A 48,277-nucleotide genomic window follows, 5' to 3' on the forward strand; every position below is an offset into this window, starting at 1 on the left:
CTCCGGGGCGGTTAAGGTCGGTCACATGGCGGGATCTTTGCTCGGCACCGAGGTCCGGCGGGTCGAGGACCCGGATCTGGTGCGTGGTCGTGGAACCTTCGTCGACAACCTGAAGTTCGAGGGCGTCTGCCATGTCGCCTTTGTCCGGTCGCCGTTCGCGCATGCGCTGGTCAACGGCATCGACACCGCGGAGGCTGCCGCGGCGCCGGGGGTGATCGCGGTGCTCACCGCCGCGGACCTCGACCTGGCCGAGCTACCGGTGTTCATGGACCTCAACCCGCGGGCGAAGCGGTACGCGCTGGCCACCGACCGGGTGCGCTTCGCCGGGGAGCCGGTGGCCGCCGTGGTCGCGGAAAGCGCGGCGGCTGCGGTGGACGCGCTCGAACTGGTCGATGTGGACTACGAACCGCTCCCCGCAGTGGTCGACCCCGAGCAGGCGCTGGACGACGGCGCGCCGCTGCAGTTCCCGGAAATCGGCTCGAACATCGCGGCCGGTGAGCGGGACGCCGTGGGCGACGAGGTGCTCGACGACGCCGATGTCGTGGTGCGTGCGCGGATCGAGAACCAGCGTCTGGCGGTGGCGCCGATGGAGGGCAACGCGATCGTCGCCCTGCCCGGCGACGGCGAGTTCGATCTGACGGTCTACGTGTCGACCCAGATGCCGCACGGCTTCCGGGCCGCGGCGGCGAAGCTGTTCGGCTACGACGGCGACCGGATCCGCGTGGTGGCGCCGCACGTGGGTGGCGCGTTCGGCGGCAAGGTCGGGGTCACGGCCGAGCATGCGGTGGTGATCGAGGCGGCGCGGCGGTTCGGGCGGCCGGCGAAGTGGACGGAGACGCGGTCGGAGAACCTGCAGGCCTCGCCGCAGGGCCGGGCGCAGGTGCAGTACGGCGAGCTGGGGCTGCGGCGCGACGGGACGATCGTCGGCCTCCGCTGCCGGGTGGTCGGCGACGCGGGTGCGTACGCGGGATTCGGCGGCGGGCTGGCGCTCGGTCCGACCAGGACGATGGCGCAGGGCGTGTACCGGATCCCGAAGATCAGCTACGCGGCGATAGCGGCGCTGACGAACACCGCACCGGTCGGGGCGTTCCGCGGTGCGGGCCGTCCGGAGGCGACGGCGATGCTGGAGCGGCTGATGGACCTGGCCGCGGCGGAGCTGGGCATGGATCCGGCGGAGGTCCGGCGGCGCAACTTCCTGCGCCCGGAGGAGTTCCCGTACACGACGTTCAGCGGCGCGAGCTACGACAGCGGCGACTACGACCTGCCGCTGCGGAAGGCCTTGGAGGTCGCGGGTTACGACGAGCTGCGGGCCGAGCAGCGGCGGCGCATCGCGGCCGGCGAGTCGCGGCTGCTGGGGATCGGGGTGAGCGCGTACGTCGAGATCACCGGTGGCGGCAGCGGCGAGTTCGCGTCGGTGGAGGTCCGGGCGGACGGAACGGCGGCGATCAAGGTCGGCACGTCCGGGCACGGGCAGGGCCACGCGACGTCGTTCGCGATGCTGGTGGCCGACGCGCTGGGGATCCCGCTGGAGTCGGTCGAGTTCGTGCAGTCGGACACGGCCGCGGTGCCGCGTGGCGCAGGCACGGGCGGTTCGCGTTCGCTGCAGGTGGGCGGCAGCGCGGTGCGGCAGGCGGCGGACCTGGTGCTGGAGCGCGCTCGCGAGCTGGCCGCGTCGCGGCTGGAGGCGGGCGTGGACGACATCGTGCTGACCGACGGGCGGCTCGGCGTGGCGGGGGTCCCGCAGGCGACGATCGGCTGGGCGGAGCTGGCCGAGGCCGCCGCGGCGGAGGGCCGCCCGCTGCTGGAGACGACGGACTTCAAGCCGGGCGGGGCGACGTTCCCGTTCGGGGCGCACGTGTCGGTGGTCGAGGTGGACGTCGAGACGGGCTTCGTGAAACCGTTGCGGCACATCGCCGTGGACGACTGCGGGCGCGTGCTGAACCCGATGATCGTGCGCGGGCAGCAGCACGGCGGCGCGGTGCAGGGGATCGCGCAGGCGTTGTGGGAGCAGGTTTCCTACGACGAGGACGGCAACCCGGTGACCGCGACCTTCGCCGACTACCACCTTCCCACGGCCGCCGACGTGCCGACGCTGGAGGTCAGCAACACCGAGACGTTGACCGACCGGAACCCGTTGGGCGCCAAGGGAATCGGCGAGTCGGCGACGGTGGGTTCAACGCCGGCGGTGCAGAACGCGGTGATCGACGCGCTGGCTCATCTGGGCGTGCGGCACATCGACATGCCGCTGACACCGCAGCGCGTGTGGCGCGCCGTGCGGTCCGGAGATTCGGTGACCTGGCGGGAGCCGCCTGCGGCGTTCGAGACGCTGCCCGTGCGCTCGTCGGCCGCGTCCGCGGACGCAGACGAGGCAGTGGCTTAGCCTGCGGGTTGTCGATCGCAGTGTGGGGCGCTGGCTTGGCTCGCCCCACACCGCGGCACCGCGGAGCCGCAGTTCCGTCGTGTCTACCGGTCCGGTTCCGGCGCCTGCCGCAGGACCGGAGGTAATCGTCCATAGGGGACAGTGAGCTGCCGGTGCGCTCGTCGGCCGCCTCTTCCGACGCAGAGCACGGCGCGGTGATTCAACGCCTCGGCGGCCCGTTGTGTCTACTGTTGGCCCTCGACGCGATGGAGGCGATCGAGCCAAGCCTTCGCGGTGGCCTCGTCTGCGGCGGTTTCGGCTGCGCGGTCCGGTTCCGGCGCCTGCCACGGGACCGGGAGGTAACCATCCACTGGGGACAGTGAGCTGCCGGTGCGCTCGTCGGCCGCCTCTTCGCATGCAGAGCACGGCGCGGTGATTCAACGCCTCGGCGGCCCGTTGTGTCTACTGTTGGCCCTCGACGCGATGGAGGCGATCGAGCCAAGCCTTCGCGGTGGCCTCGTCTGCGGCGGTTTCGGCTGCGCGGTCCGGTTCCGGCGCCTGCCGCAGGACCGGCAGGTAACCGTCCACAGGGGACAGTGAGTGACTGGTCGTGTCGTCGGTGAGGAGGGACATCGTGCCCAGGCCGCAGGCGAACTCCAGCTCGGGCAGCGCCCCGGCGAGCGCGAGGCCTGCCGCCAGCCCGACGCTGGTCTCCACCGCCGACGACACCACGCACGGCAGCCCGGCGGCCTCGGCGACCTCCAGCGCCCGGCGGACACCGCCGAGGGGAGCGACCTTGATCACGGCCACGTCGGCCGCCTTCGCGACCGCCACCCGGAGCGGATCCTCGGCCCGCCGGATCGACTCGTCCGCCGCGATGCGCACATCCACCTTCCGCCGCACGGCGGCCAGCTCGTCGATCGACGGGCACGGCTGTTCGACGTACTCGAGCCCACCCGCGGCACGATCCAGCTCGCGAATCGCCTTCACCGCGGTGTCGACCTCCCAGGCGGTGTTCGCGTCGACGCGAATCGCCCCGCCAGGCCCGAGCGCGTCCCGGACGGCCGCCACGCGCTCGCAGTCCTCCACAATGGACGCCCGCGGGTCGGCGACCTTGACCTTGGCGGTCCGGCACCCCGACGCGGCGACCATCTCGTAGGCGGCCTCGGCCCCGACGACGGGCACGGTGGTGTTCACCTCGACCCGATCCCGCACCGGCGCTGGCCACCCCAGCTCGGAGGCCTCCACCGCAGCCGCGAGCCAGGGCGCACTTTCGCGGTCGTCGTAGTCGGCGAACGGGCAGAACTCCCCCCAGCCCGCGGGGCCGCGCAGGAGCACCCCTTCGCGCACGGTGATTTCGCGGAACCGGTTCCGCAGGGGGATCGCGTAGACCAGGCGCTCATCCACAGCAAGCATCCTCGCACGCTGCGGGGGACGAACCCGCGCAGGCGCTGTGGGCCAGTGGCAGCCCGCCATATGACCCAATTCGAGACTGCCCAGTCCACGATCGAGGTCCTCCCCGATCGGCGTATCGTGCCTGCCCCGCCGTCCAGCCAGATCGATCGGCGCGCGGGCCTGCTTGCGCGCCCCCCGATCGCCCCTCCCGCGAACCAGCTCCACCGCCCAACGCGCTGAACCGAACCTCAGCTAATGGACTAACTGGTTAATTAGCGGTTAGCATGCGAGGTGCGGACATGTGGAGGTAGTGAATGAAGGCCGTAGTGCTGGCCGAGCCCGAGGTGATGCGGCTCGTCGACCTGCCGGAACCCGAGATCGGGCCACGTGAGGTGCTCGTGCGCATGCGGGGCCTCGGCCTCTGCGGGTCGGACCTCGGCGTCTACCGCGGCGCTCGCGAGGTGCCCGAGCGGCCGTGGCTGATGGGGCACGAGGGCGTCGGCGAGATCGTGGCCGTCGGGGCGGACGTTGCGGACCGCGTGGTCGGCCAGCAGGTCGCGATCGAGCCGAACTACTGCTGCGGCCGGTGCGCGGCGTGCGTCGCCGGTTTCACCTCCGCGTGCACCGAGCGGGTGATCGTCGGCATGAACCACCCCGGTCTGCTGGCCGAGTACGTGGCGGTCCCGGCCGAGTTCGCCTGGCCCGCGGCGGAGACGGTCACGCTGGAGGACCTCGTCTGCACGGAGGCGCTGACCGTCGCGCGGTCGGCGATCCGCCGGTCCGGCGTCGAGCCTGGTCAGCGGGTCCTCGTGGTCGGCGCCGGCTCGCAGGGCCTGTTGCTGTGCCTGGCGCTGCGGGCGCTCGGCGCGACGGTCGCGGTCCAGGAACCACACGAGGGGCGGGCCGAACTGGCCCAGTCGTTCGGCGCCGAGACCGGCGTCGACGGCGAGTTCGACCTCCTCTTCGAAACCTCCGGGGTCCCGCAGGCCCTGCGCGCCGGCCTGGCACGCCTGCGCCGCGGCGGCACCGCCCTGCTCGTCGGCATCAACTCGCGCCCGCTGGAGCTGACCACCGCCGACCTGGTCTACCGCCAGCACACCCTCAAGGGCTCGCTCATCTACGACCACCCGGTCGACTTCGAGACGACCGTCGACCTGCTCAACCGCGACAAGGTCCGGCCGGGCAAGGTGCTGCAGGCGCGGTTCCCGCTGGAAGAGGCCGCGCAGGCGTTCGCGTCGGTGCAGTCGGTCGCCGGCAAGTCCTGGATCAGCTTCGACTGACGCTTACCCCTCGGGCAGGTTCGCCAGATCCGCCTCGATCGACCACGCCGTGCGCAGCAGCTCGGGCACGTAGTCCCGCTCGACCAGGCCATGCCCGAGCCGGTCCGGGTGCACCGAGGCGGTCACCGCGGCGAGCACCCGGCCGCGCCGGTGCCGCACCGGCGCGGCGATCGCATGCAGGTCGTCGTCGACGTCGTGTTCGGCCATGGCCCACCCGCGTTCCCGGACCTGCTCGATCTCCTTCGGCAGCCCGGCGATGTCCGGCAGCGCGTCGAGCCGCCGCGTGAGCTCGTCTTCGGGCAGCGCGGCGAGCAGCACCTGCCCGCTGGAGGTGACGTGGGCGGGCCGCCGCGCGCCGACGGCGAGGGTCGGCGGAGCGTGCCGCTGCCCGGGCACGACGGCCAGGTTCACCACGTCGTCCCGGTCGAGCAGGGCCAGCGAAGCCGTCTCGTTCAGCCGGTGCGCCAGATCGTGCAGGTGCGGCTGCGCGATCTCGGGCAGGGCGAGTCCGGACAGGTAGGAGTACCCCAGGTCAAGAGTCTGCGCCGTGAGCCGGAACGCCTGCCCGTCGTAACGCACGTACCCGAGGTCGGCGAGGGTGAGCAGCAAGCGACGCGCGGTCGCACGGTCCAGTCCCGTCCGCTTGGCCGCCGCGCTCGCCGTCAGCGCGGGGTGGTCCGCCCCGAAACACCGCAGGATCGCGAACGCGCGACCGACGGCCTGCACGAAATGCGGGCCGTGGCCAGGGCCTTCGCCGGCCGTCGTGCTCGTCATCGAACCCTCCGACTGCCACCTGATCGGCTTGTTCTCATCGTACGTCCGCATGTTTCACGCCCGCCCGGACGCGGGTAGTTCATCGCTGAATCCCCGGAACGGAAGGAGTGCAATCGTGGCGAACACACTCTCCGGTAAGCGAGTGGCCTTCGTCGTCGCGCCGGAGGGCACCGAGCAGGTTGAACTGACCGAGCCCTGGAAGGCTGTCCAGGACGCGGGCGGTCAGCCGGAACTGGTGTCCACTTCGCCGGGCAGCATCCAGGCGTTCAACCACCTCGACAAGGCCGACACGTTCCCGGTCGACAAGGTCGTCACGGACGTCTCGCCGGACGACTTCGACGCGCTGGTCCTGCCGGGCGGTGTGGCGAACCCGGACTTCCTCCGCACCGTCCCCGACGCCGTCCGCTTCGTCCGCGGGTTCTTCTCGCAGCAGAAGCCCGTCGCGGCGATCTGCCACGCCCCGTGGACCCTCATCGAGGCCGACGTGGTGCGCGGCCGCCGGATGACGTCCTGGCCGTCCCTGCAGACCGACCTGCGCAACGCCGGCGCCGAGTGGGTGGACGAGGAAGTCGTGACCGACTCCGGTTTCGTCACCAGCCGCAAGCCGGACGACTTGCCCGCCTTCTGCAGCAAGCTGGTCGAGGAGTTCGCGGAGGGCAAGCACCGCGCCCAGGCGAAGAGCGCCTGACCCGTTGTTCAGGACGCCCGGTCGGCTTGTCAGGACGGCAGGTCGATCGGGCGGCTCGTGACCCCCAGCCGGGTCGCGAGCGCGATGGCGTCGCCGGGCGCCTTCACCTTGATGTCGTTGTCGAAGTAGACGTACACGTCCCGCGTCTTCCCGCCGCCGGTCCGCCGCCAGCGGCGGATCTTTCCTGCCCACCGTTGCAGGGCCTCGTCGGTGTAGCCACTCGCGTAGAGCTCCTCGTCGCCGTGCAGGCGGACGTAGACGAAGTCCGCGGTCACCTCCTCGAAACTCGGCCAGGTGCCGGCGGAGTCGGCCGCCACCAGTGCGATGTTGTTGTCCTGCAAGAGTTTCCGGCACTCGTCCGAGGAGAAACTCGGGTGCCGCGGTTCGAGCGCGTAGCGCAGGGGCCGGTTTGTGCCGGCTTCGGTGTGGGCCTCTCCCTTCAGTTTGTCGTCGTGCTTGCGGGCCAGTTCCGCGGCCGCCCGGGTGTCCCGGGGCAGGCTCGCGAAGAACTCCGCGAACCGTCCGGGTTCGAACGCGAAGTTCGCAGGCAGCTGCCAGAGGATCGGCCCGAGCTTGTGGCCCAGCGCCAGCACCCCCGACGCGAAGAAGTTCGCCAGCGGTGTCTCCGTGTCGGCCAGGCGCTTCATGTGGGTGATGAAGCGACCGCCCTTCACGGCGAACACGAAGTCGTCCGGCGTCTGCTCCGCCCAGGCCCGGTACCGCTCCGGGCGTTGGAGCGAGTAGAACGAGCCGTTGATCTCCACGGAGTTCACCTGCCGCGAGATGTACTCCAGCTCGCGGCGCTGCGCCAGGCCCTTCGGGTAGAACGTGCCCCGCCACGGCGGGTACCGCCAGCCCGAGGTGCCCACCCGGATTTCGGCGATGGTGACCTCCTCAACTCCGTCAGTCCCAGGAGAACCTCCAGTGCCGCCGGTGCACCAGGCCCGCGGCGTACTCGCGGAGGGTGCCCGGCTGCCCGGAGAAGCTGCGCAGGCTGAACGCGCGGTGCTCGGCGGCGAGGACGAGCGAGCGGTTCTGGTTGCGCGGCGGCGCGGCGACCGAGAGCTCCAGCTCGTCGAACCCGAGCACGATGAGCGTCGCCCCGAACCGGTCCTCCCAGCTGCGCAGGACCGCGGACACGGCGGCGACCTCGTCCGTGGACTTGATCATGCCCGTCCAGCCGAGTGCGGCGGGGACGTCGGCGGGCCGTTCGACCGGCACCAGGCCGAGGCGGTGCGGCGCGCGCCGGACCAGGATCGAGCCGGTGTTGCCTGCTTCGGCGAGCGGGTCCACCCGCAGCTGGGACTTCTTCGCCAGCCCGGGGAAACCGGCGCTGTACGGCCGCAGGCACCCGGTGCCGTCCGGGCAGCAGAACGGGTCCCACCACCGGGCCAGCGTGGCGGCGACGTCGACGTTGCCGACGCGGTGGACGGCGGGTGCGAGACGGCCGCGATCGGTCAGCCAGTCCTCGCCGGTCGCGGCGAAACGCGGGTCGTGCGGGATCAGCACGGGCCACAGCCCCGACCGGTCGAAACCGGCGATGCAGGCCCGGTACCGGCCGGGGTCGGCCAGCGGATCGTCGGAGACCCACATCCGCCCGATCCAGCGGCCGGGCGGCAGTTCGGTGTCGGTGAGGGCCTCGGCGACGAGGCTTTCCTCGGGTGTGGCGGCGGTGGTCACGAGACCTCCTCGGGATGGACTGCGTCGATGAGGTCGAACAGTAGTTCGAGGGTACGACAGTTTCCGGGCCCGAGATTTAGTTTTCGCCGGTTCACCCGATCGGTCGAACGGGTGTTCGAGATTCGTGGTAGCTTCGGTCACGAGCGGGTCGCACCCCGCCGTTGAACTGGGGTTTCGCCTGCACCTGCGTGAGTACCGGACCGCACGTGCAGGGCGAGGGCGAGCAGCCAGGCCCCAGTCAGCGCGAGCGCGAGCGGCAGCAACACGAACAGGTGCTGCCAGGCGACAGCCATCCCCATCGAAGCCAGGAGACACAGGACCAATGACGGCACGACCAGGCGCGGCCACCGGTACCCGGCGACCACCGGAGCCGCCGACAGCACCAGTCCCGCGAGACCGATCAGCGCCTTCGGCTCACCGCCGGAGAGCCACAGGACCAGCCACACCGTGCTGGGCACCGCCGCGAGCACGAAGCCGGCCCACGACGACGCCCGCGACAGACGGCGCGCCACTGACGCCTCGGAGCCACGGGCACGGCGCCACATCGCCGTGGCCGCTACCGCGAACACCACGACGACGAAGCACACTCCTGCCCAAACCACGTCCGGGGGATTCCACGTTTTCGCGTGGACTATGCCTCGCGGGCGCGGCAGTCCACCGTGCGGTCGCCGGGTTGCCGCCGCCTCTGCACGGAGGCGGGGCAGGCGCGTGGCAAACCGCGCTCGCGCCGCGGAACGCTCTCCGCGGCGCGCTACAGGTAGGCGTCCGCGTCGTGGATCGAGTACGCGTAGCCCTGTTCGGCGAGGAAGCGCTGCCGGTGCGCGGCGTACTCGGTGTCCAGCGTGTCCCGCGAGACCACCGAGTAGAAGTGCGCCTGCCTGCCGTCGGCCTTCGGGCGCAACAGCCGGCCGAGCCGCTGGGCCTCCTCCTGCCGGGAACCGAACGTGCCCGAGACCTGGATGGCGACCGTCGCCTCCGGCAGGTCGATCGAGAAGTTGGCGACCTTCGACACCACGAGCTTGTCGATCTCACCGCGCCGGAACGCGTCGAACAGCGCCTCGCGCTCCTTGTTCCGCGTGGACCCCTGGATCACCGGCGCGTTCAGTTCGGCGCCGAGTTCCTCGAGCTGGTCCAGGTACGCGCCGATCACCAGCGTCTGATCGCCCGCGTGCTTGTCCAGAATGGACTTCACGACCGGGATCTTCGTGCGGGCGGTGGCCGCGAGCTTGTACTTGTCCTCGGATTCGGCCGTGGCGTACAGCAGGCGCTCGTTGTCGGTGAGGGTCACCCGCACCTCGATGCACTCCGCCGGGGCGATCCAGCCCTGCGCCTCGATGTCGCGCCACGGCGCGTCGTACCGCTTGGGGCCGATGAGCGAGAACACGTCGCCCTCACGGCCGTCCTCGCGCACCAGCGTCGCGGTCAGCCCGAGCCGGCGGCGCGACTGCAGGTCCGCGGTCATCCGGAAGACGGGCGCAGGCAGCAGGTGCACCTCGTCGTAGACGATCAGGCCCCAGTCCCGGGAGTCGAACAGCTCCAGGTGCTTGTACTCGCCTTTGGACTTGCGCGTGATCACCTGGTAGGTGGCGATGGTGACCGGGCGGATCTCCTTCTTCTCGCCGGAGTACTCGCCGATCTCGTCCTCGGTCAGCGACGTGCGGGCCACCAGCTCGCGCTTCCACTGGCGTCCCGCGACGGTGTTGGTGACCAGGATGAGGGTGGTGGCCTGCGCGCGCGCCATCGCCGCGGCGCCGACGAGCGTCTTGCCCGCGCCGCAAGGCAGCACGACAACGCCGGAACCGCCTGCCCAGAACGCCTCCGCGGCCTGCCGCTGGTAGTCGCGCAGGCCCCAGCCGGTCTCGGCCAGCTGCATCGGGTGCGCCTCGCCGTCGACGTAGCCCGCCAGGTCCTCGGCGGGCCAGCCCACCTTGAGCAGCGCCTGCTTGAGCCGGCCCCGCTCGGACGGGTGCACCAGGACGGTGTCGTCGTCGATCCGGGTGCCCAGCATCGGGCTGATCTTCTTGTTGCGCAGCACCTCTTCCAGCACCGCGCGGTCGGTCGTGGTCATGACCAGGCCGTGAGCGGGGTTGTTGGTGATCTGCAGCCGCCCGAACCGCGCCATCGTGTCGACGATGTCGATCAGCAACGGCTGCGGGACCGGGAAGCGCGAGTAGGTGGTGAGGGCGTCCACCACCTGCTCGGCGTCGTGACCGGCGGCGCGCGCGTTCCACAACGCAAGCGGTGTCACGCGGTAGGTGTGCACGTGCTCGGGGGCCCGTTCCAGTTCGGCGAACGGGGCGATCGCGATCCGGGCGTCGTCGGCCATCGAGTGGTCGACTTCGAGCAGCACGGTCTTGTCGGATTGGACGATCAACGGGCCATCGGTCACGTCTTCCTTTATACGGCGTTGCCAGAGGCCGAGCCGTGCTGGTCATCGGCGGGAGCGCCGAACCAGCGGGTCAGCGCGGCGTCCAGGGGCCCGCCATCCGGGGTCCAGCAGCAGCGGCCGTCCGGCCGGATCAGCAGGGCGGGCTCGGTGAGCTGGTGGTCCGGTTCGGCCCGGACCCGGTCGACGCGATCGGACCAGCCCGGCGGCAGTGGGTGGCCGCCGGTGAGGTCGAGCAGCAGGCCGCGGCCCGAGCGCAGGAGCGCCGACAGGCGGGTCCTTCCGTCGCCGGTGCGCAGGTCGGCGTCGGGCACCCGCCCCGCCGCGTCCAAACCGGACATCATCCCGGCCAGGTAGTGGTTCGTGTCGGGCAGTCGCAGGAGGTCGGTGAAGACCTCGCGCAGCGCGACGACGTCATCGGACGGGTTCGGCACGGCGAGCACGCGCTGGGCCGAGGTGTGGTGGAGCACGCGGGCCGCCGCGGGATGCCGTTCCTCCTGGTAGGTGTCCAGCAGGTCGTCCGGGGCCCAGCCGTGCACGGTGGCCGCCAGCTTCCAGCCGAGGTTGACGGCATCCTGCACGCCGAGGTTCAGGCCCTGGCCGCCGAGTGGCGGATGGATGTGCGCCGCATCCCCCGCGAACAGGATCCGGCCGTGCCGGTACCGCTCCAGCTGCCGGGTCGCGTCGCTCCACCGGGACGCGGTGAGGACGCTTGCCAGCTCGGTGTCCCGGCCGTAGACCGCGGTGAGGGCGTCGGTGATCTCGTCGTCCGTCACCGGGCCCTGGACGCTGGACTGGTCTTCGCGGCCGAAGGTGAAGCGGTACCGGTCGCCGCCGACCGGCACGAGCATCGACCAGTAGCCGCCGGCGTGCCGGGTCAGGGCGCTGATGTGACCGGCGCGCCGGGGCACGAGCGCGGACGCCGAGGCGAGCCGGATCTCGGCCAACACGGCCTGGAAGGTGCCGGGCCGGCCGGGGAAGGGGAGGCCGAGCAGCTTGCGGACAGGGCTGTGCGCGCCGTCGCAGGCGACGAGGTAGCGGGCGGGAAGCGCGTCATCGCCGATCGTGACCGTGACGCTGCCGGCGTCCTGCGTAACGCCGGTGACCGGCTGTCCTCGCCGCAGTTCCGCGCCGCGGGCGAGGGCGGCTTGTTCCAGGACCTCTTCCACGAGGTCCTGGCGGATGGAAAGGGGGAAGGGGTGCCGCGTCGGCCAGGACGAGTAGTCGAGCGGCACGGGCAGGGTGGCGAAGTGACCGCCCACCGGTTCGCGTTCGTGGGCCCGGTCCTGCATGGCGTCGAGCAGGCCGCGCTGTTCGAGCAGTTCGGCGGTCCGGGGCTGGATCGTGCCGCCCTTGGTCTGTTCGACGCGCTCGGTCAGCGGTTCGACGACCACGGTCCGGACTCCCGCCAGCGCGAGTTCGTGAGCGAGGGTAAGGCCGGTCGGTCCGGCTCCGGCGATGACGACGTCGATGCCCACGAGTCCTCCTGGGTACAAAAGTAGACTGAGTGCAAATTATCACCGAGTGAAAGGAGTTGGTAGTCTGGGGCGATGACCGAGCCGGCCGGACTTCGCGAGCGGAAGAAACAGCGCACCCGCGAGGCGATCTCCAACGCCGCGATCCGCCTGTTCCTCGAGCACGGGTTCGACCAGGTGTCCATCGCGCAGATCGCCGACGTGGCGGAGGTTTCGCGGCGCACCCTGTTCGCCTACTTCCCGACGAAGGAGTCGCTGGTCGTCCACCGCTTCGCCGACCACGAGACGGAAAGTGCCCGGGTGGTCCGGGAACGTCCGGGCGACCGGACGCCGCTGGAGGCGCTCCGGAGCCACTTCTTCGACGGGCTCGAGCGGCGGGACCCGATCACCGGGCTCAACGACGCCCCGGAGATCCTCGCGCTGTACCGGATGATCTTCGCCACGCAGGCGCTGCTCGCGCGGATGCTCGAGTTCAACCAGACGGCGGAGGAGGCCTTGGCAGGGGCGCTGGCGGACACTGCCGGGGTGGGGCCCGGCGAGGCGCGGGTGGCCGCGGCGGCGATCGTCTCGGTGCTGTGGGCCCTGGCGCGCGAGAACCACCGGGCGATTGCGTCCGGCCGGTCGGCCGACGAGGTGTTTCCACAGGCCAGGGCGGATGCGGACGAGGCGTTCAGGCTGCTCGACGGCGGGTTCGGCAGGCTCGGCGCGCGGTAGATCGTGGCGAAGGCCACAGCGGGGAACGACACGGGGAGTGTCGGACGTCTTGCCCAGCGAAAGATTTCGGCTGGTGGGTGGAAGCCGCGCTCCCGGGCCAATACGATCGCCCGGCGGACCTCTTCACGAGTAGCGCGGGCGGGGCGTGTGTGTCCGGGGTCGCTACCCTCTCCGGGGTTGGTGACCCAGCCGGTGCCGATCCGAGTCCGGCAGAACGGCTAGAGAAGGAAGTCAGGTGGCCCGGCGGCACAAGCGTCCCGAGAGCGGTGAGGCGCTGGACCGGCGGCCGGACAACCGTGCAGGCAGCCGGTGGCGGCTGCGGAACTGGCGGCTGCGCACGAAGCTGATCGCCGTCCTGCTCATCCCGATGCTGACCGTGCTGGCGCTCATCACTCTCCACGTGCGCTCCGACCTGGGGCACGCGGAACAGCTGGCCGAGCTCGCCGCGCACGCCCGCGTGGACGCGGGTGTCAACGCGGTGGTGAACGAACTGCAGCGCGAGCGGGACGTCACCGTGCGCTACGTCGCCGGGCAGCGACGGAACGGGCTCAGCGACGTGCGGGACCAGCGCGCCCGCGTGGACCAGGCGGCCGGTGCGTTCGCGCGGGAGCTCGCCGCACAGCAGTCGCGGCTCTCGCCGGCCAGCGCCGCGGGTCTGAAAGAGGCCCAGTCCCGGCTCGACGCGCTGCCGGGACTGCGTTATTCGGGCGAGTTCTCGAACTCGTCGGCGGATTCGATCCTGACCTCCTACAGCGACCTCATCTCGGGTGTGCTCGACCTGTCGGACCAGGCCGTCGCCGAGATCGCGGACGCCGAGGTCGCGCGGCTGCGGCTGGCCGCGAACGCGCTCGCCCGTGTGAAGGACCAGATGTCGGTCAAGCGCGCGGTGCTCGGGCAGGCGTTCGCGGAGGGCGAGGTCTCCGACGACCGGCTGCGGAAGCTCCTCGGCGCGGACGCCCAGCTCGCCGCCGCGCAGAACGATTACCGCAAGTTCGCCACCGCCGCCGAGCAGCGCTCCTACGAACAGACCGTCGCCGGACCGGCCGTGCAGTCGGCGAACACGCTCTTCGAGCTGGCCATCACCAGGACGGAGAACGGGCAGAGCCTGTCCGGCCTCGACTCCCGCCAGTGGGACCAGGCGATCACCGGGACCATCGACCTCGCCTACCAGTTCCAGCAGACGCTGCAGGTGCAGACGCAGCAGCGGTGCGACGCGCTCGCCACCGACGCGCGACGCTCGGCGATCGTCAACGCGGCGGTGGTCTTCGGGGTGCTGCTGCTGTGCGCGGTGCTCGCCGTGGTCATCGGGCGATCGCTGCTGCGGCCGCTGCGGATCCTGCGCAACAACGCGTTCGACGTCGCCGAGCACCGGCTGCCCGCGGCGGTGGACGAGATCCTCGCCGACCCGCATCCGGACTTCATGACCGCCCACCGCGGCGTGGCGCCGGTGCCCGTGTTCACGCGTGAGGAGGTCGGCCAGGTCGCCCGCGCGTTCGACGCCGTGCACGGGCAGGCGGTGCGGCTGGCCGGTGAGCAGGCGCTCCTGCGGGAGAACATCAACGCGATGTTCGTGAACCTGTCCAAGCGCAGCCAGGACCTGGTCGAACGCCAGCTGGCCGTGCTGGACCGGATGGAGGCCGACGAGCAGGACCCGGAGACGCTCGGCGGCCTGTTCGAACTCGACCACCTCGCCACGCGGATGCGCCGCAACAGCGAGAACCTGCTCGTCCTGTCCGGGCACGACTTCGGTGACGAGAAGGCCGAACCGGTGGCCGCCGAGGAGATCATCGGCGCGGCGTTGTCCGAGGTGGAGCACTACCAGCGGATCGAGCTGACCGCGATGCCGGAGATCGCGATCCGCGGCGAGGCGTGCAACGACCTGGTGCACGTCGTGTCCGAGCTGCTGGAGAACGCGACCCTCTACTCGCCGTCGGACAAGACGGTGACGGTGGTCAGCTCGCTGGCCGAAGACGGCGCCTGGCACGTGCACATCACCGACCAGGGCGCGGGCATGCCGCAGCCGGAGATCGACCGCGCCAACAAGCGGCTGGCGAACCCGCCCGCGGTGGACGTCGAGGTGTCGCGGCGGATGGGCCTGTTCGTCGTCGCCACGCTCGCGAAGCGACACGACATCCAGGTGCGGTTGCGGTCGGCGGACGGTGGCGGGCTGGTCGCGACGGTCGTCGTCCCGGCCGGGCTGGTGATCGAGAACGTGGCGCCGGTGCCGGAGCCGCTGCCCGCGCCGCCGGCTGCTCCCGAGCCGCCGCCGGTGCCGGTTTCGCTGCCGTCGCTCAAGCCGATCCCGCTGCCCGAGCCGGAACCAGCGCCCGAACCCGAGCCCGCACCGGAGCCGGAGCCGGGCGACACGGAGTTGATCCCGGTGGTGCGGGACGAGCCGCGCCGCGGACGAACCGAGGACGGGGTGGACTGGCCGACGGCGGACAACGATGCTTTCCCGCCGGAGGAAGAAGAGCCGACCGAGCGGATGCCGGCGTACCAGGCGGTGCTGTCGCGGTGGTTCACGACGGGCGAGCACAGGCCGGTTCGCCGTGACGCCGCGGCGAACGGGCAGGCGGCCGAGCCGCAGTGGCCGTCGGCGGATGGCGACGAGGTCGACGGGAAGGCGCCGGACTTCCCGCAGCAGGTGCGGCGGCGGCCCGACTCGTTCGACCCGCCTACGCTCTCACTCGATCCCGACGAGGTTCGGCACCGGATGTCGCGGCTGCAGAACGGGTTCGCCCGAGCCCGCGACGCGCGGGGCCCGGAGAACTGACGGGTTCGATCCCGGCGAGCCGCTGCCGGGCGTCGATCGCGCGGGCCAGGCGGGACAGGGCGTAGTTGATCGCGAAGTAGAGCAGCGCGATGATCAGGTAGGTCTGGATCAGGAGCCGGTTGTAGCCGGCGAGGACCTTGCCGCTCTGCAGGAGTTCGGCGTAGCTGACGACGATCCCGAGCGAGGTGTCCTTGACGACGCCGGCGGCCTGGCTGATGAGCGCGGGCACCACGCGGCGGATGGCTTGCGGGAAGATCACGTACCGCATCGACTGTGACGGCCGCATCCCGAGCGCGGCCGCCGCCTCGCCCTGGCCGGCTTCGAGGGAGCGGAAGCCGCTGCGGAAGATCTCGGCGAACTGGGCCGCGCGGGACACCGCGATCGGCAGGACGAGCTTCCAGAGCAGCGGCAGGTCCACGCCGTACCGGGGCAGCGCGAACATCGCGAAGTAGATCAGCAGGAGCAGCGGGACGACCCGGACGACCTCGACGTACGCCCGGGCCGGCGCGCGGACCGCGGCGTGCCGGGAGATGCGCCCGAAGGCGAGCACGAGCCCGGCCGCCATCGCGATGGCGATGGCCAGCACCGCGGCGAGGGCCGTGCCGCCGAGGCCGCCGAGGAGGTAACGCCACATGGGCCAGGAGCCGTAGGGCGCCCAGCGCCCCGCCGAGAGCTCCCCGTTGATCGCGAACTGCCGCACCGCCAGCGCGACGAGCACGAGACCGGCCAGGACCGCGACCACGGTGGCGATGCGGATGCGCCGCCGGGCGCGCGGACCGGGATCGTCGAAGAGCACCGAGGTCATCGCTGGCCTGCCTGGTTCAGCACAGTTGGCCCTCTCGTGGGGCGTTGGTTGGACGGTTCATGCGCCAGGGGGTGAGTGGGTAGGTCGTGCCGCCGCGATTGGCCCCTCGGGCAGCGCGGTTGGGCGGGTGGTACAGCGGTGGGTGAGGTTGAGTGGGTGCTGTGGTGGCTGCGCCAGCTGGGCGGGCCGGCTGGCGCAGCGGCGGGTGCGGCTGGCTGGCTGGCTGGCGCGGCGGCGGGTGCGACTGGGCGGGCTGGCCGGTGTGGCGGCGGGTGCGAGTGGGCGGCTGGCTGGCGCGGCGGCGGCGACTGGGCGGGCCGGCTGGGCGCGGCTGGGTCGGTCGCGCGTCGGTTGGGCCAGTCATGGCGCGGCGGTCTGGCCATTGGTGCTGCGACCGGGAGACAGCTTCGCGGTGGTCGGTGGGCCAGTCGTGCGCGCTGAAGTTCCACCAAATTTGGCGCGGTTTCCTGGAAATGACCCCGCCCGGCGCGCCCACCTCGGGTCCCCGTGCCACCGCGCCCATCGTCACCCCGCTCACCGGGGGATCGCCAGCTTCCGGTCCAGCACCCCGGCCCCCGTGGAGATCACCAGCGCCAGCACGGCGTAGCAGAGCCCCGCGCCGATGTACAACGGCAGCGGCTCCGCCAGCGCCAGGTTGACCCGGTTCGTCGCCTCCGTCAGTTCGACCACTCCGACCGCCGCGGCGAGGGCGGTGTTCATCAGCAGCTGGATGGTGACGTTCCCGAGCGGCTGGATGATCGTGCGCAGCGCCTGCGGCAGCACCACCGCCGACAGTGACTGTCCGAAGCCGAGCCCCAGCGCACGCGCCGCCTCGGCTTGGCCCCTCTCCACTCCGTTCACTCCGGCCCGCAGTGTTTCCGCGTAATACGAAGCCATGTACAACGCGGTCGCGAGGATGGCCGTCGTGAACAGTTCGAATCGGATTCCCACCGTGGGCAGGCCGAATACGAACAGCACCAGCCACACCGCGAGCGGAATGTTCTGGAACAACTCGACGTACCCGGCGCCGAAAGCCCGCAGCGGGCGGACCGGGCAAATCCGGAATGCGGTGATGACCACCGCGAGCACCACCGCGCCCACCGCGCTGAACACGGTGAGCAGCACCGTGTTCAGCGCGCCCTCGGCGAATTCCCCGAGGTGATCGCCCCACCCGGTCACGAGCCCGGGACGGAACCCGTCTTGGGCGGAACAGGCGCGTCACCCGGGATGACCGTCCCCAGCGTCTGCTTGTACGCCTCCTGCCACAGCCCCGCGGCCTGGATCTTCTCCAGCCAGGTGTTGACGAACCGCTTGAACGTCTCGTCGCCGTGGTGGATGCCGATGCCGTACGGGTCCTGCCCGAAGGTCCCGCTGACGATCTGCACCTTGTCGTTCGTCTGCGCGTTCCCGGCCAGCTGCGTCAGGTCGTTCACGTACGCGTCGCCGCGCCCCTGCTCCAGCGCCGTCACGCACTCCGAGTTCGTGCTCAGCGTGATCACCTGCGCCGGCTCGTACTGCTGGACCATGGCCGAACCGGTCGAGTTCGTCACCGCCAGCACCCGCTTGCCCTTGAGGTCCTGGGGCTTGGTGACGCTCGTATCGCCCTTGCGCGCCATGATCGCGGGCCCGGACACGAAATACGGCCCGGCGAAGGACACCTTCTCCGCGCGGGCGGGCGTGATCGAATAGGTGTGCAGAACCACGTCGACGGTGTTGTTCTGCAGCAACGCCTCGCGGATCTGCGACGTGGAATTGACGATCTTGACGTTCGGCTGGCCCAGGATGTACTTCGCCAGCAACCGGCCGAGGATCGCGTCGAACCCCTCGGTCTGGCCGGTCGTCGGGTTCTGCTGGGACAGCAGCGGCGTGTCCAGCTGGCTGCCGATGAGGATCTGCCCGCGCTGCTTGATCGCCTGCGCCGTCGGGCTGGTCGCGAGGTCCGCGTCGGACGCCACCGGCGCCCGGTCGAGGAGGCTCTGCTCCTGGTTCGCGCTCCCGCCGCTGTTCGGTACCGCGCCCCCGCTCGAGGTGCACGCGGTCACCGCGCCGAGCGCGACCGCCGTGAGCAGGACCGCGAGGCGCCGTCGCCGTGTCGAAGCCGTCATGGTGTGGCCGGATCCCTCCTGGAAGTGGAGCCTGTCGCCCCTATCTACTCTCGGTGACGCAAGGGGTACCCGAACGGGTGGCAGTAGATCACGAGGTAAGGCGCAGGATCGTGCAGCTCCAACGGTCACGTCAAGACCCTGTGAGGTTCCGGGGGTCGCTGTGGGACATTTCCCGACAACTTGTCACAGGCCGGTCCCACCTTCCGGATAGTGAGATAGATAACACTGGACAAGGGCCGTGCGACTGCACGCAGCGTGACGTGCAGTCGTTCTGTTCCTGAGACAGTTGGTGAGAATTCGTCACCGGGGTGACCGCTAAAGTTCGTGGTGAGAGCCATCTGCCCGGCTTCCCTTTCATCCCGGCAGCCGATAGCCTCTACCCCCAATCGGGTGGCCCCGTGTTAACCATTCACGTCCTGGTTCTCATGGCGTGGAACCCGAGTGCGGAAACGCGGAAACTGGACAGCTCGAACCGGGAAGGAAGTCCTCGGTGCCCCAGCCCACGAGCGGGGAGCGCGGTCGCAAGGCAGTGTCCCCGGCGGAGTCGCCTGTCGCACAGAGTAACGACATCGGTGCGCAGGACAACGCGATCGGAGCATCGACCGGTGGTGACGGCAGCCGTCGGGTCCGCGGTCTCGCGAACTGGCGCGTCAACGCCAAGATCGCCGCGGTGGTCGCCGTGCCGACCGCCGCCGCGCTGTCCCTGGCCGGCCTGCGCGTGTACGACAGCTTCGACACGATGACCGTCTACCAGCACGCCGAACAACGCATCGAACTCAGCCAGAAGGTCGCCGCCGAGGTCGACGCGCTGCAGCGTGAGCGGGACGCGATGTCGGCCTGGATCGCCTCCGGGCGTCCGGCCGACCGGACCGAGCTCGACGACGCCATCAGTACCGCGGAGAACGCGGCCGACACCGTGCGCGGCGCGGTCAGCGAGGTCGCCGCGATCAGCGACGACGCCACGTCCGCGCGCTACCAGCAGGGCCTCGCCCGGCTCGACGGCCTGAGCCAGCTGCGCTCCTCGGCTGGCGCCACCGATTTCCCGAGCCTCGCCGCGCAGGCCGGCTACACCGGGGTCATCGATGCGCTGCAGCTGATCGCCGACGAGTTCGACGCCGACATCACCGACCAGGGCCTGCAGGACCGGCACGAGGCGCTCGGCTTCCTCGCCGACGCCAAGGAGTTCTCCGCGCAGCAGAACTCCTACCTGCGCAGCGCGGCGATCCGCGGCAGGTTCGACCCGGCCGAGCTGAAGAACCTCACCACCGCGCAGTCGAACCTGGTCGCCGCGATCGACCGGTTCAACGCCGTGGCCACCCCGCAGGCCCAGCTGGACTACTCGACCACCCTGTCCGGCCCGCAGGTCTCGCAGCGGTTCACCCTGCAGCAGCTGGCGTTGCTGCGCGCACAGGCGAACCCGCCGCTCGCGCTGGCCATCGACCCGGGCGCGGTCGCGCAGTCCTCGTCGCAGACGCTCGACCTGATCAGCCAGGTCCAGAACCGGCTGCTCGACGACGCCAAGACCTACACCGACGGGCTGATCAGCGCGCAGCAGCAGAACCTGCTGATCACGGTCGCGATCATCCTCGCCGGGCTCCTGCTGGTGCTCACGCTGATGTACGTCGTGGCGCGTTCGCTGATCCGGCCGCTGCGCACACTGCGCTCGACCGCGCTGCAGGTCGCCGAGGTGCACCTGCCCGACGCGGTGGAGCGGATCATGCGCGAGGCCGACCCCGCCGCGGCCGCGGCGAAGGCGATCGAGCCGGTGCCGGTCCACACCACCGAGGAGATCGGGCAGGTCGCCAGGTCCTTCGACGTGGTGCACGGCCAGGCCGTCCGCCTCGCCGCCGAGCAGGCCCTGCTCCGGGACAACGTCAACGGCATCTTCGTCAACCTCTCCCGCCGGTCGCAGCGCCTGGTGGAGCGCCAGCTCGCGGTGATCGACCTGCTGGAGGCCGACGAGCAGGACCCCGACCACCTCGCGAGCCTGTTCGAGCTGGACCACCTGGCGACCCGGCTGCGCCGCAACGGCGAGAGCCTGCTGGTGCTCTCCGGCGCGGGCCTGAGCAAGTCGATGCCCAAACCGGTCTCCGCCGCGGACGTGATCGGCGCGGCGGTGTCCGAGATCGAGCAGTACGCGCGGGTCGACGTGGGCGCGATCCCCGAGGTCGCGGTGCGCGGCCCGTCCGTGCACGACCTCGTGCACCTGCTCGCCGAGCTGCTGGACAACGCCACCTACTTCTCCGAGCCGGAGACGAAGGTCAGCGTGCGGGCCGTGGTCACGCGCAAGAAGGCGCTCGCCATCCAGATCACCGACCGCGGTGTCGGCATGTCGCCCGAGCAGATCGCCGAGGCCAACCGGCGCCTCGCCGACCCGCCGGACCTGGACGTGTCGGTGACCAGGCGGATGGGCCTGTACGTGGTCGCGCGACTGGCCCAGCGGCAGGGCATCGAGGTGCGCCTGCGGGAGAACGAGGACATCGACGGCGGCGTGATCGCCCGCATCGTCGTGCCGCCGGACCTGCTCGGCCCCGTCGCGCGGGAGCCGATGCCGCGGCCGGCGGAGACATCCTCGCCGAACCTGCCGCCGGTCCCGGCCCAGCGCACGCCGTCGAACCTGTCGCGCCGCGAGCCGGCCCAGGCCCAGGAGGCCGAGACCGGGGTGCTGCGGCCCCTCGACCAGCCGATCAGCCTCGACGACCTGGTCGCCGGCTCGACCGACGCGGCCTACCTGAGCCGGGGCAAGCCGCGCGCCGAGGAGCCGCCGCCGAACGGCTCCACCCCGCCGCAGCCCGAGGAGCAGCCGAACCACTTCGGTTCGCTGGCGCTGCCGAAGCGCGAGCCGCAGTACGTGCCGGTCACCGAGCAGCCTGCCGAGGAACCGCCGTCGAACGAGAGCATCTTCGACGACGACGTGCCGACCAAGCGGCTGCCGATCTACCAGTCGGTTGTGTCGAGGTGGTTCAGTGCGGAGGGGGAGGATCCCGCCTCGGTGAGCGGCGACCTCGAGGAGGAACTCCCCGCGGCGGCCGAGGAAGCCCCCGAGGCCGACGACAAAAGGGCCGATCTTTGGCACAGTGTGTCCGATGAGGGCTGGCGCGCGGCGCAATCCCTGCTCGAGTCGCGGGAGGAGGAGATCACTCCGGCCGGGCTGCCGAAGCGGGTGCCGAACGCGCACCTCGTCCCCGGTTCGATCCCGGCGGGCGAGACCGACGCCTTCACCGACACGACCGTCGGCAGGCCGGGGCAGGGCGCGCTCGCCCGCTCCGCCGAGGCGGCGCGGGAACGCATGGCGAGCTTCCAGCGCGGCTACGTGAGTGGCCGGCACGCGCTGCAGGAGAACACGCCGGGCCCCTATGACCAGGGAGATCCGGTGAGTGGCGGGGGAACCACCCCGCCGGACGAGGCAGTGAGGAGTGAGGAGTGACACGGGCGGGATCGCTGCAGCCGGGAGGCTCCACGCCGCAGGCGCCGCGGAACGGCTTCGCGTGGCTGATCACGGACTTCGTGCACCGGGTGCCCGGTGCGGCGCACGCCGTCGTGGTGTCGGCGGACGGGCTGCTGCTCGCCGCGTCCCGGGGGCTGCCGAAGGACCGCGCGGACCAGCTGGCCGCGGTGGCGTCGGGGCTGACCAGCCTGGCACGGGGCGCGTCGAAGGTGTTCGAGGGCGGGCCCGTGGCTCAGACGGTGGTCGAGATGGCCAACGGCTTCCTTTTCCTCATGTCGGTGTCGGACGGGTCCTGCCTCGCGGTTCTGGGGTCCCCCGACAGCGACATCGGCCTCGTGGTGTACGAAATGACGCTTCTGGTGGATCGGGTCGGTCAGCAGATGACGCCCGAGATGCGGGCACAGCTCCAGGGAGCCGCGCGCGGTTGAGCGCGCCGGGCACGAGAGGGACTGCAGTGGACGGTGGGCAGCCGACGGGCGTGGGCTCGGGACGGCTGGACGACGACGCCGAAACCGCCTGGCCGGACGAGGCGCAGGCGGCGCGGACCGAGGACTGGAGCACGTTCCGGGCCAAGGTCGACCGCGCCTGGCGCCTGCGCCGGGCCGCCGCGGGCGAAAAGCGGTCCAGTACCCTGAGCGACCCCGAGCCACCGGGCTACGGGGCGACCGAATACCCGGAGTTCAGCGGCGACCGGTTGCTGTCCGGGCCGGCGGCGGACCTGTTCGGTGACTCGGGCGGGCCGCTGGCCCCGGCGGGCGAACTGCGGCCCAACCCGGCCGCGGAGAGCCACCCGAGCTTCCCGCCGGTGCCCGCGCCGGTGGCGGCGGAGGAGACCTCCGGTCTGGTCCGGCCGTACTTCCGCACGCGCGGGCGGACACGTCCCAGCTACGATCTGGCGATCGAAGCACTCGTCTCGACCAGCGAGCGGGGACGGATGCTCGACCGGGTGCGGGTGCCCGAGCACCGGTCCATCTGCGGACTGTGCCTGGACACGCGCTCCGTGGCCGAGGTGGCGGCGTACCTGCGCATGCCGCTGGGGGTCGCGCGGGTGCTGATCGGCGACGCTGTCGATCTCGGCCTGGTCCTGGTCCATTCCACGACGTCGGTCGTCGGCGATCGTCCCAGTATCGAGTTCATGGAGAGGGTGCTCAGTGGGCTTCGGAGAATTTGACTCCGACGCGAACACGTCGGCCGCGACGGGACCGACGCAGTCGGCCAAGATCGTGGTCGCCGGCGGCTTCGGTGCGGGCAAGACGACCCTGGTCGGCGCGGTCTCGGAGATCGATCCGCTGACCACCGAGGCGGTGATGACCGAGGCCAGCGTGTCGGTGGACGACACGACCGCCACGCCCAACAAGGCGACGACGACGGTCGCGATGGACTTCGGCCGCCTCTCGCTCGGCGACGACCTCGTGCTGTACGTCTTCGGTACCCCGGGGCAGCACCGGTTCTGGTTCATGTGGGACGACCTCGCGGTCGGCGCGATCGGCGCGGTCGTGCTGGTCGACACCCGGCGGCTGGCGGACGCATTCCCCTCGATCGACTTCTTCGAGAACCGGAAGCTGCCCTACATCGTGGCGATCAACTGCTTCGACCGGCTGCTGCACCACCAGATCGAGGACGTCCGCCACGCGCTGACGATCTCCGAGTCGGTGCCGATCATCGCCTGCGACGCGCGGGAGAAGGAGTCGGCCAAGCAGGTGCTGATCACGGTCGTGGAGCACGCGATCAACCGGGACCGCGCGTTACAACCGGGGTGATCGGGTAACCGTGCCGCCGGAAGGGTGAATCGATGTGAGATCACCCCGGGCGGCAGGCCACCAGGGCCTGGTTCGGCAATACCCTGTCGGAATAATCGCAGAACAGGCTCGACCGGTGAGGAGGCACATGACGGCATCGGCACAGCAGTCGAGCGGCTTCGGCTTCGGCTGGCTGATCACCGACTTCGTGCGACGGGTCCCGGGCGCGGCGCACGCCGTGGTCGTCTCCGCCGACGGTCTGTTGCTGGCCGGGTCGCAGGGCTTGCCGAAGGACCGGGCCGACCAGCTGGCCGCGGTCGCCTCCGGGCTGGTGAGCCTGACCTCCGGTGCCGCGCGGTGCTTCGAAGCTGGTTACGTGAACCAGACCGTGGTCGAGATGGAGCGCGGGTACCTGTTCCTGATGGGGATCAGCGACGGGTCGAGCCTGGCCGTGCTGGCCGCGCCCAATTCCGACATCGGGACCGTGGCGTACGAGATGACGTTGCTGGTCGACCGCGTCGGGATGCAGATGACGCCGGAGCTGCGCAACCAGCTCCAGGGTGGCGTGCGCTGATGCGGGGACTTTCGAAGGGGGCGGGCCGCCCCGCGGTGGATGCGTGGGACCGGCTGCACCAGGGCACCGACCGCGAGGGAATCGACTCACCGGCGCGGTTCGTGCTGACGAAGAAGCCGGTGGTGCTGCCGGTGCGCACGCCGGTGCGGCAGACGCCCGGCGTCGGGCGAGCCGCTTCCCGGACGTCTGCCGGCTGGCCGACCGCAGCCGATGCTGATTACCGGGCCGGTTCTGGCTTGGCTGGAGCCGCTACGCGAAGCGGGGCGGGCGCCGGCAGGCATGGGGGTGTCGAGGCTGGCCGGGGCGCGGGTTTTGAGGCCGGTCGGCACCGGGGTCCTGAGGCTGGCCGGCACGAGGGTCCTGAGGCTGGTGGTCGGCACGCGGGTCTTGACGCTGGCCGGCGCGGGGGGCTCGACGCTGGTGGCCGGCACGCCGGTTCCGATGCGGGCCTTGCTGCCGGTGGCGCGCGGGACGCGGGTCTGGAGGCCGGCGGCGGCTGGCAGGCTGGTGCTGGTGCTGGTGCCGGCTGGCAGGCCGGTCCGGAGGCTGGCGGCGGTTGGCAGCCTGGTCCCGAGGCTGGCGGCTGGCCCTCCGGTTCCGAGGCCGGTGCCGGTTGGCAGGCTGGTCGGGAGGCGGGCGGCGGTTGGCAGCCTGGTCCCGAGACCGGTGGCGGCTGGCCCTCCGGCGCCGATTTGGACGCCGCCGCACGAACTGGACTGGAGCCGGGCTGGACGAGCGGCGCGGGCGCCGCTGTCGGCGTTCGGACTGCTGCGAGCGCCCGCGCGGTAGGGGTGCCGCCCGCGCAGACGAGGGGCTCCGAGCCGTCGGTCCGGACGCGGATGATGATGCGCCCGTACGCCCGCACCGGAGGCCGCACCAGGCCGGACTACGAGCTGGCCCTCGAGGCGCTGGTCTCGACCACCGACAGGGGGCGCGTGCCGCAGGCCGTGACGGGGGTTCAGCACCGGCGGATCTGCGCGCTGTGTTCGGAGGCCCGCTCGATCGCGGAGATCGCCGCGTACCTCGACTTGCCGCTCAACGTGGTGAAGGTGCTGGTCAGCGACCTGGACGCGGCCGGGATGGTGCTGATCCACCAGTCCGGACTGTCCTTTGGGGACCGCTCCTCGCGCGAGTTCATGGACCGGGTGCTCCAGGGCCTGCGACGCCTCTAAGCCCGAGCGTGGTCCGCTCCGCCGCGTGAGGCGACTACTCGTGTGGGCACGACTGGGCCTGTCGCGCAACCATGGTTGGGGATATCGAGCCCCGAGCGGTGTCGGCTCCACCGGGTGAGGCGGCTACTCGTGTGGGCACGACTGGTCCTGTCGCATGATCATGATTGGGCATCTCGTACCGGTACGAGATGCCCTTCGTGCGCGCTGCAGGGGCAGAACGGGAGGCCCGCCGTTGGGCAGAACGGGAGGCCCGCCGTTGGGCAGATCGTGATGCCGCGAGTGGGCATTTCATAACCCCCGCGGCTGGGCAGTCGGTGCGGCGACCGTTGGTCAGTTCGCGCCGCTGCTGCGAGTGGCCCCCTCGCGAACCGATGACTGGGCACTTCGCGGAGCTGCGGCTGGGCACTTCGTGGAGCCACGGCTGGCCAGTTCGTGGAGCCACGATTGTGCACCTCGTAGAGCCGCGGCTGCGCACTTCGTGGACCTACGACTGGGCAGTTCGCGGAGGTGCGGCTGGGCAGTTCGTGGAGCGACGATTGGGCAGTTCGTGGAGCTGTGGCGGGGCACGTAGTGGAGGCACCACTGAGCACCTCGTGGAGCTATGACTGGACAGTTCGTGGAGCCACGATTTGGGCGCCTCGCGGAGCGACGATCGGGCACTTCGTGAAGCCGCGGCTGGGCACCTCGTGGAGCTGCGGGCGTGCAGCTGACAGAGCAACGACTGGGCACCTCGTCAAGCGGCGACTGGACACCTCGTGCCCGTACGACCGCAAACCGCCCAACGGCCGCCGGCCAAGCCACTCAAGCCAGCCAAAACGCCGACTCAACCCAGCCAACCACTCGACCCAGCCAACTCACTCAAGCCAGCCAACCCACGCACCTCAGCCAAAACGCCGACTCAAACCAGCCAGCCACTCGACCCAGCGAACTCACTCAAGCCAGCCAACTCACTCAAGCCAGCCAACCCGTGCAACCCAGGCCAACCCGCTCAACCCAGCCAAAACCGGCCCCCGGCCCAGCCGAACCCCAAACCCCAACAGGATCAGTCGTCCACCAGCGCGGCCGAAGTGATGCGGTGCAGGGGGTACCGCTCATCATCGCGGCCGATCAGCACCCCGCCGCCCACGTGGGTCGGCGTCACGATCCGCTGGCTGGCCGTTCCGTGGGCGTCCACGAAGCCGATCCAGACCTCCCGCTGCTCGCGGTGCGCCCGCGCCAGCAGGGCCATCGTCGCCGAGGTGTCGGAGCCTCCGCCGCCGCCCGGGAGGCGCACCGCCGCGCCCTTGCGGCTCGCCGCGGCTCGGTCGCCCGCCCGGATGTGCGCGACCACCGACGCGGCCTGCTCGCCGGTCAACCCGGTCGGCTCGGGCACCACCCGCCGCGCCGTGCGGGGGCGCGCCGGGATCCTCCTACCGGACGGGCGCAGGTCCACCACCCGCCCGTCCGGTCCCTCGGCCGCCGGCGCGAAACCAGCCGCCCGCAGCCCGTCCAGCACCTCGGCCAGCGGGTACGGGCTGACCAGCACCGTCGGCGCGATCCGGCGCAGCTCGTACTCGCCCGACACGGAGTTGCCCATCACCTCCGCGAGCAGCACCTCGTCGTCACACCGCAGGAACGACCCGGCCGCCCCGCCGCGCAGCCTGCCGTGCCGCCGCGCCACGTCGTCGATCAAGTACGTCAGCGACTGCGGCACCTCGGTGGCCGACCGCTTCCGGAACAGCTCGTGCAGCTCGTCGGCGGTCCGACCGGTGTCCAGCGCCCGCCGCACCGACGCCTCCGTGATCCGGTAGACCGTCGCGTGCCCGGCGGACTCCACATCGGCCACCGCGGCGATCTCCGTCGCCAGGTCCATCTCCAGCGGCCCCGGCGCGACCACCGTCAGATCGGCCTGCACCAGCACGTACCCGATCGGCTTCGGCATCGCGTCGTACACCGCGTTCAGCGCGCCCGCGCGATCACCGGCCAGCAGCGCGCCGCCCGCCGTCGTCAGCGCTCCGAGCGCGATCACGCCCAGCGCGGACGCCTCGGCGAACGTCCACCGCACCGTCTCGTCCCGCAGCCGCCCGCCACGCCGCGGCGCCCGCCACGCGAGCAGCTCGACCAGGTCGTCCGCGCCGTGCACACCCGCGCCACGCGGCAGCTCGGCCAGCGTGCCCAGCACCCGCCGCCGCACCGACGGCGCCAGCGGCCGCCGCAACTCGTCGGACAGCGGCACGATCGGCTTGTCCTTGGCGTCGCGCTGACCGGCCAGCGCAGGCAGCCGCGGCAGGTCCAGCCACGCCTCGGCGAGGATGACCCACCGCTGCGCCGGCTCGGACGCCAGCCACGAGTCCGCCAGTGTCGTCGGCACCCACTCCGGGCTGGTGCTCTGGCTGTCCGCGACCAGCCCGGCCGCCGCCGCCAGCTCGGCGAGCAGCGTGGCGCGGGTGTCGTCGGTGTCCAGTTCGCGCGCCAGCTTCCGCAGCTCCCGCACCCCGAGACCGCCGGACTTCAGCACCGGCGGCGGCTGCTCCGACCACTGCGTCAGCAGCGATTCGGTCTGCCGCAGGAACTCCATCGCCTCACCGGCGGCCGCCTCGTCCACTGTGGACTGCTGGTGCGGCATCGTCGGCAGCTCCGGCTCGCGCAGCGCCTTCGGCGAGCAGATCCGGCCGCCGCGCAGGGCGATCGCCACCTCGCGGGGCAGTTCGACCGTCTCGTCGTCGCGCCGCAGCAGCAGCCCGCGGGCGAGCAGCTTCTGCACCGGCTTCGCCTCCGCGGCCAGCGACGGTTCGGCCGCCGCGTCCCGGGTACGCCCGATGGGCGGGCCGGCGGCGAGGGCGCCGAGCAGCCCGCGTTCGTCGTCACCGACCTCGGCGAGCGCGGACTCGACGTCCAGCCCGGGTGCGGACGCGCCGAGCCCGGCCGGGAACGGCCCGGCCAGCTCGCGCGCGGCGGGGACGACGCGGACCGCGTCGTCGTCGCCCCAGGCCAGCACCCGTGACCGCAGCCGGTCGACGGCCGGCCGGACGTCTGCGCCGACCAGCTCGGTGATCGCGGCCAGCGGGACGGCTTCGGTGTCCGCGTCGGCGACCAGCAGCGCATCGAGCACGGAGAGGGTGAACGTGTCCAGGTCCTCCATCGCTCTGGCGACCGATCCGGCCGTGCCGGCGCGGGTGGCCAGCACTGTGCTGTCGGACGGTGGCGGGGTCGCCAGGTCGCGCCTGGCCTGCAGGAGCGCGCCCAGCTCGTCGTCGGACGCGGACCGCAGCCAGTCCGCAAGGGAGGTCGCGGGCATCACATCGAGGATACCCGCCCTGACCATCGTGTTCGGGCGGCTGTGAGGCAAACTGGGGACCGTAGGTGCCGAGTACTGGAGGATGAAGTGGCGAAGGGCGACAAGGACAAGAAGAGCGGTCGTATCGACCCCACCTGGCCGCATCTGCCGGACGGCGAGCACCCGGTCACCGAGCTCTCGGCGGACCGCCAGGGCGCGCTGTCGCCGTTCGGGAACGTGACGTTCCCCCTCGAGACCGTGCCGTACGTGCACCCCGAGACCGAGATCAACAAGTAGACAGCAGGGGGTTACTGCCGTGCCGGTTCCCGGCCCCGGGTATTCGATCACCGTTCGTGTCGAGGCGCCGCCGTCGGCGAGCGCCGCGGGCGACCTCACCTCGGCGGTGGGCCGGGTCGGCGGCGTGCTGACCGCGTTCGACGTGGTCGAGTCCCACTCCGACGCGATCGTCGTGGACATCACGGCGAACGTCTCCAACGCCGACCACGTCGAGGTCGTCACCGAGGCCCTCGACGCGCTGCCCGGCGTGCGCGTGCGCAAGGTCTCCGACCGCACCTTCCTCATGCACCTCGGCGGCAAGCTGTCGGTGTCGCCGAAGGTCCAGCTCCGCAACCGTGACGACCTCTCCCGCGCGTACACGCCGGGGGTGGCGCGGGTGTGCCAGGCGATCGCGGCCAACCCGGCCGACGCGCGCCGCCTGACGATCAAGCGCAACACGGTCGCGGTCGTCACCGACGGTTCGGCCGTCCTCGGGCTCGGCAACATCGGCCCGGCCGCGGCCCTGCCGGTGATGGAGGGCAAGGCGGCGCTGTTCAAGAAGTTCGCCGACGTCGACGCGTGGCCGGTGTGCCTGGACACCCAGGACACCGAGGAGATCATCAAGATCGTCAAGGCGCTCGCGCCGGTGTACGCGGGCATCAACCTCGAGGACATCGCCGCGCCGCGCTGCTTCGAGATCGAGAAGCGGCTGCGTGAGCAGCTCGACATCCCGGTGTTCCACGACGACCAGCACGGCACCGCGATCGTCGTGGTCGCCGCCCTGCGCAACGCGCTGCGGGTGGTCGGCAAGGAGATCGAGGACTGCAAGATCGTGGTGAGCGGCGCGGGCGCGGCCGGCTCGGCGATCATGCGGCTGCTCATGCACAAGAAGCCGGGCGACATCATCGCCGCCGACATCAACGGCATCGTCCACCTCGGCCGGTCCGATTTGGACGAGAACCTGCGGTGGCTCGCGGAGAACACGAACAAGGACAACGTGTCCGGCACGTTGCACGACGCGCTCGTCGGCGCCGACGTGTTCATCGGTGTGTCCGCGCCGAACCTGTTCGGGGCCGAGCAGGTCGCGACGATGGCGCCGAACGCGGTGGTGTTCGCGCTGGCCAACCCGGACCCGGAGATCGACCCGCTCGAGGCGCAGAAGCACGCGGCGGTCGTGGCCACCGGGCGCAGCGACTACCCGAACCAGATCAACAACGTGCTCGCGTTCCCCGGCGTGTTCCGCGGTCTGCTGGACGCGCAGGCGCACGAGATCACCGACGAGATGCTGCTCGCGGCCGCGAACGCGATCGCCGACGTGGTGGACGACCGGCTCAACGCCTCCTACATCGTGCCGAGCGTGTTCGACTCGGCGGTGGCCCCGGCCGTCGCGGAGGCGGTCAAGGCGGCGGCCCGGAAGTCCGGCGCCACGAGCTGATGAGCCGCGCCGTCGAGGAGTCGAACCGGCGGATGCTGCGGGCCCGCGACGCGATGGACCGCGCTTACGCGCAGCCCCTCGACGTCGCGGCCCTGGCCCGGATGGTGCACGTCTCGGAGGCGCACTTCATCCGCACCTTCCGGGCCACCTTCGGGGAGACGCCGCACCGGTACCTGCAGCGGCGGCGGGTCGAGCGGTCGATGTTCATGCTGCGGGAGAGCGATCGCAGCATCACCGACATCTGCCTCGCCGTGGGGTTCACGAGCCTGGGCACGTTCAGCCGGACGTTCCGCGACATCGTGGGGCAGTCGCCGTCGGAGTACCGGGCCGCCGGCGCCGGGGCGGTGGCGGCGCCCACGTGTTTCGCGATGGCTTGGACGCGGCCGAGCAGTTTCGGAGAAGCCAGGCGCGGGCCCGCTGATTAGCGTTGCGGTCATGTTCAACGCGATCACTCTCTCCCAGATCTTCGTGACCGACCAGGACGAGGCGCTCGACTTCTACGTGGGGAAGCTCGGGCTCGAGGTGAAGGTCGACCAGGACCTCGGCTTCATGCGGTGGCTGACGGTGTGCGTGCCCGGCGAGCCCGGGCGCGAGATCCTCCTGGAGAAGCCCGGCCCGCCCGCTATGGACGAGGGGACCGCCGAGCAGGTGCGCGAGCTGCTCGCGAAGGGCGCGACGGGCGGCTGGATCGGCCTGACGACGGACGACTGCCGCAAAACGTACGAGGAACTGCTGGCGAAGGGCGTGGAGTTCACGCAGGAGCCGATGGAACGCCCGTACGGCATCGACTGCGGCCTGCGGGACCCCTTCGGCAACGCGATCCGCATCAACCAGCCCACGCAGCCGGCCTGACGGCCGCCGGGCGGGCCGGGATGCAGCCCGGCCTGGCGGGGCCGCCGGGGCGGGGCGGGTTGTGTGGCCGGCCTGGCGGGGCCGCCGGGGCGGGTCGGGATGCAGCCGGCCTGGCGGGGCCGTCCGGGCGGGTCGGGACGCAGCCGGCCTGACGGCTCTGTCGGCGGGCAGGCCGGGTTGTGTGGCAGGCCGGTGGGCCGGCTGCCTGGCCTGGCCCTGCCGCTGCCTGGCGTGGTCTTGCTCCGCCGCCGCCCGGCACGGCCCCGCCGCCACCCGGCCAGGCCGGGTGGCGGCGGGCCGAGATGGTGTGGCCGGGTGGCGGCGGGCCGAGATGGTGTGGCCGGGTGGCGGCAGGCCGAGATGGTGTGGCCGGGTGGCGGCGAGTCGAGATGGCGTGGCCGAGATGCGCCAGCTCGGCTTCGCCGAGTGGGGTGGCGGTGCGGGCGTATTGGTGCGGCGCGGGCGAGGTAGCGCGGCGGGTGCATTTGCGGCCACGTCGGGTGGTGCGGCGCTGGGTGGCGGTGCGGGCGGATCGGGTGGTGCGGCGCAGGCCGGTGGCGCGGCGGGTGGATTTCGGCCACGTCGAGTGGGGTGCGGCGCTGGGTGGCGGTGCGGGCGCATCGGGTGGTGCGGCGCGGCTGGCGAGCCGGTAGAAGGCCTGTCCGTGCGGGTGGCGCACCGCGGGATCGGGGGGGGGCGTGGCCTGCGGCGGGTCTGTCCGGTCTGGCCCGGTGACGGCGGGCGGCCTGGGGTCGGCCCCTGGCCCGGTCGGGCGCCGACGCGGATCGGGGGGCGCTGCTGAAGGTGGGACGCCCGGTCGGTCCTGCGGAGTGGAGGCGGGCCGCGGTGGCTCGTGTGCCCCTTCACCGGGTGGGCGGTGCTCGGCGATTAGCCTTGTCTTCGTGAGTGAACTGAGCCACGTCGACGAGAAGGGCGCTGCCCGGATGGTCGACGTCTCCGGCAAGCAGGCCACCGCTCGGACGGCCGTCGCCACGGGGGTCGTGCACACCACGGCCGAGGTGGTCGATCTGCTGTCGCGGGACGGGCTGCCCAAGGGCGACGCCCTCGCGACCGCGCGCATCGCCGGGATCATGGGTGCCAAGAAGGTGCCGGACCTGATCCCGCTCTGCCACCAGATCGCCCTGTCCGGCGTCAAGGTCGAGTTCGACCTCGGGCCCGCCGAAGTGCGCATCACGGCGACCGTCAAGACCACCGATCGCACCGGGGTCGAGATGGAGGCGCTGACCGCCGTCGCCGTCGCGGGGCTCACCGTGCACGACATGATCAAGGCCGTCGACCCCGCAGCCACCTTGGACGGGGTCCGTTTGGAGCGCAAGCTCGGCGGCAAGTCCGGCGTGTGGGAGCGGCCATGAGCAACGACAAGCGCACCGCGCGGGTGATCGTCGCGTCGAACCGGGCCTCGGCGGGTGTCTATGCCGACCACACCGGCCCGGTGATCGCCGCCTGGCTGGCCGAGCGCGGGTTCGACGTGCCGGAACCACGGGTGGTGCCCGACGGCGACCCGGTCGCCCAGGCACTGCGCGAGGCGCTCGACGACGACGTGCACGTGGTCATCACGACCGGCGGCACCGGGATCTCGCCCACCGACCGCACCCCGGACGTCACCGCGCCGCTGCTGGACCACCAGCTGCCGGGCCTCGCGGAGGCGATCCGGTCCGCCGGGCTGCCGAAGGTGCCGACCGCGGTGCTGTCCCGCGGCGTGGCCGGTGTCGCCGGCCGGACCCTCGTCGTGAACCTGCCCGGGTCACGCGGCGGGGTGAAGGACGGGCTCGGCGTGCTCGACGGGGTGCTCACGCACGCCGTCGACCAGCTCGCGGGCGGCGACCACCCGCGCCCGGCCACCGAAACACCCGCTACGAAGACCCCGGAAACGCAGACGGTCACCCAGGCGACCGCGCACATCGCGCGGGCCGAGGTGACCGATCAACCGTTGTCCGTCGAGGAGCACGCGGCCCTCGTGGACGACCAGTCCGCCGGAGCGGTGGTGACCTTCGGTGGCGTCGTCCGCGACCACGACGGCGGCAAGGGCGTGAAGTCCCTGTTCTACGAGGGGCACCCGAGCGCGGGCGACGTGCTGGCCCGCGTGGTCGCTCAGGTCGCCGGCCGCCGCAGCGGAGTGCGGACGATCGCCGTCAGCCACCGGATCGGGGCACTGGAGATCGGGGACGTGGCGCTCGCCTGCGCCGTGTCCGCCGACCACCGGGCCGAGGCCTTCGCCACCTGCGCCGAACTGGTCGACGAGGTGAAGGCCCAGTTGCCGGTGTGGAAGCACCAGCACTTCACCGATGGCACGGACGAGTGGGTCAACTCGCCCTGACGCCGGCGGCACGGGCGTAACCCGAACCGCCAGGGCGCCGGCGCCCCACCACCCGGGGGATTGCGGTGGGGCTGCCGGACACCCCCAGTGTCACTTCGTGGCGATCTTCTGCCCGACCAGGATCAGGTTCGGGTTCGAGATGTACTGCGAGTTCAGCTCCTGGAGCTTCTGGTAGCCGCCCTCGACGTTGAACTTCTTGGCGATCCCGGACAGCGTGTCGCCGGCCACCACGGTGTAGTCACCGTTCGGGTTGGAGGTCGGAACGCTCACGGCCGGAGCCGGGGTGCTCTTCTTCGGCGTGCTCTTCGGAGCGGTGGACTTCTTCGGCGTGGTGGCCTTCTTCTGGGTCGAGCCCTGGGTGTTCTTGCCCTTGTAGCTCGCCGAAGAACCGGCCTTCTTGCCGCAGACCGGCCAGGCGCCGATGCCCTGGCCCTGCAGGACGCGCTCGGCGACAGCGATCTGCTCCTCGCGGGAAGCGTTCGCCGCGCTGCCGGTGCCGCCGTAGGCCTTCCAGGTGCTGGCGGAGAACTGCAGACCACCGTAGTAGCCGTTGCCGGTGTTGGTGCTCCAGTTGCCACCGCTCTCGCACTGCGCGATGGCGTCCCAGTTGACGCTGGCGGCCTGCGCGGGGGTCGCGGCGATCGCCAGCGGGGTGCCGACCGCGAGGCCCGCGACAGCGACGCGAGCGATGTTGCGAGCGGCGGGGGACATCTTGCGGTGCTTGCCTCGGTAGGACATTCCATCAACTCGGCTTTCGCACCGACGGGCCGAAGCTGCGAGGCGAACCCTCACGGGTCCTGCTCCACCCGGCGGGGTCCGGGCGAGCCAATCGGGCCTTCGCGAAAACCGCTCGGGTCCGACCCTCTCCGTCCCTGTCCGGAAAACCTTCTTTCGCTCGGGGTTTGGTCCGGGATTCCGCCGGACAGGGTTTGGCGCTCGGAATCCCGGTGTTGCCGTGGCCGGTCGGGGCCAGCCGAAAAGCGACGGTACGTAACGGCGAGCGTGATCGGAAATTATTCGAGGTGTGTCCTACATCACAGTAACATCGCGCAACCTATGCCGATCTCATCGTTTCGCCTGGTCAGCGCGCCGTTACCTGGCCGTTTCCAAGTCGAGATATTTCACCGATCGTGAGGTCTGGATCACGTCGTTCTGGCACGGTTGGGCCAATCGTGAACCCCGTTCAACCGCCCGCGAAGGGCGGCAGGACGTCCAGTTCGGCCCCCTCCGGGAGGGGTCGCGAACGGTCGCGGACGGCCACCCCGTCGACGAGGAAGCTGGCCGCCTGGAGGATCCGCGGGAGGGTCTCCGGATGAAGATCACGGAGAGCGACGACGGCCTCGGCGACCGAGGCGCCGGCAGGAAGCTGGAGTACCTCTTCTTCCACGCCCGCGGCCGCGCGCGCGGACGCGAAATAGCGCACCAGGACGCTCACGGTCAAGATCTATCCCCCGATCGCGCTCATCGGCCGGATCGGCTGGGCGAAGCCGGCGTCGTTGATCTCGTGGCCGGCGAGCTTGCCCCACATGGTCGTGCGCCAGGCCTGGGCGATCGCCTCGTCGTCCGCCCCGCCGCGCAGCAGTGCACGCAGATCCGTCTCGTCGTTGCTGAACAGGCACGACCGCACGGCCCCGTCGGCCGTCAGGCGGGTGCGTTCGCAAGCCGCGCAGAACGGGCGCGTGACCGACGCGATGATCCCGACGTCGCCGGGGCCGCCGTCGACGAGCCAGCGCTCCGCCGGCGCCCCGCCGCGCGCCTCCGGGCTCGGGGAGAGCGTGAACTCCTTGCTGAGCAAGGAAAAGATCTCCTCCGCGGTGACCATGTCGGCGCGGTTCCAGCCGTGCTGGGCGTCCAGCGGCATCTGCTCGATGAACCGCAGGTGGTAGCCGTGGTCGAGGCAGAACCGCAGCAACGGCGCCGCCTCGTGCTCGTTGATCCCGCGCAGCAGCACCGCGTTCACCTTCACCGGGTCCAGCCCCGCGTCGCGGGCGGCGGCGAGGCCGTCCAGCACGTGGCTCAGCCGGTCGCGCCGGGTGATCCGCACGAACGTCTCGGGATCGACGGTGTCGAGCGAGATGTTGATCCGGTCCAGGCCCGCCTCGGCGAACGCGCGGGCGCGCTTGGCGAGCCCGATCCCGTTGGTGGTCATGGAAAGCCGGGGCCGCGGGCGCAGCGCGGTGATCTCCGCGACCAGGTGCTCGAGCCCTGGCCGCAGCAGCGGTTCGCCGCCGGTGAGCCGGATGTCGGTGATGCCGAGACGCTCGACCGCTATCCGCAGCAGGCGCAGCAGCTCGCTGTCGGTGAGCACGTCGTCACCGGGCAGCCATGGCAGGCCCTCGGCCGGCATGCAGTACGTGCAGCGGAGGTTGCAGCGGTCGGTCAGCGACACGCGCAGATCCGTCGCGACGCGGCCGAACGTGTCGACGAGGGCGGGGTTGTCAGGGCGGGGCTGCGTGGTTCCGCGTGTGCCCGGCACGCGGGGGAGCCCGAGATCTACCGCACTCATTGACACCAGCCTAACCCGCCGACCGGACCGTGGATCCTCACTAGAATGTCTCGGTAGCAGAGTGTTTCAACTGCGAAGACCACTTGGGAAGGGACGCGCCGGATGCCGGAGGAAAAAAGGTACCCGGTGCCCGGCGACGTGCTCGCCCGCTTCGCCGAGATCGGCCGGGAATCGAGCACCCTCGCCGTCCTCCGGCACGCCCAGATCGCCGAGAAGCTGGGGTTGTCCGCCACCGACCACAAGGCCCTCGACCTGGCCGCGCGTGCCGAGGGGCCGCTGACCGCGGGGGAGATCGCCAAGCTCACCGGCCTGTCCACCGGCGCCGTGACCGGTGTGATCGACCGCTTGGAGCGCGCGGGTTTCGTGCGCCGCGTGCGGGACGTCCGGGACCGCCGCAAGGTCCTGGTCGAGGTGCTGCCGCTGGACGAGGAGAAGATCGCGCCGCTGTTCGAGTCGGCGCTCGTGATCACCGAGAAGGTGCTGGAGAAGTTCAGCCCGGCCGAACGCGACGCGATCGAGCGGTACCAGAACGAACTGCTCGACCTGTTGCGTGCGGACGTTCTCGGGGACAACCCGTAGCTTTTCCGCAATTGCGGAAGTAATCTCGCCTCCATGCCGCAATTCCGGTTGTCCGAAGCCGCCGAACTGCTCGGCGTCAGCGACGACACCGTCCGGCGCTGGGTGCGGGGCGGGCAGCTGACCGCCACCACCGACGGCGCCGGCCGCAAGGTCGTCGACGGCGCGGAGCTCGCCGCCTTCGCGCGTGAGCAGGCCGCCCGCCCCAACGACCCGTCCGGCGTCGGGCGCTCCGCCCGCAACCGGTTCGTCGGCCTGGTCACCGACGTGGTCGTGGACAAGGTGATGGCGCAGGTCGAGCTGCAGTGCGGGCCGTTCCGCGTGGTGTCGCTGATGAGCGCCGAGGCGGTGCGGGAGCTGGATCTGAAGCCCGGATCGCTGGCCGTTGCGGTGGTGAAGGCGACCACTGTGGTCGTCGAGACTCCGGGAGGACAGAGTTGAGGAAGCTGGGCGCCCTCGTGGCCGCGGCCGCGCTGATGATCAGCGGCTGCGGGTCGTCGTCGGGCGGGAGCGGGAGCGAGACGCTGACGGTGTTCGCCGCCGCCTCGCTCACCGAGTCGTTCACCGCGCTGAAGACGTCTTTCGAATCGGCGCACCCGGGCACCGAGGTCAAGTTCAACTTCGCCGGCTCGTCCGCGCTGGTGCAGCAGCTGTCGAACGGCGCGCGGGCGGACGTGTTCGCCTCGGCCGACCAGGCCAACATGGACAAGGCCGTGCAGGCCGGGGTGGTCGACGGCGCGCCGTCGGTGTTCGCGACGAACCGGCTGACCATCGCCGTCGCGCCGGGCAACCCGAAGGGCATCACGGGATTCGCCGACCTCGCGCGGGGCGGGCTGACCGTCATCGTCTGCGCCCCGCAGGTGCCGTGCGGCTCCGCGGCGGAGAAGGTCGAGCGGGGCACCGGGGTCACGCTGCGGCCGGCCAGTGAGGAGCAGGACGTCAAGCAGGTCCTGAACAAGGTGCAGACCGGGGACGCGGACGCCGGCCTGGTCTACGTCACCGACGCCGCGAGCGCCGCGGGCAAGGTCGGCCAGGTCGACTTCCCGGAGTCGGCGCAGGCGGTCAACTCCTACCCGATCGCCGTCGTCAAGGACGCTCCGCAGGCCGGTCTCGCGAAGCAGTGGGTCGAGTTCGTGCTGGGCGAGCAGGGCAGGGCCGAGCTGCAGAAGGCCGGTTTTGGCGCTCCGTAGGACCCGGCGGGTGCCGTGGGTTCTGTGGGTGCCCGCGACGCTCGCCCTCGCGCTCGTCGTGCTGCCGGTGGTCGGCCTGCTCGTGCGGACCGATCTCCGGCGCGTCCCGGAGCTGATCGTCAGCGACGCCGCCCTCACCGCGCTGCGGTTGTCGCTGGAGACCGCGGCCGTGTCGACGCTCGCGTGCATCGCGCTCGGCGTGCCGCTGGCGGTCGTGCTCGCCCGGTCGACCGTCCGCGGGATCCGGGTGCTGCGCGCGGTCGTGCTGTTGCCGCTGGTCCTGCCGCCGGTCGTCGGCGGGCTCGCGCTGCTGTACCTGCTCGGCCGCAAGGGGTTCCTCGGCTACCTGCTGGGCGTCACGGCCGGGGTGCAGGTCCCGTTCACCACCGCGGCGGTGATCATCGCCCAGACCTTCGTCGCGATGCCGTTCCTCGTGGTGAGCCTGGAGGGCGCGCTGCGCAGCGGCGGCGACCGCTACGAGCAGATCGCCTCGACGCTGGGCGCGCGCCCGTGGACGGTGTTCCGGCGGGTCACGCTGCCGTTGCTGCTGCCCGCGCTCGGCTCGGGGGCGGTGCTCAGCTTCGCCCGCGCGCTCGGCGAGTTCGGCGCGACCATCACGTTCGCGGGTAGTTACGAAGGCGTGACGAGGACGCTGCCGCTGGAGGTCTACGTGCAGGCCGAGGCCGATGTGGACAGTGCGGTCGCGCTGGCGCTGCTGCTGATCGTCGTCGCGGTCGTGGTCATCGCGGTCGCCCGGCCGCGCGCGCTGGAGGGGACCGCCCGGTGAGCCTGCACGCCGAGATCGAGCTGACTCGCGGCACCTTCGCGTTGTCCGCGGAGTTCGACGTGCCCGCCGGGAGCGTGCTGGCGATCCTGGGCCCGAACGGCTCCGGCAAGTCGAGCATCCTGGGGTGCCTCGCCGGGCTGTTCCGGCCGGACCGGGCGGTGATCACCCTCGGCGGGCGGGAGTTGCACGACCTGCCCGCACACGACCGGGCCGTCGGCCTGCTGTCGCAGGACGCGCTGCTCTTCCCGCACCTGTCCGTTGTGGACAACGTGGCGTTCTCGCCGCGGTCCAAGGGGGCGGGGCGCGCCGAGTCGCGGGAGATCGCCCGGCGCTGGCTGGCCGAGGTGGACGCCGCCGAGTTCGCCGAGCGCAAGCCCACGCAGCTCTCCGGTGGTCAGGCGCAGCGCGTCGCGGTCGCCAGGGCGCTCGCCGGGAACCCGGACCTGCTGCTGCTCGACGAGCCGCTCGCGGCGCTCGACGTGGACGCCGCCCCGGCCATCCGCGGCCTGCTGCGGCGGGTGCTGGCCGCCGATCCGCACCGCGCGACGGTGCTGGTCACCCACGATCCGCTGGACGCGCTGGCGCTGGCCGACCACGTCGTGGTGCTGGCCGCGGGCCGGGTCGTCGAACGCGGCCCCACCCGGGAAGTGCTGGCCGCGCCCCGAACGGCGTTCACGGCGCGGATCGCCGGGCTCAACCTGGTGCCGGGCACCGCGGTCGCCGAGGGACTGCGGACCGCGGACGGCGGCCTGGTCGCCGGGATCCTGTCGCCGGACGCGGTCACCGGCGAACCGGCGGTCGCGGTGTTCGAGCCGAGCGCGGTGTCGGTGTACCCGGCGGAGGACGGGCATCCGGGCAGCCCGCGCAACACGATCGGGGCCGTCGTCGGCGCCCTCGAACCACACGGACCGGTGATCCGGGTCCGGGCCGCCGGTGAGGGCTGGGCGGCCGGCCTGTCCGCCGACCTCACCCCGGCCGCGGTCGCCGACCTGCGCCTGGAGCCGGGTGCGCCGGTGCGGCTCGCGATCAAGGCCACCGCGGTCACGGTTCACCCGGCTAGTCTTCAGGCATGAGCCGTTGGACGTATCTGACCGACATGGACGGCGTGCTGGTGCACGAGGAGCACCTGGTGCCCGGCGCCGACGAGTTCCTCGCCGAACTGCGGGCCAACGACACCCCGTTCCTGGTGCTGACCAACAACTCCATCTACACCCCGCGGGACCTGCGGGCCCGGCTGCTGCGCACCGGGCTGGACGTGCCGGAGGAGCGCATCTGGACCTCCGCGCTGGCGACCGCGAAGTTCCTGCACAGCCAGCGGCCGGGCGGGTCGGCGTTCGTCATCGGCGAGGCCGGGCTGACCACGGCGCTGCACGAGGCCGGGTACGTGCTCACCGACCGCGACCCGGACTACGTGGTGCTGGGCGAGACGCGCACGTACAGCTTCACCGCGATCACCCGCGCCATCCGGCTCATCGAGGCCGGTGCGAAGTTCATCGCCACCAACCCGGACGCCACCGGGCCGAGCCTGGAGGGCAGCCTGCCTGCCACCGGTTCGATAGCGGCCCTCATCGAGCGGGCCACCGGGCGGCAGCCGTACTTCGTGGGTAAGCCGAACCCGCTGATGATGCGGTCGGCATTGCGGAGCCTCGGCGCGCACTCCGAGGGCACGATCATGATCGGCGACCGGATGGACACCGACGTGCACTCGGGCATCGAGGCCGGGTTGCAGACGATCCTGGTGCTCACCGGCATCTCCACCAAGGAGTCGGCCGAGCGGTACCCGTACCGGCCGACGCTGGTGCTCGACTCGATCGCGGACCTGGTCGGCCGCACGCAGGACCCGTTCGGGGACGGGGCGGTGCTCACCTGACCTGCGGCAACCGCCTATCGTCGAGGGATGAGTGACCACCAGCGCACCTACGTCGTCGGCGACGTGCACGGGCACCGGGAACCGCTGGTGGCAGCGCTGCGGCGGGCGGGGCTGGTCGACGAGTCCGGCGACTGGTCCGGCGGGGACGCGCACCTGTGGTTCCTCGGCGACTTCGTCGACCGGGGCCCGGACGGGATCGGCGTGATCGACCTGGTGATGCGGCTGCACCGGCAGGCCGCCGAGGCAGGCGGGTCGACGAGGACGTTGCTGGGCAACCACGAGATCCTGCTGCTGGGCATGCACCGCTTCGGCGACACCGAGGTGCCGTCCGACTTCGGGCCGCGCAGCTTCGCCCGCAGCTGGGAGATCAACGGCGGGCAGCTGTCCGATCAGGACGCGCTGACCGACGAGCACGTCGAGTGGCTGACCAGCCGTCCGCTGATCGCGCACGCGGCGGGCCACCTGCTGATGCACTCGGACACCGTCGAATACCTCGACTGGGGCGACGACGCGGAGGACATCAACACCACCGTGCGCGAGATCCTGGTCGGCGACGATCTGGTGGAGTGGTGGGACGTGTGGCGCCGCATGACGACGCGCTACGCCTTCCGCGGCCCGCACGGCCCGGACATCGCCGACTACCTGCTGGAGCAGCTCGGCGGCGAGCGGGTCGTGCACGGGCACAGCGTGATCGCCGACCAGCTCGGCATCCACCCCAGCCAGATCGAGGCGCCGTACCTGTACGCCGGTGGCAAGGTGCTGGGCATCGACGGCGGGCTGTTCGTCGGCGGGCCCTGCCTGGTGGTGCCGCTGCCGTGGAAGCCCGAGGACTGAGCGGTGGGGGTGGAGCTGGAACTCCACGCCGGCCGTCCCGTACGCGACGGCTCGTCGCTGGTGCGCGGGTCCTACGAGCACGGTGAGGCGCTGGCCCGGGTGCTGGACGGCGTCCGGACGGGCAGGCTCGCGCTGGTCGACCCGTACGGCGACACGATGTTCAACGAGCAGGAAGCGGAGGCGGCGCTGCCGCAGGTTGCCGCGCTGCTGCGGGACTGCGCGGACGACTCGGCCCGAGCCGCGCTGACCGATCTCGCCGGGATGCTCGAAGCGTGCGCGGCCACGCCCGGCGGCTACCTGTGGTTCATGGGCGACTAGCGCAGGTACGTGGTGCGCAGGCCGGTCAGGATGACGCGCAGTCCGGCTTCGAAGGCGGCGTCGGTGTCCTGAGCGAAGAGGCGGCCGACGACGCTCGCGGTGAGCGGGAATTGTTCGCGGTCGATGGATCGCTCCAGGCGGCCCGGTTCGTACGGGTTGTCTTCACCGTAGGCGGTGCCCGTGCGTGCTTGTTCCTCGATCGTGAAGCCGATCGTGTAGTGCAGCAGCGCGGGGTAGCCCTCCGCCGCGTCCGCCACCGAGAAACCCGCGTCCCGCAGTGTGCGCAGCGTGAGTTCGACCGTGCGGAACAGCCCGGGGTGCGTGGTGTTCGTGCCGGCCAGGACGCGCGCGCCGTCGCGGTAGCGCAGCATCGTGCGCCGCAGGCGGCGGGCGCCGTCGGCCAGCCAGTCCTCCCAGGACACCCCGGCGCCCGGCGCTTCGAGCCCGCCGGTGGCTTCGATGTACATCGCGGTGGCCATCGCATCCAGTAGTTCCTGCTTGTTCTTCACGTGCCAGTACAGGGTCGGCGCGCGCACGCCGAGTTCCGTCGCGACCACCCGCATCGTGAGCCCGTCGAGGCCGACGTCGGTGAGCAGTCGCAGTGCCGTCCGCGCGATGACCTCGGGATTGATCGCCATGGCTTGACACTCTAACAGAGTTAGGGAACTCTCTAATCATGTTAGAGAACGTGGTGATCGCCGGCGGCGGGCCGACCGGTTTGATGCTCGCCTGTGAACTGCGGCTGGCCGGGGTAGAGGTGACCGTGCTGGACCGCCTGCCCGGCCGCAGCGGTGAATCGCGCGCGGGCGGGTTGCACGCGCGCACTCTCGAGGTGCTGGACCAGCGAGGCGTCGTCGACCGGTTCCTCGCGGCGGGCCGTCCGATGCAGGTGGGCCACTTTTCGGGGCTGTGGCTGGACTTCCACCGCCTGCCGACCCGGTACCCGTTCCTGCTGAACCTGTTGCAGGCCGACGTCGAGCGGCTGCTGGAGCAGTGGGCCGCCGAGCTGGGCGTGCGGGTGCGGTGGTCGTCCGCGGTGAGCGGGTTCCGGCAGGACGCGACCGGCGTCGAGGTGGCGCTGGCGGACGGTTCCACCATCGAGGCGGCCTACCTGGTCGGCTGCGACGGCGGGCGCAGCGCCGTCCGCAAGCTCGCCGGCATCGGCTTCCCCGGCACGCCCGCGACCCTGACCGCGCTGCTCGGCGACGTCGAGCTGGCCGACCCGCCCGGCGAGCCGGTGTTCATGCGCCGCACCGAGCGCGGTGACTTCTCGGTGCTGGGCTTCCAGCCGGGCTGGTTCCGGGTCATGACCACCCGCTACGACCATGTGGCAGGCCGGGACGAACCGGTCACGTTCGAGCAGCTGCGCGAGTCGCTGATCGAGATCGCGGGCACCGACTTCGGCATGCACAGCCCCCGCTGGATCTCCCGCTACGGCGACGCCGCACGGCAGGCCGAGCAGTACCGGCGCGGCCGCGTGCTGCTCGCCGGCGACGCGGCGCACATCCACTTCCCGGCGGGCGGGCAGGGCCTGAACACGGGTGTGCAGGACGCGGTCAACCTCGGCTGGAAGCTCGCCGCGGTCGTCCGCGGACACGCGCCTGAGGCCCTGCTCGACACCTACCACGCGGAGCGGCACCCGGTCGGCGAACGGGTCCTGGACAACACCCGTGCGCAGACCGCGTTGAGCCGGCCGGGCGCACACGTCGACGCCCTGAGGGAGGTGTTCGCCCGCCAGATCGCGGTCGAGGAGGTGAACTCCGCGCTCGCGGGCATGATCACCGCGCTCGACGTCCGCTACCCGCTCGGCGACGCGGATCCCTTGCTGGGAAAGCGAATCCCGGACCTCGACCTCGTCACCGAACACGGCGCGACCCGGCTGTTCACGCTGCTGCACGCGGGCCGGGCGGTGCTGCTGGACCTCGCAGGCGACCCGGAACTGGCGGCCGCCGCGCGGGATTGGGGCGACCGGCTCGACGTCGTCGTGGCCAAGGGCCCGTCCGACTTCCCGCCGGCCGTCCTCGTGCGCCCCGACGGTCACGTGGCGTGGGTGGCCTCACTGGGGGTCGACGGACTTCGGGCCGCGTGCGCCAAGTGGCTGGGGCCGGTCGCCGGCTGAGTCGCGGCGCAGCATCGCCAGCGCAATGCCCAGACCCGCCAGCGTGACCGCGGCCGCGGCCGGGTAGAGGGCTCCCGCGCCGGCGCCGGTCAGCAGCTGCCCGCCCAGCCACCCGCCGAAGGCCGCGGCGAGCTGGAAGCCGGACGCGTTGACCGCGATGGCCAGGGTGGGCGCGGCTCCCGCGGCGGTGAGCACGCGCGTCTGCATGCCGGGGATGATCGCGAAGGCCAGTGCGCCGAGCACGAACGTCAGGATCGCCGCCGCCACGCGGTTGTCGCCGGCGATCCAGAACAGCAGCAACGTGACAGCGAGCGCGGCCAGCATCCAGGCGAGCGACGGCATCAGCGCGCGGTCAGCCAGCCGCCCGCCGAGCAGGTTCCCGAGCACCGCTCCCGCGCCATACACCAGCAGCAGTACCGGCACGGCGTCCGCGGCGAAGCCGCCGAATTCGGTGAGCAGCGTCGCGATGTAGGTGAAAACCGTGACGGCGCCGAGGTTCCCCACCGCGGTCAGGAGGATGCCGAGCTGCACCTCGCGGTCGGCGAGGACCCGCAGTTCCCCGGCAGCCGACGCGCCTGCCGCCGGGAACGCCGGGACGGAACGCAGCACCAGCAGCAGCGCGAGGAGCGTGATCGCCGCGACCGCGACGAAGGTGGACCGCCAGCCGAAGTGGTGCCCCACGAACGTGCCCAGCGGTGTGCCGAGGACGATCCCGAGGTTCATGCCCAGCGCGACCTTCGCGATCATGCTCGGCTGCCGGCCCGGCGGGGCCATCGCCGCCGTGGTCGCGATCGCGACCGCGAAGAACGTGGCGACGACCAGGCCCGCGACGAACCTCGCCAGCAGCAGGACGGCGTACCCCGGCGCGAGGGCGGATCCCAGGTTCCCCAGCACGGACACCACGACGAGCCCGGTGATCAGCGGTTTCCGGCCGACCCGCGCGGTGAGCGCGGTGAGGACGGGGCCGCCCACGATCATGCCCGCGGCGTAGGCGCTGACGAGCAGGCCGGCCGACGGGACGGACACGGACAGGCCGGCTGCGACGTCCGGCACGAGTCCGGCGATCACGAACTCGCCGGTCGTGAGCCCGAAGACGACGAGCATCAGCGAGAAGACGGGCAACGGCACGACAACCCCCATTGGTTCGAACTGTAATAATGCTAGTCAGAACTATCACAGTTCGGAACACCGCCGCTAGACTCGGGATCATGGTGGACGCCGGAATCGACCGGGACGTGTGCAAACTCGTGCACGAGTTCGCGCGACGGCTGGACGTGCACGTGCGGCGGGTCGGCGAGGAGGTCGGCCTGACCCCGACGCAGGTCGTCGCCCTGCGCGAGTTGTCGGAGCCGATCACGGCACGTGAGCTGGCGAGCCGGATGGCGTGCGAGGCCTCGAACGCGACGTTCGTCATCGACCGGCTCGAGGAGCAGGGCCTGGTTCAGCGCAGGCCGCACCCGACCGACCGGCGGGCCAAGGAGATCGTGCTGACGGCCGCCGGGCGCGACGCGCGGGCCGGCGTGCTCGACCGCCTCGACCGCGCCTCGCCGCTGGTCTCACTCGGGCGGGAGCAGCAGGAGAAGCTGGTCGAGTTGCTGCGCGAGCTCGTCGGGCCTCAGGGGCGGTAGTACGCCTCGGTGCCGCGGTCGACCGGCACGATCGCCTTGCCAAGGGGCATCAGCGAAACCGGGATCAGCTTGAAGTTCGCCAGCCCGAGCGGGATCCCGATGATCGTGACGCACAGGGCGATCCCGGTGAGGACGTGTCCGATCGCGAGCCAGATGCCCGCGAAGATGATCCAGATGACGTTGCCGATCAGCGACCCGACGCCTGCGTCGCGGCGGTCGACGATCGTGCGGCCGAACGGCCACAGCGCGTAGTTCGCGATGCGGAACGACGCGATGCCGAACGGGATCGTGATGATCAGGACGCAGCAGATGATCCCCGCCACCACGTACGCGAGAGCCATCCAGAAGCCGGCCAACACCAGCCAGATCAGGTTCAGGATGATGCGCATCAGGCGTGCAGCTCCCCACTGACTACGGTGACGGCCTGTCCGGACAGCGTCACCCGATCACGGTTCACCAGGACCCGGACGATCCCGCCGCGTTCCGACGCCTGCTCGCCGACGAGCTTGACCCGCCCCAGTTTCTCCGCCCAGAACGGCGCCAGCAGGCAGTGCGCCGAACCGGTCACCGGGTCCTCCGGCACGCCGACGGCGGGCCCGAAGACGCGGCTGACGAAGTCGACGTCGTCCCGGTCGCCGGGCGCGGTGACGATCACGCAGCGCGCGTCCCACCCGGCGATGACGTCGAGGTCCGGCTTCAGCTCGCGGACCTGGGCGGTGTCGGTGGCCTCGACCAGGATGTCCCACTTGCCGCGGGCGACGCCCGCGATCGTCACGCCCGGTAGCGCGTCGAGGACGTCGTCGTCCGCGGCGCGCGGCGGGTCGTTCGGGAAGTCCATGCTGACCCACCCGTCGGCGGCGCGGGTGCGCAGCTCGCCGCTGCGGGTGGTGAACACCTGCTCGCCGCCGAGGACGTGCCCGGCGGCGAGGGTGGCGTGCCCGCACAGGTCCACCTCGACCGTCGGTGTGAACCAGCGCAGCGGCTTGGGGCCGTCGGCGGTGACCTCGACGAACGCCGTCTCCGAGTGCCGCAGCTCAGCGGCCACCGACTGCATCCACGCCGGGTCGGCAGGCTCGTCGAGCAGCACCACCCCGGCGGGGTTGCCCGCGAACGGGGCGCCGGTGAACGAGTCGACGATGGAGAGCCGCATGCCACCCACTCTAGGGGGTGTCCGGGACGAGCCGGGATTTCTAAACTCGGTCACAGTCAGTGTCGACAGCGTCCGAGGAGGCGTCATGCCAGCCGTGCCGAGTTATGCGTCGGGTATCTCCGAGGTGCCCTTGCTGGGTGACACGATCGGTGACAACTTCGACCGGACCGTGGCCGCGTTCGGTGACCGGGACGCGCTGGTGGAGTTCGCGTCGGGCCGCCGGTGGACCTACCGCGAGCTGGCCGCCGAGGTCGACGCGCTGGCCGCCGGGCTGACCGGGCGCGGCATCGGCAAGGGCGACCGGGTGGGGATCTGGTCGCCGAACTGTGCCGAGTGGACGTTCCTGCAGTACGCGACGGCGAAGATCGGCGTGGTGCTGGTCAACATCAACCCCGCCTACCGGTCGCACGAGCTGGAGTTCGTGCTGAACCAGGCCGGGGTGAAGATGCTGGTGGCGGCGCGGTCGTTCAAGACGTCCGACTACGCGGCGATGATCGAGGAGGTCCGGCCGCGCTGCGCCGCGCTGGAGCAGGTGGTGCTGCTGGGCTCGGACGAGTGGTCGGAGTTGATGGAGTCCGGGCGGGGCAAGGCGTTGCCGGAGGTCGGCCTGTCCGCCGACGACCCGATCAACATCCAGTACACCTCGGGCACGACGGGCTTCCCGAAGGGCGCGACCCTGTCGCACCACAACATCCTCAACAACGGCTTCTTCGTCGGCGAGCTGTGCCACTACACGGAAGCGGACCGGGTGTGCATCCCGGTGCCGTTCTATCACTGCTTCGGAATGGTGATGGGCAACCTCGCGGCCACCACGCACGGCGCGTGCATGGTGATCCCGGCGCCGTCGTTCGAGCCGAAGGCCACCCTGCAGGCGGTGGAGGCGGAGCGGTGCACGTCCCTGTACGGGGTGCCCACGATGTTCATCGCGGAGCTGGCCGAGCCCGGCTTCGAGGACTACGACCTGAGCAGCCTGCGAACCGGCATCATGGCGGGCTCGCCCTGCCCGGTCGAGGTGATGAAGCAGGTCATCGAGCGGATGGGCATGGCCGAGGTGTCCATTTGTTATGGCATGACGGAAACCTCGCCGGTGTCGACGCAGACCCGGTCGGACGACTCGATCGAGCGGCGGGTGTCGACGGTGGGACGGGTCGGGCCGCACCTGGAGGTCAAGATCGTCGACCCGGAGACCGGGCTGACGGTGCCGCGCGGCGAGCCGGGTGAGCTGTGCACCCGGGGCTACTCGGTGATGCTCGGATACTGGGACCAGCCGGACAAGACGGCCGAGGTGATCGACAAGGCGAGGTGGATGCACACCGGCGACCTCGGCGTGATGGACGACGAGGGCTACATCCAGATCACCGGGCGGATCAAGGACATGGTCATCCGCGGCGGCGAGAACATCTACCCCCGGGAGATCGAGGAATTCCTCTACACGCACCCGGATGTGCTGGACGCGCAGGTGATCGGCGTCCCCGACCAGCGGTATGGCGAAGAGCTGATGGCGTGGATCCGGATGCGCGAAGGAGCCCAGCCACTGACGGCGGAGTCGCTGCGGGAGTTCTGCACGGGAAAGCTGGCGCACTACAAGATCCCGAAGTACGTGCACATCGTGGACGAATTCCCGATGACCGTGACCGGAAAGGTACGAAAGGTCGAGATGCGGGAAAAGGCACTGAAGATCCTCGACCTGGAATAGAGAGCCGCAAGGAAAACCGCCGCCCGGCAACGAAGGCGGCCCGACAAACCCACCCCGCAACCGCCACCCGGCAACGAAA

General features: G+C 71.4%; 46 protein-coding genes. 28 read left to right on the forward strand and 18 right to left on the reverse strand.

The window, feature by feature from the left end; translation table 11 throughout:
- The first annotated feature begins 25 nt into the window (after nt 1-25).
- Nucleotides 26-2,380, forward strand: coding sequence for a xanthine dehydrogenase family protein molybdopterin-binding subunit (locus ACCP09_RS26265; RefSeq protein ID WP_433751158.1), 2,355 nt, complete (start codon nt 26-28; stop codon nt 2,378-2,380).
- A 441-nt stretch (nt 2,381-2,821) separates the two neighbouring features.
- Here ACCP09_RS26265 and ACCP09_RS26270 read toward each other — a convergent pair whose 3' ends face one another.
- On the reverse strand, nt 2,822-3,775 hold the full coding sequence (locus ACCP09_RS26270) for an o-succinylbenzoate synthase (RefSeq protein ID WP_433751161.1): 954 nt from the start codon (nt 3,773-3,775) through the stop codon (nt 2,822-2,824).
- 293 nt (nt 3,776-4,068) lie between these two features.
- On the opposite strand from ACCP09_RS26270, the gene ACCP09_RS26275 reads away from it, so the two are divergent.
- The gene (locus ACCP09_RS26275) at nt 4,069-5,034 is read left to right on the forward strand and encodes a zinc-dependent alcohol dehydrogenase (protein WP_433751164.1); all 966 of its coding nucleotides are present in this window, start codon (nt 4,069-4,071) and stop codon (nt 5,032-5,034) included.
- 3 nt (nt 5,035-5,037) lie between these two features.
- Here ACCP09_RS26275 and ACCP09_RS26280 read toward each other — a convergent pair whose 3' ends face one another.
- Nucleotides 5,038-5,808, reverse strand: coding sequence for an IclR family transcriptional regulator domain-containing protein (locus ACCP09_RS26280; protein ID WP_433751167.1), 771 nt, complete (start codon nt 5,806-5,808; stop codon nt 5,038-5,040).
- 115 nt (nt 5,809-5,923) lie between these two features.
- Between ACCP09_RS26280 and ACCP09_RS26285 the strand changes: the two genes are divergently transcribed.
- Nucleotides 5,924-6,496 carry a type 1 glutamine amidotransferase domain-containing protein gene (locus ACCP09_RS26285; RefSeq protein ID WP_027933805.1) on the forward strand — a complete coding sequence of 191 codons (573 nt, stop codon included), beginning with the start codon at nt 5,924-5,926 and terminating at the stop codon, nt 6,494-6,496.
- 29 nt (nt 6,497-6,525) lie between these two features.
- Here ACCP09_RS26285 and ACCP09_RS26290 read toward each other — a convergent pair whose 3' ends face one another.
- The 5 genes from ACCP09_RS26290 to ACCP09_RS26310 all read right to left on the reverse strand — a co-directional run bounded on the left by ACCP09_RS26290 (nt 6,526) and on the right by ACCP09_RS26310 (nt 12,040).
- Nucleotides 6,526-7,365 carry a DUF72 domain-containing protein gene (locus tag ACCP09_RS26290; protein ID WP_433751170.1) on the reverse strand — a complete coding sequence of 280 codons (840 nt, stop codon included), beginning with the start codon at nt 7,363-7,365 and terminating at the stop codon, nt 6,526-6,528.
- A 34-nt stretch (nt 7,366-7,399) separates the two neighbouring features.
- Nucleotides 7,400-8,176 carry a DUF4253 domain-containing protein gene (locus ACCP09_RS26295; protein ID WP_027933807.1) on the reverse strand — a complete coding sequence of 259 codons (777 nt, stop codon included), beginning with the start codon at nt 8,174-8,176 and terminating at the stop codon, nt 7,400-7,402.
- 137 nt (nt 8,177-8,313) lie between these two features.
- A complete protein-coding gene (locus tag ACCP09_RS26300) occupies nt 8,314-8,778 on the reverse strand; it encodes a hypothetical protein (protein ID WP_400983956.1) in 465 nt (154 codons plus the stop codon).
- A gap of 149 nt (nt 8,779-8,927) precedes the next feature.
- Nucleotides 8,928-10,565: a DNA repair helicase XPB gene (locus ACCP09_RS26305; protein WP_123684717.1), complete on the reverse strand. Its 1,638-nt coding sequence runs from the start codon at nt 10,563-10,565 to the stop codon at nt 8,928-8,930.
- A gap of 8 nt (nt 10,566-10,573) precedes the next feature.
- Nucleotides 10,574-12,040, reverse strand: coding sequence for an FAD-dependent monooxygenase (locus ACCP09_RS26310; RefSeq protein WP_433751175.1), 1,467 nt, complete (start codon nt 12,038-12,040; stop codon nt 10,574-10,576).
- Between the two features lie 72 nt (nt 12,041-12,112).
- Here ACCP09_RS26310 and ACCP09_RS26315 point away from each other — a divergent pair, with 72 nt between their 5' ends.
- Nucleotides 12,113-12,751 (forward strand): TetR/AcrR family transcriptional regulator, encoded by a 639-nt coding sequence (locus ACCP09_RS26315; RefSeq protein ID WP_027933810.1) that lies wholly within the window; start codon nt 12,113-12,115, stop codon nt 12,749-12,751.
- 235 nt (nt 12,752-12,986) lie between these two features.
- On the forward strand, nt 12,987-15,524 hold the full coding sequence (locus tag ACCP09_RS26320) for a sensor histidine kinase (RefSeq protein WP_433751179.1): 2,538 nt from the start codon (nt 12,987-12,989) through the stop codon (nt 15,522-15,524).
- On the opposite strand, the gene ACCP09_RS26325 is transcribed toward ACCP09_RS26320, so the two are convergent.
- The 3 genes from ACCP09_RS26325 to ACCP09_RS26335 all read right to left on the reverse strand — a co-directional run bounded on the left by ACCP09_RS26325 (nt 15,427) and on the right by ACCP09_RS26335 (nt 18,434).
- Nucleotides 15,427-16,329, reverse strand: coding sequence for an ABC transporter permease subunit (locus tag ACCP09_RS26325; RefSeq protein ID WP_433751182.1), 903 nt, complete (start codon nt 16,327-16,329; stop codon nt 15,427-15,429). The genes ACCP09_RS26320 and ACCP09_RS26325 overlap by 98 nt on opposite strands.
- A gap of 534 nt (nt 16,330-16,863) precedes the next feature.
- Entirely contained in the window at nt 16,864-17,508 is a 645-nt protein-coding gene (locus tag ACCP09_RS26330; RefSeq protein ID WP_433751185.1) for an amino acid ABC transporter permease, read from the reverse strand.
- Nucleotides 17,505-18,434: a glutamate ABC transporter substrate-binding protein gene (locus tag ACCP09_RS26335; protein ID WP_433751188.1), complete on the reverse strand. Its 930-nt coding sequence runs from the start codon at nt 18,432-18,434 to the stop codon at nt 17,505-17,507. Before ACCP09_RS26335 ends, ACCP09_RS26330 begins: the two co-directional genes overlap by 4 nt.
- Nucleotides 18,435-18,963: 529 nt before the next feature.
- On the opposite strand from ACCP09_RS26335, the gene ACCP09_RS26340 reads away from it, so the two are divergent.
- The 6 genes from ACCP09_RS26340 to ACCP09_RS26365 all read left to right on the forward strand — a co-directional run bounded on the left by ACCP09_RS26340 (nt 18,964) and on the right by ACCP09_RS26365 (nt 25,367).
- Nucleotides 18,964-21,861, forward strand: coding sequence for a nitrate- and nitrite sensing domain-containing protein (locus ACCP09_RS26340; RefSeq protein WP_433751233.1), 2,898 nt, complete (start codon nt 18,964-18,966; stop codon nt 21,859-21,861).
- Nucleotides 21,858-22,310 (forward strand): roadblock/LC7 domain-containing protein, encoded by a 453-nt coding sequence (locus ACCP09_RS26345; protein WP_017985274.1) that lies wholly within the window; start codon nt 21,858-21,860, stop codon nt 22,308-22,310. Before ACCP09_RS26340 ends, ACCP09_RS26345 begins: the two co-directional genes overlap by 4 nt.
- Nucleotides 22,311-22,336: 26 nt before the next feature.
- The gene (locus tag ACCP09_RS26350) at nt 22,337-23,053 is read left to right on the forward strand and encodes a DUF742 domain-containing protein (RefSeq protein WP_027933815.1); all 717 of its coding nucleotides are present in this window, start codon (nt 22,337-22,339) and stop codon (nt 23,051-23,053) included.
- Nucleotides 23,034-23,642 carry a GTP-binding protein gene (locus ACCP09_RS26355; RefSeq protein WP_017985272.1) on the forward strand — a complete coding sequence of 203 codons (609 nt, stop codon included), beginning with the start codon at nt 23,034-23,036 and terminating at the stop codon, nt 23,640-23,642. Before ACCP09_RS26350 ends, ACCP09_RS26355 begins: the two co-directional genes overlap by 20 nt.
- Nucleotides 23,643-23,769: 127 nt before the next feature.
- The gene (locus ACCP09_RS26360; protein WP_027933816.1) at nt 23,770-24,195 is read left to right on the forward strand and encodes a roadblock/LC7 domain-containing protein; all 426 of its coding nucleotides are present in this window, start codon (nt 23,770-23,772) and stop codon (nt 24,193-24,195) included.
- A gap of 839 nt (nt 24,196-25,034) precedes the next feature.
- Nucleotides 25,035-25,367 (forward strand): DUF742 domain-containing protein, encoded by a 333-nt coding sequence (locus tag ACCP09_RS26365; RefSeq protein ID WP_017985270.1) that lies wholly within the window; start codon nt 25,035-25,037, stop codon nt 25,365-25,367.
- A 1,042-nt stretch (nt 25,368-26,409) separates the two neighbouring features.
- Here the strand turns inward: ACCP09_RS26365 and ACCP09_RS26370 are convergent.
- Nucleotides 26,410-28,644 (reverse strand): helicase-associated domain-containing protein, encoded by a 2,235-nt coding sequence (locus tag ACCP09_RS26370; protein ID WP_433751194.1) that lies wholly within the window; start codon nt 28,642-28,644, stop codon nt 26,410-26,412.
- A gap of 87 nt (nt 28,645-28,731) precedes the next feature.
- On the opposite strand from ACCP09_RS26370, the gene ACCP09_RS26375 reads away from it, so the two are divergent.
- The 6 genes from ACCP09_RS26375 to ACCP09_RS26400 all read left to right on the forward strand — a co-directional run bounded on the left by ACCP09_RS26375 (nt 28,732) and on the right by ACCP09_RS26400 (nt 33,524).
- Entirely contained in the window at nt 28,732-28,920 is a 189-nt protein-coding gene (locus ACCP09_RS26375) for a hypothetical protein (RefSeq protein WP_017985268.1), read from the forward strand.
- Nucleotides 28,921-28,939: 19 nt separating this feature from the next.
- Nucleotides 28,940-30,334: an NAD-dependent malic enzyme gene (locus ACCP09_RS26380; protein WP_027933819.1), complete on the forward strand. Its 1,395-nt coding sequence runs from the start codon at nt 28,940-28,942 to the stop codon at nt 30,332-30,334.
- The gene (locus ACCP09_RS26385; protein ID WP_433751198.1) at nt 30,334-30,759 is read left to right on the forward strand and encodes a helix-turn-helix domain-containing protein; all 426 of its coding nucleotides are present in this window, start codon (nt 30,334-30,336) and stop codon (nt 30,757-30,759) included. Before ACCP09_RS26380 ends, ACCP09_RS26385 begins: the two co-directional genes overlap by 1 nt.
- Before the next feature lie 10 nt (nt 30,760-30,769).
- Nucleotides 30,770-31,186: a VOC family protein gene (locus ACCP09_RS26390; protein WP_123684727.1), complete on the forward strand. Its 417-nt coding sequence runs from the start codon at nt 30,770-30,772 to the stop codon at nt 31,184-31,186.
- Nucleotides 31,187-32,088: 902 nt separating this feature from the next.
- Nucleotides 32,089-32,559, forward strand: coding sequence for a cyclic pyranopterin monophosphate synthase MoaC (gene moaC / locus ACCP09_RS26395; protein ID WP_026153558.1), 471 nt, complete (start codon nt 32,089-32,091; stop codon nt 32,557-32,559).
- Nucleotides 32,556-33,524 (forward strand): molybdenum cofactor biosynthesis protein MoaE, encoded by a 969-nt coding sequence (locus ACCP09_RS26400; protein ID WP_433751203.1) that lies wholly within the window; start codon nt 32,556-32,558, stop codon nt 33,522-33,524. The genes moaC and ACCP09_RS26400 overlap by 4 nt, the downstream gene beginning before the upstream one ends.
- A 90-nt stretch (nt 33,525-33,614) precedes the next feature.
- On the opposite strand, the gene ACCP09_RS26405 is transcribed toward ACCP09_RS26400, so the two are convergent.
- The 3 genes from ACCP09_RS26405 to moaA all read right to left on the reverse strand — a co-directional run bounded on the left by ACCP09_RS26405 (nt 33,615) and on the right by moaA (nt 36,030).
- Entirely contained in the window at nt 33,615-34,262 is a 648-nt protein-coding gene (locus ACCP09_RS26405) for a transglycosylase family protein (RefSeq protein WP_020416931.1), read from the reverse strand.
- A gap of 445 nt (nt 34,263-34,707) precedes the next feature.
- On the reverse strand, nt 34,708-34,959 hold the full coding sequence (locus ACCP09_RS26410; RefSeq protein ID WP_017985261.1) for a MoaD/ThiS family protein: 252 nt from the start codon (nt 34,957-34,959) through the stop codon (nt 34,708-34,710).
- 9 nt (nt 34,960-34,968) lie between these two features.
- Complete coding sequence (moaA, locus tag ACCP09_RS26415; protein WP_037322873.1) at nt 34,969-36,030, reverse strand: GTP 3',8-cyclase MoaA; 1,062 nt, start codon at nt 36,028-36,030, stop codon at nt 34,969-34,971.
- 102 nt (nt 36,031-36,132) lie between these two features.
- Between moaA and ACCP09_RS26420 the strand changes: the two genes are divergently transcribed.
- Genes ACCP09_RS26420 through ACCP09_RS26455 form a run of 8 tightly spaced genes read left to right on the forward strand, consistent with a single transcriptional unit; the run spans nt 36,133 to nt 41,605 of the window.
- Nucleotides 36,133-36,609, forward strand: coding sequence for a MarR family transcriptional regulator (locus ACCP09_RS26420; protein WP_037322875.1), 477 nt, complete (start codon nt 36,133-36,135; stop codon nt 36,607-36,609).
- Between the two features lie 33 nt (nt 36,610-36,642).
- On the forward strand, nt 36,643-37,047 hold the full coding sequence (locus ACCP09_RS26425; protein WP_027933825.1) for a TOBE domain-containing protein: 405 nt from the start codon (nt 36,643-36,645) through the stop codon (nt 37,045-37,047).
- Nucleotides 37,044-37,796 (forward strand): molybdate ABC transporter substrate-binding protein, encoded by a 753-nt coding sequence (modA, locus tag ACCP09_RS26430; RefSeq protein ID WP_433751210.1) that lies wholly within the window; start codon nt 37,044-37,046, stop codon nt 37,794-37,796. The genes ACCP09_RS26425 and modA overlap by 4 nt, the downstream gene beginning before the upstream one ends.
- A 10-nt stretch (nt 37,797-37,806) precedes the next feature.
- A complete protein-coding gene (locus ACCP09_RS26435; protein ID WP_027933827.1) occupies nt 37,807-38,583 on the forward strand; it encodes an ABC transporter permease in 777 nt (258 codons plus the stop codon).
- The gene (locus ACCP09_RS26440; RefSeq protein ID WP_027933828.1) at nt 38,580-39,656 is read left to right on the forward strand and encodes a sulfate/molybdate ABC transporter ATP-binding protein; all 1,077 of its coding nucleotides are present in this window, start codon (nt 38,580-38,582) and stop codon (nt 39,654-39,656) included. The genes ACCP09_RS26435 and ACCP09_RS26440 overlap by 4 nt, the downstream gene beginning before the upstream one ends.
- A complete protein-coding gene (locus tag ACCP09_RS26445) occupies nt 39,653-40,453 on the forward strand; it encodes an HAD-IIA family hydrolase (protein ID WP_026153557.1) in 801 nt (266 codons plus the stop codon). The genes ACCP09_RS26440 and ACCP09_RS26445 overlap by 4 nt, the downstream gene beginning before the upstream one ends.
- A 27-nt stretch (nt 40,454-40,480) precedes the next feature.
- Entirely contained in the window at nt 40,481-41,287 is an 807-nt protein-coding gene (locus ACCP09_RS26450) for a metallophosphoesterase family protein (protein ID WP_027933829.1), read from the forward strand.
- A 3-nt stretch (nt 41,288-41,290) separates the two neighbouring features.
- Entirely contained in the window at nt 41,291-41,605 is a 315-nt protein-coding gene (locus ACCP09_RS26455; protein ID WP_027933830.1) for a hypothetical protein, read from the forward strand.
- On the opposite strand, the gene ACCP09_RS26460 is transcribed toward ACCP09_RS26455, so the two are convergent.
- Nucleotides 41,602-42,243, reverse strand: coding sequence for a TetR/AcrR family transcriptional regulator C-terminal domain-containing protein (locus ACCP09_RS26460; protein WP_433751217.1), 642 nt, complete (start codon nt 42,241-42,243; stop codon nt 41,602-41,604). The two genes, ACCP09_RS26455 and ACCP09_RS26460, sit on opposite strands and share 4 nt — an antisense overlap.
- A gap of 38 nt (nt 42,244-42,281) precedes the next feature.
- Between ACCP09_RS26460 and ACCP09_RS26465 the strand changes: the two genes are divergently transcribed.
- Nucleotides 42,282-43,724, forward strand: coding sequence for an FAD-dependent monooxygenase (locus ACCP09_RS26465; protein ID WP_433751220.1), 1,443 nt, complete (start codon nt 42,282-42,284; stop codon nt 43,722-43,724).
- Here the strand turns inward: ACCP09_RS26465 and ACCP09_RS26470 are convergent.
- Nucleotides 43,662-44,864, reverse strand: coding sequence for an MFS transporter (locus ACCP09_RS26470; protein ID WP_433751223.1), 1,203 nt, complete (start codon nt 44,862-44,864; stop codon nt 43,662-43,664). The two genes, ACCP09_RS26465 and ACCP09_RS26470, sit on opposite strands and share 63 nt — an antisense overlap.
- A 68-nt stretch (nt 44,865-44,932) precedes the next feature.
- Between ACCP09_RS26470 and ACCP09_RS26475 the strand changes: the two genes are divergently transcribed.
- Nucleotides 44,933-45,352, forward strand: coding sequence for a MarR family winged helix-turn-helix transcriptional regulator (locus ACCP09_RS26475; RefSeq protein WP_027933833.1), 420 nt, complete (start codon nt 44,933-44,935; stop codon nt 45,350-45,352).
- Here the strand turns inward: ACCP09_RS26475 and ACCP09_RS26480 are convergent.
- Together ACCP09_RS26480 and ACCP09_RS26485 are read right to left on the reverse strand one after the other, a co-directional pair.
- Nucleotides 45,340-45,741, reverse strand: a complete 402-nt coding sequence (locus ACCP09_RS26480; RefSeq protein WP_027933834.1) for a YccF domain-containing protein — start codon at nt 45,739-45,741, stop codon at nt 45,340-45,342. The two genes, ACCP09_RS26475 and ACCP09_RS26480, sit on opposite strands and share 13 nt — an antisense overlap.
- Nucleotides 45,741-46,502: a PhzF family phenazine biosynthesis protein gene (locus ACCP09_RS26485; protein ID WP_433751227.1), complete on the reverse strand. Its 762-nt coding sequence runs from the start codon at nt 46,500-46,502 to the stop codon at nt 45,741-45,743. The genes ACCP09_RS26480 and ACCP09_RS26485 overlap by 1 nt, the downstream gene beginning before the upstream one ends.
- An 85-nt stretch (nt 46,503-46,587) precedes the next feature.
- Here ACCP09_RS26485 and ACCP09_RS26490 point away from each other — a divergent pair, with 85 nt between their 5' ends.
- A complete protein-coding gene (locus ACCP09_RS26490; protein ID WP_027933836.1) occupies nt 46,588-48,198 on the forward strand; it encodes an AMP-binding protein in 1,611 nt (536 codons plus the stop codon).
- Nucleotides 48,199-48,277: the final 79 nt, after the last annotated feature.

Origin of the sequence: Amycolatopsis sp. 3B14 (assembly GCF_050958625.1) — a bacterium.
Lineage (GTDB): Bacteria > Actinomycetota > Actinomycetes > Mycobacteriales > Pseudonocardiaceae > Amycolatopsis_E > Amycolatopsis_E thermoflava.

Excerpts from the sequence above, each read along its gene's own strand:
- ACCP09_RS26465 (WP_433751220.1), top strand. The coding sequence starts at position 42,282 with ATGTTAGAGAACGTGGTGATCGCCGGCGGCGGGCCGACCGGTTTGATG.
- ACCP09_RS26315 (WP_027933810.1), top strand. The coding sequence starts at position 12,113 with ATGACCGAGCCGGCCGGACTTCGCGAGCGGAAGAAACAGCGCACCCGC.
- ACCP09_RS26270 (WP_433751161.1), bottom strand. The coding sequence starts at position 3,775 with ATGCTTGCTGTGGATGAGCGCCTGGTCTACGCGATCCCCCTGCGGAAC.
- ACCP09_RS26490 (WP_027933836.1), top strand. The coding sequence starts at position 46,588 with ATGCCAGCCGTGCCGAGTTATGCGTCGGGTATCTCCGAGGTGCCCTTG.
- ACCP09_RS26390 (WP_123684727.1), top strand. The coding sequence starts at position 30,770 with ATGTTCAACGCGATCACTCTCTCCCAGATCTTCGTGACCGACCAGGAC.
- ACCP09_RS26450 (WP_027933829.1), top strand. The coding sequence starts at position 40,481 with ATGAGTGACCACCAGCGCACCTACGTCGTCGGCGACGTGCACGGGCAC.
- ACCP09_RS26480 (WP_027933834.1), bottom strand. The coding sequence starts at position 45,741 with ATGCGCATCATCCTGAACCTGATCTGGCTGGTGTTGGCCGGCTTCTGG.
- ACCP09_RS26335 (WP_433751188.1), bottom strand. The coding sequence starts at position 18,434 with ATGACGGCTTCGACACGGCGACGGCGCCTCGCGGTCCTGCTCACGGCG.
- ACCP09_RS26265 (WP_433751158.1), top strand. The coding sequence starts at position 26 with ATGGCGGGATCTTTGCTCGGCACCGAGGTCCGGCGGGTCGAGGACCCG.
- ACCP09_RS26485 (WP_433751227.1), bottom strand. The coding sequence starts at position 46,502 with ATGCGGCTCTCCATCGTCGACTCGTTCACCGGCGCCCCGTTCGCGGGC.
- ACCP09_RS26280 (WP_433751167.1), bottom strand. The coding sequence starts at position 5,808 with ATGACGAGCACGACGGCCGGCGAAGGCCCTGGCCACGGCCCGCATTTC.
- ACCP09_RS26325 (WP_433751182.1), bottom strand. The coding sequence starts at position 16,329 with ATGACCTCGGTGCTCTTCGACGATCCCGGTCCGCGCGCCCGGCGGCGC.
- ACCP09_RS26445 (WP_026153557.1), top strand. The coding sequence starts at position 39,653 with ATGAGCCGTTGGACGTATCTGACCGACATGGACGGCGTGCTGGTGCAC.
- ACCP09_RS26420 (WP_037322875.1), top strand. The coding sequence starts at position 36,133 with ATGCCGGAGGAAAAAAGGTACCCGGTGCCCGGCGACGTGCTCGCCCGC.
- moaA (WP_037322873.1), bottom strand. The coding sequence starts at position 36,030 with ATGAGTGCGGTAGATCTCGGGCTCCCCCGCGTGCCGGGCACACGCGGA.
- ACCP09_RS26425 (WP_027933825.1), top strand. The coding sequence starts at position 36,643 with ATGCCGCAATTCCGGTTGTCCGAAGCCGCCGAACTGCTCGGCGTCAGC.
- ACCP09_RS26275 (WP_433751164.1), top strand. The coding sequence starts at position 4,069 with ATGAAGGCCGTAGTGCTGGCCGAGCCCGAGGTGATGCGGCTCGTCGAC.
- ACCP09_RS26405 (WP_020416931.1), bottom strand. The coding sequence starts at position 34,262 with ATGTCCTACCGAGGCAAGCACCGCAAGATGTCCCCCGCCGCTCGCAAC.
- ACCP09_RS26385 (WP_433751198.1), top strand. The coding sequence starts at position 30,334 with ATGAGCCGCGCCGTCGAGGAGTCGAACCGGCGGATGCTGCGGGCCCGC.
- ACCP09_RS26370 (WP_433751194.1), bottom strand. The coding sequence starts at position 28,644 with ATGCCCGCGACCTCCCTTGCGGACTGGCTGCGGTCCGCGTCCGACGAC.
- ACCP09_RS26460 (WP_433751217.1), bottom strand. The coding sequence starts at position 42,243 with ATGGCGATCAATCCCGAGGTCATCGCGCGGACGGCACTGCGACTGCTC.
- ACCP09_RS26470 (WP_433751223.1), bottom strand. The coding sequence starts at position 44,864 with ATGGGGGTTGTCGTGCCGTTGCCCGTCTTCTCGCTGATGCTCGTCGTC.
- ACCP09_RS26360 (WP_027933816.1), top strand. The coding sequence starts at position 23,770 with ATGACGGCATCGGCACAGCAGTCGAGCGGCTTCGGCTTCGGCTGGCTG.
- ACCP09_RS26365 (WP_017985270.1), top strand. The coding sequence starts at position 25,035 with ATGATGATGCGCCCGTACGCCCGCACCGGAGGCCGCACCAGGCCGGAC.
- ACCP09_RS26400 (WP_433751203.1), top strand. The coding sequence starts at position 32,556 with ATGAGCAACGACAAGCGCACCGCGCGGGTGATCGTCGCGTCGAACCGG.
- ACCP09_RS26475 (WP_027933833.1), top strand. The coding sequence starts at position 44,933 with ATGGTGGACGCCGGAATCGACCGGGACGTGTGCAAACTCGTGCACGAG.